Genomic DNA, 57,671 nt, shown 5'->3' on the forward strand with positions numbered 1-57,671 from the left:
TCAACGTCATTCACCGCTGGATTTTGCTTTGAAAGCTTAACCGTTAATGATAAGTCTTTTGACGTTGCTGCCACTGCTTTATTACCCGTTTGGGTATAACTCAATTGGTAGCCGGTCACACTTTGCGAATTGTCTGCCGTGATAACCCAATCACCAAACGATAAGTTATCTACTGCAAAATTACCATTACTATCAGTCGTGGCTTTTCGTTCAAGTTTGCCACTTTTCAGCGTTAATGTCAGTCCTGCTAAGTTTCCGTCTACAGCCGTTTTCGTTTGGCTGTTATCGACATCAATACTCACATGACCTTTTATCGTACCATTGTATTTATACGCTGTACTATTAGTTAACTTATCTCCGTCTAACGAAGGAAACTCATAGGTATCTTTATTGTCTTTTATGACAGTGCTCGCAATTAATTGCATTCCATCCGGTGTGCTAACTTTAATTTGATAGTTACCGCTTTTCGGTAATTTTTCAAACTTATAGTAACCTGATTTGTCGGTGTTAACCTCTTTAAGTTTGACATAATTCGTTGTACCCGGTGCCTGATAGTTAAGGGTCACTTTGATGCCATCAAGCCCTTCGTCATCCTGTTTGTCTTTGCTGCCATTTTTATCAACCCAGACATAACCACCGATTTTTTGTTTTCCTACTAGCAGATAATTGTTATTCAATGAACCTTTTTTTGGTAAATTCGGAACCGGAATAACGAGATGTTTATTCTTATCTTTACCAGCTGAACTTTGTTTAAACTCATAGCCGGCATTAGCGTCTAATTTCAGTACCACGGAATAGTCAGCACTATCACCAATATTAGAGAAATGATACTCACCATCCACAGTTTTTTGGGTCATTAATAGCTTACCGGTACCGTCTAAACCGTTACGTAACTCAACGGTGTACGAGGTTTTACTATCAAGTAAAGAGGCAAACGCATTTAACTTATTTAAATCGGTATTATTATCGGCATAATCAACATAGATTTTACCACCAATACCGTCATCACTCCCTTCTTTATAATAAAAATTATTGTCTTTTATACCAACATTAGTCAAATCTAGACCAGATAAAGTATCAATTGGTTGAGTAGTACCTTTACTGTTTTTAACTAATGAATAACCATCCGGAGAAGCGACAATATTAATGCTATACTTCCCTTTTGGTAGATTATAGAAGTGGTATTCACCTTTATCATTGGTATACTGACGTGCAATCTCGTTATTGTTTGCATCACGTAAACCAATTAACACTTTAATAATTGGTTTTGGATTACTACCATTTAATAAGGTTTTTCCAGAAATTCCGCTGTTAATTGCATTACTACTGTTTATACCAGCTGACGGTGAACTATTTGAACTTCCTGCTAATAGGAAGTATTGGTTTTGTACAGTTTTTCCAACATCTTCAAAGTGAATCGGTTTTAAATTGATATTTGTATTACCCTCTGTATTAGCGATAACACCAAAACCTTTTGTTGGCTCAATTTCAACAATATAATCAGTATTTAAATCAATACCACTAAAGCTATAGTAACCTTTCGCATTCGTTTTTACTTCACGATAAAACGTACGATTCTTACCATCAAATTTATATAATTTGACGTTTACATCCGGTATCGCCATGTCCCCGGTTTTATCAACTTTAACTTCCAGTTTACCATTATTGTTAATATCAACCATTACATGACCGGTGATCCCTGCATCGCCGTTCTTCTTGTAAATAAAATCTAAATTACCACCTGTTACTTTAGGTGTTTTTCCAGTAATGGCAATACCTTTTACCGTATCTGAAACACTACTTAATTCATAACGTTGTTTATCTAAACCCTGTTCAGTAACTTTAACGGTATAAGTATCATTAAATAAATTTTTGAACGTATATATACCGGATTTATCGGTTTTAGTTTTTGCATAGAGTTTACCATCACGATATAACTCAACGGTTACCCCCGAAATCACAGCATCATTCGTACCCGAAGTAAAATGACCATCATAGTCATAATCATAATAAAGTCGACCACTGATCTCAGTATTATTTTTCAGTTTTACTAACCAGTACTGATCTTGTGCTCCCAGTAAACCTGGAGGTGCAACTTGCATATATTCCAGATTTGATTTTACTTTTGTAGGCAGATAATCGCCTTTTGTTTGACCACTGTTACCCACTAATTCAAATTGATTGGTATCCAGCCCCGTTAAACGTAATAACATATTGGTTAGATACAATTTTCCTCGCGTTGAATTCGCAGCAGTATAAGCAAATTCACCCGTGAATTTTACCGCTTTATCAGTAAAGTCAGGTTTATTTAAAATATCGTCAACATTACCGTTAAAATATCCTGGGTAGATGCGAGGTGTAAAAATGCCACTCACGGTTAACGAGCCAGCTTTATTATACTTAGTAAGCTCATCTTTAGTGAGCTCAGCTGCACCGTCTTTGTTTTTAGAACCTGTTACATCCAGATAAAGCTTGCCCGAAATTGCCTCAGTCGTATTTGATGGTACAACTTGAGCTTGCATTAGAAATACATTATTTTTATCTAATTTATTGGCAAGTGAACCATCGGCTAATACTTCAAAATCTAACGTTCCAGGTGGTGTTGCTGGATCCATATCCGCAATGTCGATAAAATTTTCGCCCGGATTGTGAACTATACGGTATTTGCCTTCCGGTAATGAGTACAACACAATCGTCAAGAACTGACCCCAATATTGATAATCATTACTGTTTTTATCCCAAAAATAGACTTTTGATGTATTATATCCCCTCTCTGAACTAGAACCCTTCCTATCGCCATTCAGATCATTGGCAGGCATAGCATAAATATAACCTTTTCCTTGCATAAGGAAGTTTTTAACTATTGGTGCACCAAGTTTGTCAAATCGAATTTTATGGCTAGCTGCAAGATCTTGACTGCTATTTTCTACTACAGTTACACCTTTACGTAATGCTTTAACGATAAAATCTTTTCCACTTGTTAGCCCATCAGCGCCGGTAAATTTATAAAGCCCATCAGCACCGGTTTTTTTAGATGCAATAACACTTTGTCCACCTATTACACAAGCATTGTTATCTTTACAAAGTAAGACTGTCGTATCAAAAAGTGGTAAATCATCATAAACCCCTGATACACTAACGTCTAGTCTACCATTGCCAGAAGATGTATCTAGGTAAACTTTACCACGAACAACATAATCTTGTTGTTTCAGCTTATACCAAAAGTTAGTTCCCTTATTATGAACTTTTCCACCTTCAATTTTTATTTCAAAAGCTGACTGGTTATTTTTAACGCCAGTATTTTTATCATTATTTTCAAGTTCAATATCTTGTGAATTAAAATTGCTACCAGCAGAAAAACTTGGTGTAGTTTCAACACGATATTGACCATCCGGTAGATTTGTAAAATTATAATAACCGTCCTTATCCGTACCAAAATTTGTGAATAAGCTCCATGTATTATCTGACTGCTTTTTGTATAACAATACACGGGCAAATTTAATTGCTGTATCTACATTTTGATTATAATTACCCAAAGCACCAGGATGACTATTATTCAGATAAACATAACCAGATAAGGTGTTCGGCTTTTTAGGTTTGAAATACATAGCACTCGCGTGTGAAAGTTCCGTTTGTATCTTTAAAGTATATTCACCAGCCGAACGTTCAATTTCAAGTTCGCTATTCATGTCATCAATTCTATAAGAATATAACCCTGCATGATCAATCGGAACAGCTACCTTACCGAGCGCACCGAACACGCCATAAGAACCAGATTTGCCGAGCGTTGCAACTAATGGTTTTCCTTGTTTATCAAGAAGCGGGGTTATGCCATCTTCTTCATAAAAAGAGACTTTCATGTAAGTTGTCGCAGTTCTTGTTAAGCTGTTACCATCAATCACTTGATCCCAAGCTGCATTTAAATTAGCTGTGCGAATATGGCTTTCTACTTTTAACTGTCCTAAGTTCTCTCGAACGGGAGAATACCAAAAGTTTCGATTCGATCGGGTTCCTTTACCTAAACCAGCAACAATAATTTCTTTAGGGGCGATATTAGCCTGAGTACCATTCTTAAGTGTTACTTTCCCTTTATGGCTACTTCTTGATTTTGGTGAAGTACTGGTTGATTTACCATCAGAATCATTCACAAAAATATAGGAATTTAAATCTATACCAGATTCGTTAATGACCACTTTATAATCTTTGCCGATCGCCAAACCACGGAATTGATATAAACCATTTTTTTTATTTGTTTTTTGTGTAGCAATCTTTTTCCATGTACTACCATCGTGTTGATAAAGATCGACTGGTGTTTCTAAATAAAGACTATTTGACACAGGTGACATATTATTTGCTTCACCAGAATCAGGCCCCCTCTTCATTTCCTGATTTGATAAGACAAATACCTGACCCGATATACCAGATAAACTTGAATCATTTGGATCAATTTTTAATAAAAATGTCGGACCGCTTGTTTGGTTATTTGCGTCTGTTATTTTGACGTTTTGTTCAAGTTTGCTAAGCGCGATATAAGGCGCTTTCACATTAGTTACTTTAATGTCATAACTCGCCACCGCTAAGTTTTTAAAACGATATCGACCATCATCGCTTGTAGTAATCGTTTTTGTACCCAAGACTTTGGTTGTCGTGCCAGGATAGTAAAGATCGACATTCATACCTAATGCGCCAGTATCCGTATCAGCACCATAGATACCGTCGTTGTTTTGATCTATAGCTACGATTCCATCGACACCCCATTCATTACGTGGTTTGACATTAAATGCACCTTTTTGGTTTTTACCCGCCATATTAAAACTAATTGTATTAATGTATTTATGCGAATTATCGGGTAATGTTGCATCCCATAAGGTATATTTCGTTTTATTACTTGAGTCAGCAATAAAATCTTCGATATCAACAATTAGCTCATACTTATAAGCTTTTAAAGTATTTTTTATGTCAATTTCGCCTTTATCATTGGTGGCAAACGTTAACTCTTTTGTTGATGCAGAATTAATAAGTTTAATGGGAATATTTTTGGCGCCATTACCTTTTTCATCCTTAACATCTAAATGAATATCACCGCCTTTCCCTTTGATAAATAAGTTCTGAGCAGAAGCACCAGTATCAACGATAAGTTGCACCGAACGATCGATGGTTTCACCTTCTTTCGTTTTTGCCACAACTTTATATGTCCCCAGTAACGGTGCATCTAATTTATAGCTTCCATCTTTATTGGTTGTCGCATCAGATAATAGTTTTTGATTACTATCATAAACTTCAACTTTTAAACCCGTTAACGGCATTTCTGTTTTGCTTGCCGTATTATCGTAATCTAAATAGACTTTTCCTGATATTGGTATCGCATTGGCTACGGATATTGTCGCCATCGATATAAATGCTGAGGCTAATAGTTGCTTTATACCCCTTAGCATTTTCTTTTTCACTGTTGCATTATGCGCAGTTCGCATTATCTGTTCTCCTGATATGCGTAAATTCTCTTCTTTTCGATTTTTAACTTTTTGCCAACTGTTCATTAGAAACTCCCTACTACATTGACAAACCAACCATGTGAACGGTAGTTCAGGTGCGTTAAGTTATCGTTATAATCCGTAAAGTTATAACCCACTCCCATCTTGATATTGTCACCGATATTTCGGTAAATACTGGCCACTATCCCGTCTTTATGGTCATCCGCCAGATCGGTACGCAATGTTCGACCTTCTATCTGGTATTCCCAGTCACCTGTCTTGTAATTGAGGCGTATTGCATACAAGCTTGCCCCTGAGGAGTACCATGAGCTTTCACCTTTGTAACGTAAATGCCCTTGGCGGTGCGCCGCTTTAAACGCCGTTTCCCAGTTCTCATTCCACTCATACACGCCTTCTAATGACCACACCCAGCTCTTTTGGTCATACAGACTTGAGGTATAGCTTTTACCATTTGACGATGTCGAGTTCGCTATCAGCTGATCATCCGGATCTAAACCATACACATACGTCAGCTTACCGAATAAATTCAGGTTATTGATAGATAACGGGCGATACGCAAAGCCTATTGTCGACTCCGTGTAGTTACTCACCACTTCACTGTTGTTATTGTGCTCTCCTAACGTTTTCGCAAAATCAAACTGCGCCATCCAACTGAGGTTCTCGTTCACGGTCGTTTTTGCCCGGTTGGTGGTGACCCATTGACGGATACGCTCACTACCGTCATCTATCCGGTATTCCACCCGGTTACGCACCTGAACCGTATCATTTTTATAACCGTATCCTACCGCCCAAACATCACGACGGGTTTCACCATTTCCGGTTAAACTGGTATTGCGATTGCGGTAACGGTTATTCACCCGTCCTACCGAGTAAGACCCTTCAACAAACTGAGATTCTGTCGGTTTATAAGTCACCCCGTAAACATCGGAGGTGGTTCGGTCAATTTTAGTGGTCTTAAATTGTCGCTCTGAGTAAAGCTCTATCTGGCTGGTCGCCTTGGTGCGTCCTCCGACAACCGTCGTAATGCCCCGACCCGAGGTCGAGTCCACATCGTTTAAGACTTTAGTATATAAACTGGTGCGGTCATTCACATCCCAGCTACCCTGAACGCCACCACCGGCACCCCGATTTGATGCAAAAACTTCTGCACCCAGATTGATGCTTTCGGTAATTTGTGAGCTGTACCCTAAGGTGGTACGGTTATCATTCGCCACATCACCCGATTTAGTCATCGTCATTTGCTGGATAAGATAACCTTTATCCCGTCCACCAAAAAACGAACGCTCTATTTTCGCTGCCACTAAGGTTTCACGGGTAGAGGCATCACCATAATTATGGGTATTGCGTTGTTGTAACTCTAACGCCGTTTTATATAAGTCTCCGAGTGTCGTGTAGTATTGTGCACGGGCTATTTTTTCAACATAATTTGCCTTGTCTTTTTCACTGCTGTAACCCAGTAAGACCCCTTTTTTATCCGCCTCAAAGTCATAACGTAATTCGCCACCCCACTCTTCTAAATCACTGCTGCGGGCTTTAGCAAAGGATGAAAAGCCTTCCTGCTGCATTGAGTAATAACCCGTAAAACTTAACGGAATATCCTCACCCATCAAATCACTGAATTCGATTTTTTGGTTAATCTTCCATGCCGCTCCCCGTGTATCACCCGATAACACCGTCTGATTAAATGACAGACCGCCATTGCTCGACACAAAAATATCACTCATCCCGGCCTTACTTTTGGCATATTCAAAATGCGTGTGTGTTCCCTGCGTCGGTCTGACAATCACATCCAGTCCTTTTAACTCATACGTTTCACCGCTTGCCTGGTCTTCACTGATATATGTCCCGCCAATACGAATATGGTCGTTTAACCAGTGATAAGCCCGACCACCAAACACTTTTTGACCGTCAAAGTCAAAACCGTCTGAATAATATTCATATTCCGCAATAATCCACACCGGGTCGCCCCCAACCAGATTACCGCTTTCGATAATTGAGCTACCTGTGCCCCCGTTTGTCGTCATCGGCAGGGCTTTGGTTAATATCACCCGACCCTGAAACTGGCTCACTTCATAATCAACCCCTTCGGTCAGGGTGCTGGTACTCAGTACCCGACCGGTATTACGGTCACGCACTTCTACCGACAGTTTTAAACTCCCTGCGGTTATACGCTGATGTTTTAAATAGTATAAAATACCACCGGTCGATGCTAATTCATTGTGACTGCCCCGGGTTTCACCGTTCGATAAAAACACCGTCGCTAATGTGCGGGTATCACCATACTGGGTCGACTGCTCACTTTCGTGATATAATTTTGCCCCGTATAAACTTCGGTTAAAGTTGGCAAACTCATTACCGGTAATCTGTGTGGTATAGTTACCCCATAACCCGTAACTTTTGCCTCTCTCTAATTTGATATAAAACTTACCTTCCGTATCCACATCACTTTCTGTGGTCGAACCATCTCCGTACATCGGGTAGTAAGCTTGTGGGTCGATTTCACGCGCAAAACGAGTCGGGTCTTTTTCACCTAAATGACCAAAGGCATTTTTTAGCTTCGTTTCTGTTGTGTCTAAATGCGCCGTTAACCGGTAATCACCCTTATTCGCTTTGACATAAAAGGCTACCCGACCATCCCAGCTCCCTTTGCCACTGTAGTGGTGACTGTCGGCCTCTTCCAGTATCGAACGCCCTTCTCCGCTGACATTGTTTTGCGCATACGTCACATCCACGATACCCACATAAAAAATGTCATCTTTCTTTTCAACCACCAACTTTTCCTGTTGCGATTGCTTCTGACCCAATTCATCCTGCCAGCTTAAATTAAACTGATACTCACCCGGCGATAAAATCATCTCCCGCATCGCCCGGCCCTCGGCATCCACCACTAAAGGCTCGCCATTAAGCATCACCCCTTGTTTACCTTTTAAGCCCGCCATCTGAATAACGACTTTCCGGTCCTGAGCATCACTCACAATACCCTGATGGTCTATCCGGCTTTCGCCAAACCCCGGTATTGTGCTCTCTGATTTCAATTGACCAAAGAATAAATGACCTGAGCCCGATTGATTATCGGGTTTGTTGTAGGAAATAAAATCACTGCCAGAGTCTGCTGTGCCCTGACCTAAGGTCTTAAACGATGTCGCATAAACACTGTCTTTTAAACCGTCATAACTGGTGGTAGTTAAAATCGCTTTATACTCGCTATTTGTCGATAACGGCTCGCCATTATCGGTATCACCATGCCATAACACCGCTTCATACGGACTGATTTCTTTAAATCGTAAGGTCTTTAACGGCTGACGGTTATCTACATCCGATTGACGGTAAATGGTGATTTGATATTCAGCGATTTTAGTAGGATAGTTAGTGTAAATATAAAGCCCCATCGGTGTCGTAAACAATCCTTGTGACGTTAACTTCACTTTTGGGTTATAGATACTTAAATTAAGCTTTTCTTCTGCATTAAACTCATCCCGAATAATATTTAATTTAGGTACATTTGCACTACCTGCATAAACACTATTGGAGCCAAGTAAAAAAGCAGCACTAATACCCAGGCAAAGTGGATGCCGGGTCCAGTTATGTTTTTTCATTTAATTTATTTCCTTTCTTATAAGATCAATTATATTTTTTATTTTAATAATTCAATTCAACATCAAAATTTATCCATAAACCTTAAAAAAAGACCGATAAACAATCTCAATTAACCTTTATTGATAAATAATAAGTTAGCTAACCAACCCGCCAAAAAAATTACAAAATAAAATATTTTTTATTAAAACATTTTCCGAATATTTACATAATAATACATTGATCGCAATAAACGATCAATACAAATTGTTTTGATCGCTACATCCTATGCTTATTAAATAATTTTTTTTTGATAACCGTTTTATTTGTTTGATAAAAAGGTAACGTTTTGAATTAATTGAAAATAAAAACGATAAATGTGCGGGGAAGACCTACAAAAATAGCATTTACCAAAATTTAATTGTTTAAATTTTTTTTAAAGATAAATTAACCTTGTGAACAAAAAATTTAAAGAAGTGGCATAAGATGTAATCGATTAATAATATTGCTTATATCTATTAATAAATTTTTTTAGCTATTATTAATCGTATTTATTTAACGAATGGACAATAAAAAAGCACCATATTCGGTGCTTTTTATTTTAATTTTAGGCAAATTTTATTTTTTCAAATTTGCAATTTTTGCACGAATATTTGCAGCACGTTCAGATGAAGAAGGATGTGTACTTAAAATAGAAGCATCTCCACCACCTAATTTTTCAAATGCTGTTGCAAGACCTGCTGGATTGATTTTTTTCTTCACTAAGAAATCAAAAGAGTAGTTATCTGCATCTTTTTCTTGGCTTTGTGAGAATTGAGAATTAATAACAGCAGCAGCTAAATCTCCCAATTGAGAGTTAGAGATTGAGGCTAATGTAGAATTACCTGATGCAGCAGCTGCATCACGTGCGAACTCAGTTGCATAAGCTACTTGCATTGCTTTTTTACTATGACCTAAAGCAACGTGACCTAATTCATGACCTAAAACGCCTTGAATTTCATTATCAGTCATCATATCCATCAAGCCGCTATAAACACGAACACAACCATTCGCCATTGCCCATGCGTTCACTTCCTTGGTGATATAGACTTTGTATGAAATAGGTGTACCGTTTAAATTATTGCCAAGTTTTTTAGCAATTCTTTTTAAACGTTTAGAATAAGCACTGTTAGCTGGAGCAATCTTAGATTGGGCATCCATTTGAGCACATGATTGCGCACTTAATGATTTAACTTCGCTATCACTAAGTGTTGCAGCTTTAAGCCCTTTCATCCCAAGATCTGTTAAACCATCTACACTCATGCTTTTACAACCTACTAAAGACATTGCAGCCACAAGAGGAAGAGCAACAAGCAATGTTTTTTGATGTTTTTTCATACTTTTTTCCTTATATAAATAATAATACATATTTCACTAACTTACGTTAGCTAAAACAAATTTTAACTGAACTTTAATAATAATCAATAAATAATTGCTTGCTTAGTCATATTATGAGATTTAGACTAGTCCCTATTTTTTCAGGTACGATAATTATGCAGCTATCCGATTTTGATTTTTTTCTTCCGAAAGAACTTATTGCAAAGCACCCTTCTCAAACCAGAAGTGACTGTCGACTTTTATCTTTAAATGGTCATACAGGAAAGATTGAACACGGAATTTTCACCGATATTATCAATAAAATTAATCCCGGTGATTTACTTGTTTTTAATAATACTAAAGTTATTCCTGCCCGTTTATTTGGTAAAAAAGTATCGGGAGGAAAAATTGAAATTTTAGTTGAACGAATTTTGAATGATAATCGTGCCCTTGCCCATATAAAAGCATCAAAATCACCTAAAGAAGGTACCGAACTTTTATTAGGAGATGATGATTCAATTAAAGTGATTATGGTGGCAAGACATGATACTTTATTTGAACTTCAATTTCCTGATGATGTATTGACTATTTTAAATAAAATTGGTCATATTCCTTTACCTCCTTATATTGATCGCCCTGATGATGAACAAGACCGTGAAGTTTATCAAACTGTTTACAGTAAAGTGCCAGGTGCGGTTGCTGCACCTACTGCTGGGCTTCATTTCGATGAACCATTGTTAGAAAAATTGAAAGATAAAGGCGTTGAAATGGCTTTTGTTACTTTGCATGTTGGTGCAGGTACATTTCAGCCCGTAAGAGTTGAAAATATTGAATCGCATATAATGCATGCCGAGTATGCAGAAGTCCCCGAAACCGTCGTTGAGGCAGTGTTAGCGTGTAAAGCTCGTGGTAATAAAGTCATTGCCGTGGGCACAACATCGGTTAGAGCACTTGAAAGTGCCGCCCAAAAAACAGGCACTATTGCGCCTTTTTTTGCCGACACTCAGATTTTTATTTATCCCGGCTACCAATTTAATGTGATCGATGCATTAATCACAAATTTTCATTTACCCGAATCGACTTTAATTATGTTAGTTTCAGCCTTTGCTGGTTATGAAAATACAATGAATGCTTATCAACAAGCCGTTAACGAAAAATATCGTTTTTTTAGCTATGGTGATGCGATGTTTATTACAGGCAAACAAATTTAATTGGCGAGTTTTTAAAATTTGCCAATCAAAGTAGTAACCATTTACCCATTAATTGGCAAACTAAGAAAACGTTATTACTTAATATTCTTCAGTTTTTGTGAAATATGATTAATTCGTTTTGATATTGCAGGATGCGATGTTAGATCGACGTCATTATGTACCGGCATTTTCATGAGCATGCTAATAAGTGCGGTAGGGTTTAATTTTTGTTTACGTAATATCTCAATTGCATAATTATCTGCATCAATTTCATTTTGCTGAGCGGTCTCCTTTTTTATCATCACAACAGTCTTATTCGCTTTATCATAAATTTCAATATAAGGGGCATGTTGGAATGAGTTTATCGCATGTTTTAGCGCAATGTGCCCTTGTTCATGAGCAATTACCGCCAATAACTCATCATCGGATAATTGTTTAATTAACCCACTGTTTAGGCGTATACAACCACTTGCTGATGACCAAGCATTAGGCGTTGTATTGAGATAAACTTTATAATTTAATTGAATATTATTAATTGTGTTAGGCAGATATTGAATAAGGCGATTAAGTCGTTGACTTATTGCATGATCATTAGCAAGAACAATAGATTGTTTATCTTCATCACGACAAATTTGTTCATTAAATTTTAGGATATCCTGCTCAGATAACGCCTCAATTTGTTGAGAAGAAAGAATAAATTGCGGTTGATTAAGTTGGCTTTGACAACCTGTTATCATGAATAAAATTAAAAATGATAATGATAAAATAATGTATTTCAAAATTTTTAAAATCTCTCCAAATGTTGTCTATTGTAAGTGATCACGATAAACTAGGCGCCGAAATTTAGTAATACGACGACGTATTATATCAATAATTTGCGCCAAACTGTTTATTTGGTCGCACGAGGTTAACAAAATATGAAATTTGAATTAGACAATACAGACGGACTTGCTCGTCGAGGACGTATGAAATTCGATCGCCGTGGCGTCGAATACACCGTTGAAACCCCAGCATTCATGCCTGTTGGTACATATGGTACCGTAAAAGGGATGACACCTGAAGAAGTCGCCGCAACTGGTGCCCAAATCTTATTAGGTAATACCTTTCATCTATGGTTACGACCAGGGCAAGAGATTATGCGTAAACATGGTGATTTACATGATTTTATGCAATGGCATGGTCCTATTTTAACCGATTCTGGTGGGTTTCAAGTTTTTAGTTTAGGTGATATTCGCAAAATTAAAGAAGAAGGCGTTTATTTTCGTAATCCAATTAATGGCGATTCGATCTTTTTATCCCCTGAAATTTCAATGGAAATTCAATACGATCTTGGTTCTGATATTGTGATGATTTTTGATGAATGTGCGCCTTTTCCTGCGGAGTGGGACTATGTCAAAAAATCGATGGAAATGTCATTACGTTGGGCAAAACGAAGCCGTCAACGTTTTGATGAACTTGGTAATAAAAATGCATTATTCGGTATAGTTCAAGGTGGTATACATCAAGAATTACGTGACATATCCATTAAAGGATTAACCGAAATAGGCTTTGACGGATATGCTGTGGGTGGATTAGCCGTTGGTGAACCCAAAGCGGATATGCATCGTATCTTAGAAGGCACTTGCCCTCAATTACCGGCTGATAAACCACGTTATCTAATGGGCGTTGGCAAACCTGAAGATTTAGTTGAAGGCGTACGTCGTGGTATCGACATGTTTGACTGTGTCATGCCAACCCGAAATGCTCGTAATGGACATCTTTTTGTAACTAACGGCGTCATTAAGATTCGTAATGCCAAATATAAAGATGACACAACACCACTTGATCCTGAGTGTGATTGTTATACCTGTAAAAATTATACGAAATCTTATCTTCATCATTTAGATAAATGTGGTGAAATTTTAGGTGCTCGACTCAACACTATTCACAATTTACGCTATTATCAACGTTTAATGGCAGAGATTCGAGAAGCGGTTGCTAACAAACGTTATGAAGAATTTGTTACCGAATTTTATCAACGTATTGGCAAAACACCTGCCCCTTTCACAAAATAAAAAATTATCATCATAATTTTTAGGGGAAACTCTTGACACATCGAGGTTAGCGCAGTATTATGCGCATCCTAACGGCGAGTAGCGCAGCTTGGTAGCGCAACTGGTTTGGGACCAGTGGGTCGGAGGTTCGAATCCTCTCTCGCCGACCAATTTCAAAAAAAAGCCTGCTCAATGAGTAGGCTTTTTTGTTATTCGCTTCCGTATAAAGGATGAGAACCGACGGAGGTTCGAGCCGAGCGTAGCGAGACAACGTTGCTTTAGCAACGACCCGAAGGGCGAGCATGAAATGCGAGTCATCCTCTCTCGCCGACCAATTTTTAGAAAAAGCCTGCTCATTGAGTAGGCTTTTTTATTATTCGCTTCAGTTTAAAGGATGAGAACCGACAGAGGTTCGAGCCGAGCGTAGCGAGACAACGTTGCTTTAGCAACGACCCGAAGGGCGAGCATGAAATGCGAGTCATCCTCTCTCGCCGACCAATTTCAAAAAAAAGCCTGCTCATTGAGTAGGCTTTTTGCTATCAGCATTTTAAAAATAAAAATTGCGTCTTATATTCTCTTACTTAACACAAACAACTATAAACTTACTCATGATTGAATCACTTGAACTAATGGAGATAATTTTAGCTCCCCCCAAATCTGTGTTCTTATTTAATTGATGTGATATCAACGTCACTATATATTTTCCAATTTGTTTGGAAAGTAATGCGACAATTGTTAATGGTGGTAAGCTCACTTCACTAAATTCATTATTATTTCCATTTTTTTTTCTTTTTTAAATACTCTTTTGGGCTTTCTAACCAAGATATTGGAAAAGGATAAATAATTAGAAATATACAGGCTGATAATAAAAGAAGACCATAATCTTGATTAGAACGCACGATACGTTCAAGTTTACATACAATTATAATTTGAACAGCTAAAGCAACATAATTGAAAACCAACATGATACGCCTTTGCCATTTTAACTTTTTATTATAATGATAATCACTTACTGTATATTTTCTAAAACGATAAGAAATCATAATAGGCAAAATTGAGAAAAAGTAATACGCAATGTAAATCAATATAATCATCTATGTTATTTTTCTAATTGTTAATGGTGGAAAGCTCACTTCACTAAATTCATTATTATTTCCATTTTTTTTTCTTTTTTAAATACTCTTTTGGGCTTTCTACCCAGGATATTGAAAAAAAATTATAAATAATTAAAAATATATATGCTGATAATGCAAGAGGACCATAATCTTCATTAGAACGAGCGATACGTTCAAGTTCACATGCAATTATAATTTGAATAACCAGAACAATATAATGGAAAACCAACATGATACGCCTTTGCCATTTCAAACGTTTGTTATAGTGATAATCACTTACTGTATATTTTCTAAAACGATAAGCAATAATAATAGGTATAATTGAAAAAAAGTAATACGCAATGTAAATCAATATAATCATCTATGTTATTTTTCTAATTGTTAATGGTGGAAAGCTCACTTCACTAAATTCATATCATTTCCATTTTTTTTTCTTTTTTATATACTCTTTTGGGCTTTCTAACCACCCTATGCTAAAAATGTAAATACAAATAAATACTCCTGATGAGATAATTAAAAGCTCAAAGTCAGAACTATAACTATGGATTGTTTTTCTTTGTCCAGCAATAAACGCCTCGAAAAAAGCAACGATATAACTTAAAACCAACATAATGCGCCTTTGCCATTTCAACTTTTTATTATTTTGAAAATCACTTATCGTATATTTTCTAAAACGATAAGCAATAATAATAGGCATAATTGAAATAAAGTAATACGCAATGTAAATCAATATAATCATCTATGTTATTTTTCTAGTCGTTAATGGTGGAAAGCTTACTTCACTAAATTCATTATTATTTCCATTTTTTTTTCTTTTTTAAATACTCTTTTGGGCTTTCTAACCAGGATATTGGAAAAGGATAAATAATTAGAAATATACATGCTGATAAAAAAAGAAGAACATAATCTTGATTAGAACGAACAATACGTTCAAGTTTACATGCAATTATAATTTGAACGACTGAAGCAACATAATTAAAAACCAACATGATACGCCTTTGCCATTTCAACTTTTTATTATTTTGAAAATCACTTATCGTATATTTTCTAAAACGATAAGCAATAATAATAGGCATAATTGAAATAAAGTAATACGCAATGTAAATCAATATAATCATCTGTGTTATTTTTCTAATTGTTAATGGTGGAAAGCTCACTTCACTAAATTCATATCATTTCCATTTTTTTTTCTTTTTTAAATACTCTTTCGGGCTTTCTAACCACCCTATGCTAAAAATATAAATACAAGTAAAAACTCCTGATGAGAAAAGTAAAAGCTCATAGTCAGAATTATAGTTATGGATTGCTTTTCTTTGCCCGACAATAAACGCCTCGAAAAAAGCAACGATATAACTTAAAACCAACATAATGCGCCTTTGCCATTTCAACTTTTTATTATATTGAAAATCACTTATCGTATATTTTCTAAAACGATAAGCAATAATAATAGGTATAATTGAAAAAAAGTAATACGCAATGTAAATCAATATAATCATCTTAGTTATTTTTCTAGTCGTTAATGATGGAAAGCTTACTTTACTAAATTCATTATTATTTCCATTTTTTTTTCTTTTTTAAGTACTCTTTTGGACTTTCTAACCAAGATATTGGAAAGCTATAAATAATTAGAAATATTAAAGCTGATAATAAAAGAGGACCATAATCTTCATTAGAACGAACTATAATTTTAAGTTTACCTATAATTATAATTTGAACAGCTAAAGCAACATAATTGAAAACCAACATGATACGCCTTTGCCATTTCAAACGTTTATTATAATGATAATCACTTACTGTATATTGTCTAAAACGATAAGAAATCATAATAGGCATAATTGAAAAAAAGTAATACGCAATATAAATCAATATAATCATCTTAGTTATTTTTCTAGTCGTTAATGATGGAAAGCTTACTTCACTAAATTCATTATTATTTCCATTTTTTTTTCTTTTTTAAATACTCTTTTGGGCTTTCCACCCAGGATATTGAAAAAAAGTTATAAATAATTAAAAATATACATGCTGATAATAAAAGAGGACCATAATCTTGATTAGAACGAACGATACGTTCAAGTTTACATGCAATTATAACTTGAATAACCAGAGCAATATAATGGAAAACCAACATGATACGCCTTTGCCATTTCAAACGTTTGTTATAGTGATAATCACTTACTGTATATTTTCTAAAACGATAAGCAATAATAATAGGTATAAATGAAAAAAAGTAATACGTAATGTAAATCAAGATAATCATCTGTTTTATTCCTCTTATTCCATAGATTCATCTTCAATATGGCCATCAAAATATTGCCGATATGTAGTACCATCCAAGCGCGTGCACAATGAATAATTAGATTGATCATCTGCATCAGATTCATTACCTGTAACACGTATTACTATTGCACAACTATCTACAATTTTCTCTATATTATCAATCTTTTCTGGTTTTGAAATATATAGATTTGTCTCACTACTTTCATTGTCTTTAACTAATATATTTTCAGCTTCTTCATAAATTTTATATAATGATATAACATCACTCAATATTTCAGAACCTAACAACCATTTATTCATCTGTCTAAATGCTTGTATCAAATCCTTTCTACCATAATGAAATAATTTGAATTTCGTTGAATTAGCACGATTGTATTGATTAATAGCAAAACTTTTATCAATTTTAGGAACTAATTTAAGTTTACCATGTAAAGATATACCTATATCAACTAAATCATAAGCTAAAGAACCTGTCTCTTTAGACATTCCTAATCCTACTGCCGCATCTTGATACGCAGATTTTAAAAAACCATCCTCGCCGGTAACCCCTTCTTGAATACTATTAACACCATGCGCGGCAACAAATGTGCCAAGTATACAACCCACACCAGTTGTACACATTGCCCCTCCCATCACTATCAAGCCTGCACCACCTAAAACACTTAATCCCCGACCTAGCCAGTGTAGACTTTGATCCCATAAACTTTTTTCTTCAGATTTTATCGCTTTTGAGCCTTGTTCATAACTCATCGCTCCGCTTTCGACTTGATTTACAATGTGCGTGGCGAAATTATCTATATCATCAATAAAATCTTGTTTTATATTGTCATGGTAAAGGTGTTTTTCACAAACTTCATGCGCACAATCAAGTAAATTTTGAGCGTCAAGACGAATCTTTGTTTTATCTTCATTTGATGCGACTAATGAATTAATTTGTGTGGGAATCTCAGTTTGCGAGATTGTTGAAAATGTATTATTAATAGGTTTTGACTTATTTGTATAATTGGGGGTTGCCACATCAACAAATATCAGACTTTTGGTCGCAATAATTCGATTAACACCTAAAGGCCGACAACCACAAGCAACAATACACCCATCATAAGCAGCTGGCTTACCATCAATGATTAATTTATCGGTCGCCTCAATAATTTTTCCAGAACCTTTACACTTAGGACATGTTGCATAATCGCCTAAACATGCTATGCCATCATGATGGTTAAAACCTCGAACTGACGACGAAATAACTTTACCACCAGTTGTAGTATTATCACCCATTACAGCAATTTTTTTACTCATTACAACATCTCAACTTAACAAATTCTTAACAATTAATACTATATCATATAAATCAAAAAATAAACTAAAAAAACTTTAATTATGTGATTTTTATAGCAATAAATTTATTTTAATTTACCAAAACATAACACAATAACTCATTTACATTACCTGTTTTTACATAATTTTGCACCTTGGTATAAGAAGAAATCTAAATCTCAAAAATTAAAAAAACTTTTTTTAATATTTTGATTTATATCATATTTAGTAATTACTAACGTTAACTTTAATATTGACTGTTATCTATTCAAAAACTGTGAAATGAATTTAAGTTTGCTATCAATCAAGTGGAAGATTGTTTAAGCTGTTATTTAATCATGATTATCGATATAATATTAATACTCTAAAAAAATACGAGTTATCCATTCACTAAAAATGTTATCTGTATCACAAAACAGAAAATTTTTATTTTAACTTTGATAGCGCTATCACATTTCTATTATTTTTTAATTTCTATTATTGTGCAGTATGTTAATTTTTTGAAAAAATATTAATTTTATATCGGTTTTAATGGAGGAAAAATGTTAGGTAAATGGTTAACCAGCCAAACAGTCAATATTATTGATTCGGTTAAAGACTGGAAAGAAGCGATACAACTTTGTGCAACACCATTATTAAAAAATAATGCTATTTCACAAAATTACGTGGATGCTATTTTTCAGTTACACGAATCAATAGGACCTTACTACGTTTTGGCACCCGGTATTGCTATGCCACATGCCAGACCTGAACAAGGAGTAAATCAGTTAGGATTATCAATGCTGTTAGTGAAACAAGGTGTAAAATTCAATTCAGAAGATAATGACCCCGTTTATTTAGTGACTTTATTAGCGGCCAATGATAGCACCAGTCACATTGAAATGTTAACGCAATTAGCAACACTTTTCGGTGAATCAAACGATATGCAGACTATTTTTAAAGCACAACATCGTGATGAAATCTTGGCTGTGATTAATCAATATTAAATTAAATAAAAATTAGTAAAAGGATAAACAATATGAAAATTATGGCAGTTTGTGGTTCAGGTCTTGGTAGTAGTTTTATGGTTGAAATGAATATCAAAAAAGTCCTAAAAAAATTAAATATTGATGCAGAAGTTACACATGCAGATTTAGCTTCAGCAACACCCGATCAAGCTGATCTGTTTGTCATGACAAAAGATTTAGCCACCAGTTCTGGGATTCCCGCCGACAAATTAGTGGTATTAAATAATATCATTGACATCAACGATTTAGAACAAAAACTGGTTGAGCATTTTGCCAAGAGCTGAGCAAATCTTTAAGGAGTTACTATGATTCAGGAAATAGTAAAATTTATTGTTGATATCCTAAAAGTACCTGCGGTGCTTGTTGGCTTAATCGCAATGGTAGGATTATTAGCTCAACGTAAATCATTTGCCGATACGGTAAAAGGAACCATTAAGACTATTTTAGGCTTTTTGGTATTAGGTGGTGGTGCAACAGTACTTATTAGCGCAATTACACCATTAGGTATCATGTTTGAACAGGCTTTTAAACTTCAAGGAATCGTTCCTAATAATGAAGCTATTGTATCCATGGCATTAAATGAGTATGGCACAGCAACGGCATTAATTATGGCGTTTGGTATGATTGCCAATATTGTTGTTGCTCGATTTACGCGATTAAAATTCATCTTTCTAACCGGTCATCATACTTTTTATATGGCTTGTATGATTAGTATTATTCTAACCGTCTCAGGGTTTCAAGGTTGGCAATTAGTCTTCACCGGCGCACTGGTTTTAGGGTTAATTATGGCGTTTTTCCCTGCTTTAGCTCAACCACAAATGCGCAAAATTACCGGTAACGATGACGTTGCATTCGGTCACTTTGGTACGCTAGGTTATGTTTTAGCTGGTTGGCTGGGTAAGGCCGTAGGCAAAGGCTCCCGTTCAACCGAAGAGATGAGTTTGCCAAAAAACTTAAGTTTTTTACGTGACAGCTCAATTTCGATCTCTTTAACGATGATGATTATCTATCTAATTTTAGCCATATTTGCCGGTTCAGATTATGTTGAAAGCAATCTTAGCAATAAAGATAATTATTTAGTTTATGCCATTATTATGGCGATTACTTTTGCAGCAGGTGTCTTTATTATACTACAAGGTGTACGTTTAATACTTGCTGAAATTGTCCCTGCATTTACAGGATTTTCAGAAAAATTAGTCCCGAATGCTAAACCCGCTTTAGATTGCCCTGTCGTATTTCCTTATGCCCCTAATGCGGTATTGATTGGCTTTTTATTTAGCTTTTTGGGTGGTTTAGTGGGATTATTTGTTTTAGGACAACTCAACGCTGTACTTATTTTACCGGGTGTGGTTCCACATTTCTTCTGTGGTGCAACTGCTGGGGTATTTGGTAATGCAATGGGCGGACGTCGAGGTGCAATGCTTGGTGCATTTGCTAATGGTTTATTAGTGACATTTTTACCCGTGGTATTGTTACCTGTATTAGGATCACTTGGTTTTGCCAATACCACGTTTTCTGATGTCGATTTTTGTGGTGTAGGCATTTTACTAGGTAATATGGCAAAATGGTTTAATAAAGATGTTATCATGATGATTATTGTTGCTATCTTTGCTTTATTAGTTGTGTATAACTATGTGGCTAAACCAAAAAGCGATAGCCATAATGATTAATGTACAACCTTATAATAGTTAAAATCTAATTTGCCAGACGACTCAGTCTGGCAATATCATAAAAATAGTCATTAATAGTTATTTTTCAAAGGAATAAAAAATGAATGATAACCAACAAAATGGAATTTATGTCACTGAAGATATTTATCTAAAAACCGCAACGACTCATTATGCCAATGCGTTATATCATATTATTGATTCAAATCGTGTTTTGTTCAGTCAATTTATGGCATGACCAAACTTTGTCAAATGTGAGTCAGATACGGCTAACTTTTTAGCAGATTGTTTTATCAAACATCAACAAGATGAAACTAAAACCTATGTCATTTTAAATAATAACATACCAGTTGGATTACTTTCCTTTAATCACATTGATAAAAGTAATAAAACAGCCTATATAGGCTATTGGCTAGATAGCAAAGCACAAGGAAGGGGTATTATTACACAAGCTATCCAAGCACTCACACATTATTATGCGATAAAAAAACTTATTAAACGTTTTGTCATTAAATGTTCTGTCACTAATTTAAAAAGTAATCAAGTCGCTAAGCGTTGTGGTTTTGATTATGAAGGAACACTTAAACAAGCAGAATATCTTAATGGCACCTATTATGATCAAAATATTTATAGCTTAATTTCAAGTTATATCTAAGTTTAAAAAAAATAAACCGACAATTGCCGGTTTATTGAATGTATATATAAAAATGATATAACTATCAACCAATAATGCTTGTTTTCAACGCATCATATAACCATATACTATTAATGTCGCAATGACGATTAAAGATGCACAAGCAATAAAATATTGTGTTTTGATACGGTATTTTTTCATTTCACCAAGCGAAAGCTCTTTATTATGATTTTTTTTGTGATAATAGTAATACAAAGGTAACCCAATCAACGTCAAACAGATTGAAGCAATCCCATTTACAGTTTGATAAATCAACATACCATAAATTACGTAAGCTGCTCCACTTATGGCCACGATAGGAATAATAGGGTATCCAATAACTTTGTAAGGTCTTGGCACGTCAGCATATTTTTTTCTGGCAATCATCACACCGATAAAAGTCAGTAGATAAAATACCCAAATCGCAAACATCGAAATCTCAGATAACCGATCAGCATCTAGCAAGATCGAATATAAAAATGAAAAAATAACCAAGACAATAATGGCATTAACTGGAGAACGACTATCCTCATCAATAGTACTTAAAAAACGCGCCCCAATAATCGTGCCTCGCTCAGCCATACTAAAAATAGTTCGAGATAACGTCATGATGTAACCATTAATGCCACCAAGAATTGAGACCATAATACCAACGGCAACCAAGTTTCCACCAAATTCTCCAAACATGCGCTGTGAAGCCACCGCAGATGCATCATGTCCAAGCGTAACCATTTCTTTTACAGGAAATATTTTAAATAATGCAATATTAATACATGCATAAACTATTACTAAAAATATAATGCCTAGGATAATGGCTTTGGGTAACACTTTTGATGGATTTCGGATTTCGCCCGCTACAGAGGCGACTTGCGCCCAACCGTCATAAGCAAATAGTGTCGCAAGAATGGCAACCGCAAAAGGTGCGTAGGTTTCAATACCTTGTCCACTTGCACTAAATACGGCAACTTGTCCATTACCTTTCCAAAGTCCAAAGATAGCTAATAAAAGGATAGGTACAAGTTTACAAATCGTTGCTATGGTTTGTAAGTAACCGGCCTCTTTAACACCAATGGCATTAATCAAGGCGATGAAGCCTAACACCCCTGCACTAACCGCCATGCGATAAGTATCATCAATATTAAATAACAAGCAAAAAACAGAGCTAAAATAGCCAACAAGTGCCCCTACCAATGAAGGTGCAAAAAGTACGGTAATCATCCAACCATAAAGATGAGATACTTTTGCGCCATATATTTTTTCTAAATAGACTAACATTCCTCCAGTTTTAGGAAACATCACCCCTAATTCACATAATGTTAGCCCACCACAAATAGAAAAAACACCACCAATTATCCACGCTAGTAATGCATAATTATAATCACCAGCGACTTCTAACACTGCGGGTGGTTTCATAAAAGCCCCTGCTCCTAGAACCATACCGACAACCAGTGATAATGCAGAAACTAGACCAAGATCTTTCCGCAATTTATTTTCTAAATTGTGATCTGACATAAACGTCCTCTTTGAGTAATAATAATGTATTTGGGAAAATTTATTTATAATAGAAGTTTATGAATAAAACACAAGAAAGAATACTGTTAACTATCTGAAAAAGAATTAAATTCATACAAATTATGGGATTTTTACTTTATGAATAAAAAAAGTCAGCATTAAGCTGACTTAAACATACAAGTCGAAACCATTTACGTCCTTTTCTTCATTTTCATATCAATGACCATACGCCCTTGAATTTTTCCTGCTTTCATTTCATCGATCATATCGTTGATATCTTCTAATGGTCTTTTTTCTACGATTGGGACAACTTTTCCTTCTGCGCTAAATTGAAATGCTTCAGCAAGATCTTCCCGGGTACCTACAAGCGAGCCTAAAACTTGAATACCATCTAATACTGTTTTAGGAATACTTAAATCCATTGTTTCAGACGGCAAACCCAGTGCCACAACACGCCCTAAAGGACGAACAGATTCAACAGCCTGATTAAAACCGGTTTTAGTCACAGACGTTACTACAGCGCCATGCGCACCACCGCCCGTATGTTGTTTGATATATGCCCCCACATCCGCTACTTTTTTAGGATTAACCACTAAATCTGCGCCCAGTTTTTTACACAATTCTAATTGACTGTCACTATTACTAATTGCCACCACTTTGTTATTAAATACTTTTTTACCATACTCAACTGCCAATGTACCTAAGCCACCAATACCAAATACAGCAAGCCATTGCCCCGGTTTTGTATCCGCAACTTTAATGCCTTTATAAGTGGTGACTCCGGCACACGTTACACTGGTTGCTTGAGCGGGGTCTAATCCTTCCGGAACTTTAACGGCATAATCAGCCTTAACAATACAAAATTCTGCCATACCTCCGTCAACGGTATAACCCGAATTCAATGCACTACGACAGAATGTCTCATTACCTGATATACAATATTCACAAGTCCCACAACCTGCATGAAACCAAGCAATACTTACCCTGTCGCCGACTTTTAAACTTTTTACATCAGGTGCAATTTTAGTCACAATACCGACACCCTCATGACCAATTACTCTCCCCGGCTTTTTACCAAAATCGCCCGAAGCAACATGAAGATCCGTGTGGCAAAGACCGCAATATTCTACTTCAACTAAAGCTTCGCCTGCTTCTAATGGACGAATTGGGATATCTTTAATGTCGACTTGACCATCGCACGTATTTCTTATAACAGCAGCTTTCATTTCTTTCTCCTGAATAATTAAAATTTAATTCATATTTGTATTTATTTTAATCTTATTTTTATGAAAAAATATGCGCAGCTTCAAAGTTTTAAAAAATTTTATATCCTATTTGATATATTGATATTGCATAGAAATATATAACAATAAATAATCTCACTATTGAGAATTTGCATTTTTATTTTAAATAGTAACGATTGATAAAGTATGAGTTATTTGTTTTGGGATTACTAATTAGTACAAAATATATAATATAAAAAATGAATGCATATTAGCGTTAATTTAGCTGCAATTGCATCATATTATTGAAAGATATTGACGATTGTTCTAAAAAATAATTTCAAAATATCACATTTTATGACTATCCAGAAAGGCAACTAATGAACTGATATTTAATCATTTTTAGCTTTAATCAAAACTAGCACTAAATGACTAATAAATCGTCACATAATAAATCTACAATGAAAAATCTTTTAAAATGGAGAGTTGTAAAATGGCTATAAAACGTATTTCTCGTGGCAAATTCACCCGTATGCAACAACTATCAAACCAAGACGGTATTATTGCGGCTTTAGCAATCGATCAGCGAGGTTCAATGGTTAAAATGATGGAAACCGCCGTTGGCAAAGATCGTTATCATGTTGATATGGTGTATGAATTCAAAGAGCTTGTTTCTCAAGAATTAACAAAATATGTCAGTGCAATTTTGTTAGATGAAGAGTATGGCTTTAAAGGTATGGCGAAAAAAAATCAAAATGCAGGTTTAATCATTTCATATGAAAAAACAGGCTATGATGCTAACACGCCAGGTCGATTACCTGACGTATTACCAGAAGACTCTTTGCAACGTTTATTGAAAAAAGGGGCTGATGCTGCCAAGGTTTTGGTCTATTACAACCCAGATGATCCACAAGATATTTTAGATAAAAAACATGCTTTTTTAGAACGAATTGGAGACGAAGCAAGAGCGGCTGATATTCCTCTTTTTGTTGAACCTATCGTGTATGATAACGCGGTGACAGATGATAAAAGTCCTGAATTTGCCAAAATCAAACCGCAAAAAGTGATCAATACCATTAAAGAATTCACGAAAAATCACTATTACATCGATGTTTTAAAAGTAGAAGTCCCCGTACTATTTAAACATGTTGAAGGCTTTAACGATAATAATGTTGTGGTTTATTCACAAAAACAAGCAGCGGATTATTTTAAACAAGCTAGCGATGCCGCCACTCGTCCTTTTATTTATTTAAGTGCTGGTGTTCCTACCAAAACATTCCATCAAGAGTTAATCTTTGCTGGTGAAAATGGTGCTAAATATAGCGGTATTTTAGGTGGTCGTGCCACTTGGTTTGAAGGTGTTGCCGTTTATGCGAAGGAAGGCAAAGAGGGATTAAAACGCTGGTTAGATACCATCGGACGGGAAAACGTTGAAGAACTCAATAAGATTTTAAAACAATATGCTACGCCATGGTATGACATATACGGCGGTAAAGACCACATTGAAATCATTGATCTTAAATTAGGTAATTAATCGATCTGTTTCAACATGCTAACAACAATTTATCATGTTGTTAGCATGGATTAATAATTGTGGCATTCCTATTATTCTAATTATTAACTCATTAACCTAGGTTAATGAGTTTTTTGCTTCAAAATATTAGCAATTATACGGCTTTGTCAAAAAATAGATTAACCTTACTCTGTTTTGACATCGATTCCAGATAAGCTTTAATGTTAGATGGAAAGGTCAAACTTTTTACACAAGTTAAATTACGTAATACAGGAAATAATAAGATATCATCTAACGATAAACGACCATTACAAGCAACTGAGGAAACAATCAGTGGTGCTAGTTTATCTAGAATCTTTGATACGGACATGACTAATTCATCGGTTTGTTCAAGACACTCATCAAATGAGCCTATTTTTTTGGTTTTATTAGCAACAAAATCATCAATTGCATGTTGTGTTGCAAATTCCGCTAAACCGAGTTTAATATAGCGAGGACACTCTAATTTATAATCATATTGTTGTAATTGCTTAATTAACGCTGATATTTCAGAAGATTGTGACCCAACTAAAATTGGTTTGTCTCCAAAATTATTGTCAATATAATGAACAATATCTAGACTTTCCGGCATATAGCTACCGTCATCTTTTTGCAAAATCGGAACCATTTTTTCGCCGATCATACTTTGAGGTGTTTTCGAATCATCACTAAGTAATATGTGCTCTTCAACTGGTATATTTTTCAAACCAAAAATCATTCTTGCTCGTGCACAGAAAGGACAATGTTCATAAATATATAGTTTCATTTTTATCTCCTTAAACGGTCAATACACCATAATAAGAAAGTTAATCCTCCAAATAATAATAGCACTTTACTCACATTATATAATGCTTTTATATAACCTATTTTATCAATATTGATAAATGGATATGGATATTGATGTGTAAAATAACCTCGAACGAAGATGTAAATAGCATACGTTATCATTGATAATATCGAACCAATAATAACTTTGGTGTTGATACGTCTGAATGGTCCCCAAATAAGCCAACTCAAAATACCTAATATAGGAATAACAACATGTAAACTTTCATTTGTAAATCGCAATAAACTATTTGGCGGCTGATGAATACCGCGTAAAATTGAGTTATAAATTATTGCGGTAATAATCACACCGACCAAACCATTTAACCGAATAACATTAAAGCTATAACGATTACAGTTAGGTTTAAAGGTTAAAAATAGACAACTTATCGCTAACATTAGATTGGAAAGAACAGTAAAAAAACTATAATAAAATATTATTCGACCAATCGGTGTACCCGGTTGCCATGGACGAAGTCGAGCATGCCAATAAACATATGTTTCAATACCAATGACAAATAAAGTATAAACAGCGATGAAAAGGTAAATGTTTCGCTTTAACATGTTAATACATCTAAAAATTTGATAAAACGATAAGTATATATTAAACCTATCAAGTAACCTACTATTTTACGTTAAAATCGATAATGTGATATTCATTATTCAATGTGAGCGATACTGCAACTTATCGCTAATTTAGTATATAATATTTTCTATATTTTAAATGTAGAGATAATTTTGGTGTCCAAAGACCACATTCGACCTCACAATGAAAAGCTTGTTGAAGAATTTCTCAACGCCATATGGTTAGAACGAAATTTAGCGGAAAATACCATAGAATCTTATAAACTCGATCTATTGGCACTCAATCAATCGCTACAATTGAAAAATGTGAATTTTATTACTGCAAACACAACTCATTTGCAAGATTTTTTAATGCAACGAGTTGCCGATGGTTATAAAGCAAGTAGCACCGCACGACTGATGAGTGCAACAAAACGTTTTTTTCAATTCTTATATCAAGAGAATTATCGCACTGATGATCCTTCAGCTGTCCTATCCTCACCTAAATTACCAAAAAAATTACCTAAAGATTTAACCGAATCACAAGTTGAAGCTTTGCTCGAATCTCCTAATGCTCAAGATCCAATAGAGCTTCGAGACAAAGCTATGTTAGAAGTTCTTTATGCGACAGGTTTACGGGTAACAGAATTAGTAAGTTTAGAAATTAGTGACATTAGCTTACGACAAGGTGTTATTCGGGTAATAGGTAAAGGGAATAAAGAACGTTTGGTACCACTTGGTGAAGAGGCTATTTATTGGTTAGAATACTATTTTAAATATGGACGCGATGATTTACTTAAATCGGGTCCAGTCGATGTGCTTTTTCCAAGTAGACTTGGAAAAAAAATGACACGACAGACATTCTGGCATCGAATAAAATATTATGCCATACTAGCTGACATAAATATTGAAGCACTTTCACCTCATGTACTTCGTCATGCTTTTGCTACTCACTTGCTTAATCATGGGGCTGATTTGCGCGTTGTTCAAATGTTATTGGGTCATAGTAGTCTATCGACAACACAAATCTATACTCACGTTGCAACAGAAAGATTAAAGCAATTACATAGCAAACATCATCCTCGAGCATAGGAATTAATCAATAAGGGTAAGTAAATGAAAAAATTAGTTTTAGGTTTAGCGTTAATTTCAAGTTCGGTGTTAGCAGGTAATAATGAAATAGCTAATACCATGAGTAAACTCGGTTTTGGATTCAAAGATATAACAATCACGAATAGTCCAGTAGAAGGATTAAAAAGTGTTTTGACTCCTGAAGGAATCTTTTATATCACTGACGATGGTAAATATTTGACTCAAGGACCTATCTATAATGTTGAAGGAAATGAGCCTAAAAATATTGCTAATAGCAGTAATTTGGATTTAATTAAAACAATTGAAAAAGATGCTATTGTTTATAAAGCCAAAAATGAAAAATATGTGATTTATGTATTTACTGACTATACTTGCCATTATTGTAAATTATTGCACGAAAATATAAATCAATATTTAGATAAAGGCATTTCTGTACATTATTTTGCCTTTCCTCGTGCCGGTGCAGAAAGTGATGTTGGCAAAAACATGCAATCAATATGGAGTGTAACGAATCGTAAGCGTAAAGCTGCTTTTGATAAAGCGTATAAAGGCGAAGCAATTACACCAGCAGCTAGCAAAGTACCTTATGTCACTCAGCAATTTAATGTTGGTCGACAATTAGGTATAAGTGGTACGCCTTCAATTGTTTTACCTAATGGACAACTTGTTGCTGGTTATGTGCCTGCAGATAAATTAATCGAAATTTTGAAGAAAACTGATAACTAATCGTAAAAAATTATAGCTTAAATTTATTATAGAAAAGTATGTTAGCGCATTGGCGCTAACATTGAAAATATGAATAAAACTAAAATAATACATCGTAAATTACCCGAATTACTTCCCGAATTTTCGAAAGATATACCGCCATTATTGCAACGGATCTATGCTTTACGCGGTGTGTCATCAAGTAGAGAAATCGATTATGCCACTCGGAATTTATATAATTATGATAAATTAAACGGCATGGATGATGCTGTTGAGATTGTCTATTCTGCCATGAAAAATCAGCAACGAATTATGGTTGTTGGTGATTTTGATACTGATGGTGCAACAAGTACTGCATTGACTGTCAGAGCACTAAAGCAGATGGGATGCCAATCTGTTGATTATATTATCCCAGATCGATTTGAAGATGGTTATGGTTTAAGCATAGAAGTGGTAAAAAAAGCGATTTTATTAAAAACAGATTTGATTATTACTGTTGATAATGGCATTTCAGCTTATGAAGCAGTCGAATTTGCTAAACAAGCTAATTTAAAAGTCATTATTACCGATCATCATTTATGTCCTGAACAATTACCTCAGGCTAATGCCATTGTTAATCCTAACTTACCTAATTGTACCTTTCCATCTAAACATTTGGCTGGGGTCGGTGTCGCATTCTATTTTATGCTAGCACTGAGAGCAAAATTAAGGCAAGAAAACTGGTTTAATGATAATCAGATAACTGAATATAATATTGCAAATTTACTAGATTTAGTTGCGTTGGGCACCATCGCCGATGTTGTTAAATTGGATCATAACAACCGTATTTTAGTTCACCAAGGAGTAAGTCGAATTCGCTTTGGTCATTGCTGTGAAGGCATTAAAGCATTATTGCAGGTCGCCAAAAAAGAAGGGAGTACGTTAAGTGCTACAGATCTAGCATTCTACATTGCACCAAGATTAAATGCTGCAGGAAGAATGGATAATATGTCTCTTGGTGTAGATCTGTTACTTTGCGACAATTATGATAAAGCGTTTAATTTAGCTACCGACCTCGATAATCTAAATAATGACCGTAAATTAATTGAGCAGACAATGCATAAAGAAGCGTTGTCTTTTATCGAAAAAATGGAGAAGAAAAAAACATCAATTCCTCATTTTTTAGTCGTTCATCACCCTGAGTGGCATCAAGGTATTATTGGGATTTTATCTTCCCGTTTAAAAGATAAATATTATCGCCCAGTTATTTCATTTGCTTCTACTCAAGATGGCTTTTTGAAAGGCTCCGGACGCTCGATAAAAGGTATTCATTTACGTGATTTACTTGATGAATTACACCATACACATCCAGACCTGATGGTAAGTTTTGGTGGGCATGCGATGGCGGTGGGATTAACAATACATGAGAAAAACTTATCACAATTTAGTGCATGTGTTGAAGCATTACTACTTAAACGAATAAATGATGAGTTATTAGAATCCGTTATTGAAACAGATGGCGAAATAAATGAGCAAGACTTCAATTATTCTATTGCCAAACAATTAAAAGAATCAGGTCCTTGGGGCGAAGGTTTTCCAGAACCCCTTTTTGACGGTGAATTTATTATTCATCAACAACGTTTATTAGCAGATAAACATCTTAAATTGGTTTTAGAACCTAAAAATGGTGGTCCCATCATTGATGGTATTGCTTTTAATGTTAATCGGCTTGAATGGCCTGATTTTTCCATTAAACAAGCCAAAATTGTATATCATTTAGATATAGATGAATTTCGTGGAAATCAAGCAGCAAAATTACTGATTAGATATTTGTGGCCTATCGCATAAGTGATCAAAATCGATTATAATTCACAGAATATCTAACAATTACATCAAATTACCTTTTGATGTGATAAAGATTGAAAACTATTTTATTAACATAATTTGTAGAGATTGAGGACTAAAAATGCATATTCATATTCTTGGGATTTGTGGTACATTTATGGCAGGAATTGCATTAATAGCCCGTTCTCTTGGTCATAAAGTTACCGGTTCGGATAAAAATGTTTACCCGCCTATGAGCACGCTTTTACAAAAAGAGCATATTGATATCATTGAAGGTTATGATCCATCACAACTTACTAACCCTACTCCGGATTTAGTCATTGTGGGTAATGCATTATCTAGAGGCAATCCTTGTGTTGAGTACATCCTTAATAATAATATTCCTTATATATCTGCGCCACAGTGGTTACACGATAATGTATTACGTGATCGCTGGGTTATTGCAGTAGCCGGAACTCATGGAAAAACGACTACTGCGGGGATGGTCAATTGGATTTTAGAAAAACAGGGATATCAGCAAGGTTTCGTTATTGGTGGAGTACCCGGTAACTTTGATGTTTCAGCTCGATTAGGCGACGGCAAATTCTTCGTTATTGAAGCGGATGAATATGATTGTTCATTTTTTGATAAACGTTCTAAGTTCATGCATTATTGCCCTAAAACGCTTATTATGAACAATTTAGAGTTTGATCATGCTGATATATTTGATGACCTCAATTCGATTCAAAAACAATTTCATCATTTAGTACGTTTAGTGCCAAGTAAAGGGCTAGTTATCTCCCCACAAGATGATGTGAATTTAAAACAAGTCTTAGCCAAAGGTTGTTGGAGTGAGCAAACCTTTACTGAATCAGAAACAGGTTGGTTAGCCCAAAGAATTAACCATGATGCAAGTCACTTTGCTGTTTATTACAATAGTCAAAAAGTCGGCGAAGTAGAGTATTCTTTGGTTGGTGAACACAATATGCATAATGCACTCATGTCAATTGCTGCTGCCCATAATGTCGGTATTCAACCGGCTGATGCTTGTTCAGCACTAAGCTCATTTGTTAATGCTAAACGCCGTTTAGAACTTTGTGGTGAATTCAATAATATTGAAATTTATGATGATTTTGCTCATCATCCTACGGCTATTTTAGCAACGTTAGAAGCACTTCGCAGTAAAATTGGTGCTAATCGCCGTATTTTGGCTGTTTTAGAACCACGCTCAAACACGATGAAATTAGGCATATCAAAAGATGAATTAGCGCCGTCCTTAGGTCGTGCTGATGAAGTTTTCATCTTTCAACCAGAACAATTACCTTGGTTAGTCGTTGATGTTGTTGATGCTTGTATTCAACCCGCTTATTGGTCAGGAGATATTGATTTATTAGTCGAAATGATTGTTAAGTCAGCAAAACCAACAGATGCAATATTAATTATGAGCAATGGTGGATTTGGTGGTATTCATAAAAAGATTTTGGACAGATTAGCAAAACAACAATTAAAAGAGCAGGAAGATCAAGACTTAATCTAACTAAACTTTTATGCTTGTTAGGTATGGATATTCACATTGTCTACCAAACAAGCATAAAATACATTCCCTGTTTTTATATACGATATTACCTTAACACTCTCCTAATTAATTCAGTTTTACGCTTTGCATTTACTTGCAGAATTGCTACAAAAATACTATTACATCGTTAGCGTAACCATGCTGCTACATATACATTTAATAGTTATATCATTAAATTAAGATCTCTACTTTATAATGAATTTAAATATTAACTACAATGTACCGTTATTGCTAACCCTCCACGTGAGGTTTCACGATATTTAGCATTCATATCCTTACCCGTTTCATACATGGTTTCTATTACTTTATCAAGAGATACAATTGCGGCAGTTGTTCGTCTTAATGCCATACGAGTCGCATTAATCGCTTTTACAGCAGCAATCGCATTGCGTTCAATACAAGGGACTTGTACTTGACCATCAACAGGGTCACAAGTTAAACCTAAATTATGTTCCATACCAATTTCAGCCGCCATACACACCTGTTCAGGACTGCCACCCAGTAATTCCGCAAGTCCAGCTGCCGCCATTGAACAAGCTACTCCCACCTCGCCTTGACAACCTACTTCAGCCCCCGAAATAGAAGCATTATTTTGGTATAAAAGCCCAATTGCACCACAGGTTAAAAAGTACCGAACATAGGTATCAGGAGATACAGGATCAATAAACTTATCATAATAAGCAAGCACCGCAGGAATAATACCGCAAGCCCCATTAGTTGGCGCTGTCACTACCCGCCCACCTGCGGCGTTTTCTTCACTGACCGCTAAGGCAAACATATTTATCCAATCGATAATAATCATCGGATCATTATCATTTTTACTGGTTGATAATTGTCGGTAAAGTGCATTCGCTCGACGAGGTACTTTTAATGCACCCGGTAATAAACCTTCGGTGTGGATACCTCGCTTAATACAATCTAACATGGTTTGTCCAACCAACGTAAAATAGTTGATAATTTCCTGTTGCGAATGGAGTTGTAACTCATTTTTAAACAGAATGCTTGATATCGATAGTGAGTTTTCATCGCAGTGTTGCAAAAGTTGAGCTGCCGAAGAAAAAGGATAAGGAAAGGCAATCGTGTTTTGATCTTGTTGACCAAACTGCGTATCTTCTACAATTTTACCACCACCGACCGAATAATAAGTGGCTTGAGCAAGTATTTGCTCACCTTGATAAGCCGTTAAAGTCATACCATTTTCATGCTTAGGCAAAAAAGTAGAATGAAATAGAATATTTTCACTTGAAAACGCTATTTCATAACGACCATTATAGATAGGCAACCGTTTATTTTGATTCATATTTTTAATCAAAATAGGAATGTCATCGATATTAACGGTATCGGGTTTTTCACCCGCTAACCCTAAAATGATAGCGATATCAGTATGATGCCCTTTACCTGTCAAAGATAATGAACCATAGACATCGGCAATAATCTTAGTTACAACAGGCATTTGACCATTATCAATTAACTCATCGATAAATGCTTTGCCTGCTCGCATTGGTCCAACAGTATGTGAACTTGAAGGACCTATACCAATTTTAAATATCTCAAAAACTGAAGCCATTTGTTTCCTTTATACGGTTAACGTCGATTAAAGTAAGAATAACAATTTGATCAAAGATAATGGCTATATTATGGCGTTAACCATGGCATAATCAAGTATAGAATCAAGCTTTCAATTTAAATCGTAAAAAATTTTGCCAAACGAAGATATGCACCTGAGTCAGGTTATTAATTTTCATTTTATCTCTCTTTATTTGCTTAAATTTATAAATAATTTTTGTCGATTACAACAATTACGCATAAAATTACTTTAGTGTTACGCGACGGACTGCTAAACTAGCTCACATTTTAGTATATTCATTAGTACATTATTTTTTTCAGGATAAATTTATGCGAACCAGTAAATATCTTCTTTCTACATTAAAAGAGACTCCAGCAGATGCTGAAGTGATAAGCCATCAATTAATGTTACGTGCCGGCATGATCCGTAAAGTTGCCGCAGGATTATATACTTGGCTGCCCACTGGTTATCGTGTACTTAAAAAAGTTGAAAATATTGTTCGGGAAGAGATGAACAAAGCAGGGGCAATTGAAGTGTTAATGCCAGTTGTGCAACCTGCTGATATTTGGCAAGAGAGTGGCCGTTGGGAACAATATGGTCCGGAATTATTACGTATCAAAGACCGGGGAGATCGTGATTTTGTATTAGGTCCAACCCATGAGGAAGTGATCACTGACTTACTACGCAATGAAGTGAGTTCCTACAAACAGTTACCGCTTAATGTTTATCAAATTCAAACCAAATTTCGTGACGAAGTCCGCCCTCGATTTGGTGTAATGCGTTCTCGTGAATTTATTATGAAAGATGCATATTCGTTTCATACTTCACAAGAATCTTTACAAGAAACCTATGATGATATGTATAAAGCCTACAGTGCAGTGTTTACTCGTGCAGGCTTAAATTTCAGAGCGGTACGAGCTGATACGGGCTCTATTGGCGGCAACTGGTCGCATGAGTTCCAAGTATTAGCCGACAGTGGTGAAGATGATATTGTCTTTTCAACTGAATCTGATTACGCCGCTAATATTGAGATGGCACAGGCATTAGCACCTACGCAAAGCCGATCTGCACCAACTAAGGCGATGGAACTGGTTGATACACCTAATGCCAAAACGATTGATGAATTAGTTGCACAATTTAATTTACCCATTGAAAAAACAGTTAAAACACTCATGGTTAAGGCGACTAAAGAGAGTGGGCACCAACTGGTGGCTTTATTAGTCCGTGGTGATCATACGTTGAACGAAATCAAAGCGGAAAAAATTGATATTGTGGCATCACCGCTTGAATTTGCAACTGAAGATGAAATTCGTGCGATAGTGAATGCAGGGCCAGGCTCATTAGGACCGGTAAACCTTAATATGCCAATCATCATTGACCGAGATGTCGCAGTGATGAGTGATTTTAGTGCTGGTGCCAACATTGATCATAAACATTACTTTAACATCAATTGGGAAAGAGATGTCGCTTTACCTCGTATTGAAGATATTCGTAATGTGGTTGAAGGCGATATTAGCCCTGATGGTAAAGGAACGTTACAGATTAAACGTGGTATTGAAGTAGGACATATTTTCCAATTAGGCACCAAATACTCTCAAGCGATGAAAGCCACTGTTCAGGGGGAAGATGGTCAAAACCATGTCATGATTATGGGCTGTTATGGTATTGGGGTTAGCCGAATTGTTGCCGCTGCAATTGAACAATGCCATGATGATCGAGGGATTATTTGGCCTGACGCAATTGCGCCTTTTACTGTTGCCATAATTCCAATGAATATGCATAAATCTGAAAAAGTACAAGCCACTGCTGAAAAGCTTTATGCAGATCTACAATCAGCAGGTATTGAAGTACTCTTTGATGATCGTAAAGAGCGACCAGGAGTGATGTTTGCTGATGCCGAACTCATTGGTATTCCGCATACTTTTGTCATCGGTGAACGCAATCTTGAAAATGGTGAAGTCGAATATAAACACCGTGCTGGTGGTGAAAAAACGCTAGTAAAAATCGATGAATTGATGACATTTATTAAAGAACGTCTTCAAATTGTTTAAATAAACATGTTCAGATAATTAGTTATGCAAAATACAACACAACAGTTAAAAATGGGTCATAACCGTATTACAACGATTGTGATAAGTCTACTACTGCTGTGTTGTATGAGTCTAAATCTCATTGGCTGTCAATCTAAGTCTAATTCTGAATATCCATTACCAGATAATTTTCATCAAGTGTCTAACGATATCTTTCGCTCAGAACAACCTTCAATAACTGAATTTAAATATCTTGATAAACTTGGCTTCAAAACCATTATAAATTTACGGCTATTTCACAGCGATCGAGAGTTAGTCGAAAAGACACAGATGTCAGAAGTTTGGATTCGAATGCGTGCAGGTGATATTACTGATGAGAAAATGATCCAAGTAATGAAAGCAATTCATACCTCCCCTAAACCAATATTAATCCATTGTTGGCAAGGCAGTGATCGTACCGGTGTCACTATTGCTATGTACCGTTTGGTTTTTGAAAATTGGACTAAATCTCAAGCAATTAATGAGTTAATGCAAGCTGAATTCGGTCATCACTACAATGTTTATCCCAATATCAAAAAATATCTTGAAACGGTTGATATCGAAAAAATTCGCTCTGCCGTATTTCAATAGCTAATTATAATTTAAGATCAAATTTTACATGGCATAAAATCATGTTATTGACATTTAATTTATATAATAAGTAATCGAAAATACAAAGTGATATTGTCTTTTTTTTCAGCTAAAATAATTGTTAATCGATTTTGTTATCCCTATGGAATAAAATAATGTTAAAAAAAACAATCGCATTTTTATTATCGACATCATTATTATTGCAAAATGCATCATTCGTTTATGCGGATAACATTAGCTTACCTGATATTGGTACAGCTGCTGTGTCCACGTTAACTATAGGTCAAGAATTGGAAATGGGTGATTATTATATGCGAATGTTACGCGCAGATGCCCCTATTCTAGACGATCCAGTTTTAAACCAATATATCAATGATTTAGGTTATAAATTAGTTTCAAAAGCAGATTCGGTACAAACTCCTTTTCATTTTTATATTATGCGAAGCGATGTTCTTAATGCTTTTGCTTTTTTTGGTGGAAATGTTGTCGTTCACTCTAAATTAATACTAGATACGGACAATGAAAGTCAACTTGCTTCAGTTATGGCTCATGAAATCGGTCACGTTACACAAAGACATTTAGCCCGTTCAATGGAAGCTCAAAACCGAAATAGTCCCTATGTTTGGGGGGCAACTTTAGGTTCTATACTATTAACTTTAGCAAGCCCAGAAGCAGGTATGGCAGCAATGACCAGTACAATAGCCGGTTCTGCACAAAGTATGATTAGCTTTACTCAAAGTAATGAACAAGAGGCAGATCGGGTTGGTCTCAGAACATTGGTAAAAGCAGGATTCGATCCTTATGCATCATCAGAATTTTTGCAAAAACTTGCTGACGAAACACGTTTTAGCAGCAAGCCTCCTGAAATTTTATTGACACACCCATTACCAAATAGTCGTTTAACTGATATTCGCAATCGTTCACTACAGTATAGTAAAAAAAATATCAAATCTTCTCTTAGTTACTATCTTGCTAAGGCACGATTAGCTATTTTATTTGGTAAAAATGGAAATACTGCAAAACTGTTAGTCGAAGATTATAAAAAATTAAATAATGAATCGAGTAACATAGCTTTAGTCTATTGCGCTGCTCTTTCCAAATATAAAACAGGAAATTATAAAGAGGCCAAACAGCAACTTGAACCTTTATTAAATAACGATCCTAGTAATATTTGGTTTATCGATTTAATGACAGATATAGATTTAGAACTCAATAATAGTAGTGTGGCAATTACTCGCTTACAAAATGCGTTAAAAAAATCCCCTAACAGTACCACGTTACAGTTAAATCTAGCCGCTGCATATATAAAAAATAGAAATTATCAACAAGCTGTTAGCTTGCTTCATCGATACACTCATGATCATAACGATGATAAAAATGGTTGGGAAGAGCTGATTAAAGCTTATGGCGGTTTAAAATCAGTAGTACAACAAATGAGTGCACGAGCTGAGCAAATTGCTTTAGATGGTAAATTTCAAGAAGCCATCAACCTACTTGAAAGTACTAAAAACAAAGCAAAAGGCGACCAAATAATGACCGCCAAGATTAATGCACGGATTAATCAATTAAAACAACTACAAAAGCGTTATAGTGTTTATAAAAGATAGAATATTTTAATGATTTCTGACTAATGTTACTATCTACATTAGTCAGATTAGCTAAGTTTAAGCTCTTATTTCAACTCACGCTAAATGATCAACATTATTGAAAAATTTGACTGTAAATTCCCCTTTTGATTGATTATCGTTTTGTTTATAATTTACTAAACTAATACTCGTATTTAACATTCTAGGGAAGTAATCTTCATTTCGATGTAAACGCCAATCTCCACCGTTTAAAACACAAAGCAAAATTCTTAAAACCGTTCCATGTGAAACAACTAAAATATTACCAGTATCTTGCTTGGTATTTTCGATAATTGTGTTTAATGCCCGCTCCATACGTGCTAAAACTTGTTGGTAATTTTCACCTTTATTCACCGATGCATCAAAATTAGCAGGATCGGTGAGATAAGTGTTAAATTCAGGAAACGTTTTTTTCAATGTTGGCACGTGTTTCCCTTCCCAAATACCAAAATCCATTTCACATAGATCCTGAAGTTCAGCAGTTGGAATAAGATTTACATTTTCATTAATTATATAGTCTCGAGTTTCCATTGCACGCTGTTGGTTACTCGAATAAGCCTGTATAAAAGGAACATTTTTAAGATAATTTCCTGTTACCTTTGCACCCAAAATTCCTTCTTCGGTTAAGGGAGAATTTTGTGATCCTTGCATTTGATCTTTAATATTCCATTCCGTTTGACCGTGTCTAATTAAATATAAATTGATATCTTTCATTGGTGCTAACTACCTTATTTATTTTTTAAATTATGTTTATTTAAATTTATCTTTTCTAAGTTGAGTTAAACAAGCTTGCAATGTGGCATCCATTGGGGCTTGTAATAGCATTTCTTGCTGAGTTTTAGGATGAATAAATTTAACACTCGCCGCATGTAAAAATAGACGGTTAAGTGCAGTATGTGATAATAATGCATCAAATTGACGATCACCATAACGATCATCAAAAGCAATCGGATGATTAGCATATTGGGTATGAATCCGAATTTGATGGGTTCGGCCTGTTACCGGACTGGCTTTTATCAAAGTGGCAAACTCAAATCGTTCTTCAACTTTAAAACGCGTTTCTGAAGGTTTCCCTTCTTTATCAACTTTCACAACGCGTTCACCACTTTTAAGCACATTTTTCAGCAATGGTGCTTGAATCACTTTACAGTCAGAAGACCAATTACCTTTCACTAATGCCAAATAGTTTTTTTGCATCTGCTTAAGACGAAGCTGTTCATGCAACGCTTTTAATGCAGAGCGTTTTTTAGCAATTAGCAGCACCCCTGATGTTTCACGATCGATTCGATGCACTAACTCTAAAAATTTTGCTTCAGGTCTTAATGCTCGTAATCCTTCAATCACACCAAAACTTAAGCCACTGCCACCATGCACAGCAATTCCCGAAGGTTTATTGATAGCTAAAATTACCTCATCTTCATAAATAATTGCCTTCTCTAATTCAGCCACTTTATTTAATTTTGTTGAGATTTCGGGTGTGGCTTTTTCAGCAACTCGAATTGGAGGAATGCGAACTTCATCGCCAATATTTAATTTGTACTCTGGTTTAATACGTTTTTTATTTACCCGCACTTCACCTTTGCGTAATATACGATAGATCATGCTTTTTGGTACACCTTTCAAATAGGTGACTAAAAAGTTATCAATACGTTGAGTCGCATTTTCTTCAGATATCGTCACAAAAGTAACATTCAATTTTTTTTGAGGGGAGTTTGTGTGCATGTTAGTTATAACTCTTCTATAATTACTTCCCAATAATAATCTAAACTTTCATAATTATTATTTAATCTATTCATTTTTTTCAAAATCATTAAAATAACTTGCTCTATCATTATCATCATTTTTCTATTTATTTAGAAATAATTCTTCATAATGAATAGTAATAGAAACTGAACAATTCAATATTTAATATCATGTTTTTATCATTTGAAGGAAAATATAAACAAACTTACTTAGTTGTAATATTATATTATCTTTCAAATTTCACTATTACCAGAAATTAATTAATTATTATTCAAATGATTAGTTGTCTTTGTGAATTTAATTTAAAATTTAGTAAACCTATATTAAATAGTATTTCTGGCGCTTCACTATTTAATTTATTTTTTAAATCACTGTTATGTTTTTTTTAATAAAATTACCTTTATAAAATAATTTAATTTGCTAAAGTTGATGTTTGATTCTTCTTTATCAGAAATTAGGAGGATAAATTCGTTTTCCTAATCTATTTGAAAAATAAGTGATTCTTTATCCTTTTCAGTTTTTTTCGTGTCTTTTTTAAATCTGGATAATCATAACTATGAGTAAAAGTCGTTTACATTAATCTTAAATAATCTACACTATTCTTAATGATAAAGAGATGGTTTTTTTCGTTATATTAAAAGATAATCAATTATAACGGATTCTTAAGGAATAAAATAGTATGTTATCACTGCTTAATCAATATTCACGTGGAAGATTTGCTTGGTTTTTACTGTTTCTTTCAACCGTTATTTTTGAATTAACAGCACTTCATTTCCAATATAATTTAGGTCTTGCACCCTGCACTTTATGTATTTACCAACGTTGTGCGATTTTTGGCATAATGTTAGGAAGTATTATTGGATTTCTGGCTCCACGCAAAACCTCTTTTCGCTTAGTTGGCATTTTCGTTTGGCTTATTAGCGCACTTCAAGGGTTCCAGTTAGCTAAATTCCATGCGCACCTACAATTCGAACCTAGTTTTGGAGATACTTGTTCAATTAAAGCTGAATTTCCATCATGGTTACCTTTAGATACTTGGTTACCAGAGGTATTTAATGCTTATGGTTCTTGTTCAGAAAAAATTTGGTCTTTTTTAACGATTGAAATGTCACAATGGATGATCATTATTTTTGCGTGTTATCTTATTGTTGGGCTTATAATATTGTTTATACAGCTATTTACACCTAAAGAATCAACATGGCATAAGTAAGCTATTTATAGAACTGGCACTTTTTGTTGAGTTTGTTAGAATATGTGGCAATTTTAGTTATTAATTGTCATATTTAAATGCTTTTGGAATATCATCCCCCTACTGATCCTTGGCTGTCAATTTTATATCAAGATGATCATATCGTTGTTGTCAACAAACAACCGGGAATCTTATCGGTTTCTGGCAATAAACCACAATTTATTGATAGTATCATTCATCGTTTGCAGCAAAAATTTAGTTATGTTGAATCGGTACATCGTTTAGATATGGCAACCAGTGGAATTATGGTTGCTGCATTATCTAAACTTGCCGATCGAGAAATTAAAAAACAATTTCGAGAACGTATTCCTAAAAAAACCTATATAGCAGTTGTATATGGGCATGTTGAGCAAGACAACGGATCCGTTGAATTACCACTGATTTGTGATTGGCCTAATCGACCTAGACAAATGGTAGATATGGAAAATGGCAAACATGCATTAACAGAGTATCAAGTTATTACAAGAAACCCCGATAATACAACTCGCATTAAATTATTCCCATTTACGGGGCGTTCTCACCAACTGCGTGTGCATATGCAAGCTATTGGTCATCCAATTTTAGGGGATAAATTTTATGCTCATCCTGAAGCATTCTCGATGTCAAAAAGATTACTATTGCATGCACAATTATTAACAATTAATCATCCTAAAACAGGTGAAAACATGACTTTTACTTGTGATCCTGAATTTTAATAAATGAATTCAACAACACTAAATTAATTTTAATAAATCAGATTGAATATTAAGCCAATAGGTTAAGGAACCTTTTATGCAAAAAATAGTTTTAGCAACCAATAATCAAGGCAAAGTCAATGAACTACAAAATTTGCTGGCTGATGCGGGTTTTGATATCGTTGCACAAAGTCAGTTTAATCTTCCTGATGCCGATGAAACAGGTTTAACATTTGTCGAAAATGCCATAATAAAAGCAAGATATGCCGCAAAATTAACGGGATTACCCGCCATAGCCGACGATTCAGGGTTAGTTGTGGAGGCACTCAATGGTCAACCGGGTATCTATTCTGCACGCTATGCAGGTGAGCACGGAAATGATGAAAGTAATAATCAGAAATTACTTCAAGCATTACAACCCATTCCTCAAGAAAAGCGTTCTGCTTATTTTTATTGTGCTCTAGTTTTTATGCGTCATGAAAACGATCCTACGCCCATTATCTGTTTAGGTAAATGGAATGGTTTAATCTTGAATGAACTAAAAGGTAAAGGTGGTTTTGGATATGATCCATTATTTTACATACCAGAATTAAATTGCACCGCAGCAGAACTAACTAAAGAACAGAAAAGCAACATTTCACACCGAGGACAAGCTCTTAAACAATTGATTAAAGAAATAAACGCGAAATATTAAAAAATATTTAGTTTATTGCGTTATTGTTTGTATTCTAAATTGCAAGTTTACGAAAACGTTATATACTTAATGCATCAATTATATTGGAGTTGATATTGTGATCCTACTAATAGTAAGTGGCCGCTCAGGTTCAGGAAAATCGATTGCATTACGAGCATTAGAAGACATGGGCTTTTATTGTGTCGATAATATTCCCGTTGCTTTATTACCACAATTAGCTGATTCACTTAAAAATAATAAAACCCCTGTTGCTGTTAGTATCGACATCCGAAATTTACCTATCAATTTCGATTTCGATAAAGATATATTTCAACGTTTACCGCATTCTGTTTCTCCAGAAATTCTTTTTTTTGATTGCAGCCGTAATACACTTATACGACGTTATAGTGAAACAAGACGCATTCACCCCTTAGCTAATCAACAGTTTTCGCTTGAAGAAGCCATCGATCTGGAAGAAAAGTATTTAGAACCGTTAAAATCCCATGCAAGTTTATTGATTAACACTGATAATCTTTCTGTGCATGAATTAACAGATATATTGAGATCACGTATTTTAGGTAAAAAAGAACGTGAATTAACCATGATTTTTGAATCATTTGGTTTTAAATATGGTTTACCGGTGGATGCAGATTTTGTCTTTGATGTTCGTTTTTTACCTAATCCTCATTGGGATGTAACTTTAAGACCGCTAACTGGATTAGATGAGCCAGTAAAAAACTATCTTTTAAAACATGATGAAGTGAGCAATTTTACGTATAAAACTGCGGAATATTTAGAAAATTGGTTACCATTGTTAGAAAAAAATAATCGCAGTTATTTAACTATTGCCATTGGTTGTACTGGAGGTCAACACCGTTCTGTATTTATTGCAGAGCAATTAGCTGAGTTTTTTCGAGCTAAAAATAAACAAGTTCAAACTCGTCATCGCACTTTAGAAAAAAGATAATTATTCTTGCAAGATATAAAAATAGTATATCTCATAAAATAATCGTTGATATTTTTCCAGAAGCTCTTTAAACGTTATTTTAGATCCTTCATGTAAAACTGTAGCGTTGACTAAATGACTAAGTTTCATAAGCTGTATATCATCAGGTAAATTCAGCAATTTTTTTCTTAATACATTAACTGTTTGAGGGTAAGGATGGCCTATTGCAATTGCAAATCCATTCTTTCGTGCAAGATAAATGGCTTGATCAAGTTGATGAGTAATTGCTTGTTCGTTTTGTTCATCATCTAAAAAAACATCACGCTCAACGACAGGAATGTTATACTTACTTGCTGCTCGTTTTACTTGTGTTTTGCTGATAGTCTTACTATCCAAGAAAAATAACGAATAATGGCTTAACACGTCCATAACCTGCTCCATACCCTTTAAATCTGATGTCATCAAACTACCCATATGATTATTGACACCTATCGCATAAGGAACGTTTTTAACAGCATCATCAATTATTCGGCTGATTTGATCCTGATTCATACTTGGATATAAGGTATCTTTTTCTAATGGCTGTTTACCCAAGGGAGCCATTGGTAAATGAATAATTACATCATTACCATTTTGTTTAGCCAACGTAGCAATTCGTTTAGCATTCGGTGAATGCGGTAAAACCGCAACCGTTATATTGGGTGAAAAGGAAATAATCTGTTCTTCATTATGTTGACGATATCCAAAATCATCAATAACAATTACAAGATTTGATGCCAAAACCAATGGGCTATTAAGAACAAATAAACTGAAAATTATTAAAATAATAATACGACTAATCATTTCAACCATCCACTTGGGTCAAGGGCTTTACCATCCCGACGAATTTCAAAATAGAGCCCTGAAGTATTTTGTCCTCCACTTGAACCAACAATAGCAATGGGTTGCCCTGTTTGAATTTTATCTCCAACCTCGACTAAAACACGTTGATTATATCCATATAAACTCATGTCACCCTTACCATGTTCAAGTGCTACCACAAAACCATATCCTTGTAACCAACTCGCTAGCAATACCCTTCCATCTGTAATTGCTTTTACTTTGACGCCTTCTTTTGCATCTATGACTAAACCTTTCCAATATAACTCGCCTTGTAATGATTCACCAAATCGATGTTTAACATTACCATTCACAGGCCAATTGAATTGATGCTGTGGTTTGCCTATACCACTGACTCTTGCCATCAATGCTCGCTCATCAGAATTTAGCGTGTAATTAGCATTTTTCTGTTTTTCTTGAATATCCTTTGCTTGCCTTGCTTCCTCTTCAGCAATACGTTGGCTTTCTCTTTCTGCTTGAGCAATTTTCGCTTGTAACTTTGTTTCATTTTCGCGTAATTGTGCCAATTTTTGTTGATTTTGTTGCATTGACGATTCAAGCGAACTAATTGTTTTTTTACGATTTTGGTGATTTTTCTCAAGACCTACTTGTTCTTGTTTTTGTCTATCTTGTAATGCTTTTTTGGAAGATTTCTTTTTCAAAAGTGAAACTTTTTTTTCGGCAAGCTGTGATTGGGTATTTTTTAAATCATTGATTAATTCTTCTCTTGCTCGATTAATGTATCCGTAATAATTTATGATACGTTCATTACGTTCACTTTTTTGACCCAAGAAAACGAGTTCTAAACTGGATGTTTTACCTATTTTGAATACATTCACTAACTGTTTTGCTAACACATCACGTTGCTGTTGTTGTTTAAGATTAAGTTCCTCAATCTGTTTAATCAATTCGGTAATTTCTTGACTCAATTTTTTTAAAGTTAAGTCGTTTTTTTCTATTGAAACCAGTAAGTTGGCAATTTCAGTTTCCTGATCTTTAAGTGCTTTGACTAACTCAATACGTTGTCTATTTTGTTGTGCTATACGATTTTCCTGTTCTTCAATAGAACGACGCACAGATTCAAGCCGCTGATTATCATCGGCATATGAAAACTTAACATTTATTAACGCAATAAAAATAATAACTATGATTTTTTGATAAATAGACATGGCGTTTTATTTTTGATTTATTACCAAGCAATAATGATAGTGTCACTATACCTACAAATGGGTAAAGATGCAAAATGTAAACTATATTAAGATAGTTAAATAACATAATTGGAAGATGAAATAATTAGGCTTTCACAAGTATCAATAAAAAGTATAAAATACAGCACTGTTTTAAAAATCGAAAAAATCAATTCAACCATAAAGACAACATCATGCAAAAGTTTAATGTCAAAACCTTTCAAGGTTTAATACTTACGTTACAAGATTACTGGGCTAATCAAGGTTGTACGGTGATTCAACCCTTAGATATGGAAGTGGGTGCTGGTACATCACATCCAATGACCTGTTTACGTGCGCTTGGACCTGAGCCAATTAATGCTGCTTATGTACAGCCTTCTCGTCGCCCTACTGATGGTCGTTATGGTGAAAATCCAAATAGGCTACAACATTATTATCAATTCCAAGTTATTTTAAAACCTTCACCCGATAATATCCAAGAACTTTATTTAGGTTCATTAAAAGAGCTTGGTCTGGATCCAACAATCAATGATATTCGCTTTGTTGAAGACAATTGGGAAAACCCAACCTTAGGTGCCTGGGGGCTTGGCTGGGAAGTGTGGTTAAATGGCATGGAAGTAACCCAATTTACTTATTTTCAACAAGTCGGTGGACTTGAATGTAAGCCAGTAACAGGTGAAATAACGTATGGTTTGGAACGACTAGCCATGTATATTCAGGGCGTCGATAGTGTTTACGATTTGATTTGGAGTGATGGAGTATTCGGTAAAACGACCTATGGCGATGTTTTTCATCAAAACGAAGTTGAACAATCAACTTATAATTTTGAATATGCGAATACTGACTTCTTATTTTACTGTTTTGAACAACATGAAAAGGAAGCAAAATTTTTGCTTGAGTTAGATAAGCCGCTTCCTTTACCAGCTTATGAACGTATTTTAAAAGCTGCTCACTGTTTCAATTTACTTGATGCTCGTAAAGCCATTTCGGTTACTGAGCGACAACGCTATATATTACGTATCCGAACATTAACTAAAATGGTCGCCGAAGCTTATTATGCATCACGTGAAGCGCTCGGTTTCCCTATGTGCCAAAATTCACCTTCAAACGAAAGTGCATCATCTAAGTAGGAATATATATTATGCAAAAAACATTTTTAGTGGAAATTGGTACAGAAGAGTTACCACCAAAATCGCTCCGCACTTTGGCTGAAAGTTTTGCGGCTAATTTTATCGAACAACTGGATAATGCAAATTTAGAACACGGTGAAGTCCTTTGGTATGCATCACCAAGACGATTAGCGTTAAAAGTATTAAATCTGAATGATACTCAACCTGATAGTCAAATCGTTAAACGAGGCCCGGCAGTAAGTGCAGCATTCGATCAAGCAGGAAATCCAACAAAAGCCGCAGAAGGTTGGGCTCGTGGTTGTGGTATTACGGTTGATCAAGCAGAACGAATACAAACAGATAAAGGGGAATGGCTTTCTTATACACAAAATCAAAAAGGACAGCCGGTTGTCAATTTGTTATGTGATATGGTGAAAAATGCTTTAAACAAATTACCAATACCAAAACCAATGCGCTGGGCAGCCCGTCAAGTTGAATTTATTCGCCCAAGCCATACTGTGACGATGTTATATGGTGATGAACTGGTACCTGGTACTATTTTAGACATTGATTCCGCACGGGTGATTCGTGGACACCGTTTTATGGGTGAACAAGAGTTTACTATCGATAATGCCGATCAATATCCTGAAATTTTAGAACAACGCGGTAAAGTTATTGCTGATTATGATAAACGTAAATTAATCATCCAACAACAAGCAGAAGCTGCAGCGGCAAAACTCAATGGTAAAGCGGATTTAACAGACAGTTTATTAGAAGAAGTCTCTTCATTGGTTGAGTGGCCAGTTGTTTTGACAGCAAAATTTGAAGAACGATTTTTAGATGTCCCTGCTGAATCACTTGTTTATACCATGAAAGGCGATCAAAAATACTTCCCTGTTTATGATAAACAAGGAAAATTACTACCGAATTTTATTTTTGTTGCCAATATTGAGTCAAAAGATCCGCAAGTGGTCATTGCCGGTAATGAAAAAGTGGTTCGTCCACGTTTAGCCGATGCCGAATTTTTCTATAAAACAGATTTAAAACAGCGTTTAGAAGATCGCTTACCTCGCCTTGAAACAGTGTTATTTCAACAACAGTTGGGTACAGTAAAAGATAAAGCATTACGTATAGAATCATTGGCAGGTTTCATTGCTGAGCAAATTGGTGCAGATGTAGCACAAGCGAAACGCGCAGGCAAATTGACTAAATGTGATTTAGTCACGAACACTGTTTTCGAGTTTCCTGAAACGCAAGGGATTATGGGACGTTATTTAGCGCTTAAAGATGGTGAAAGTGTTGAAGTTGCCACCGCCATAGAAGAACAATATAAACCTCGTTTTTCAGGTGATGAGTTACCAAGTACGCCTGTTTCAAGCGCTGTATCAATCGCTGAAAAAATGGATACTTTAGCCGGTATTTTTGGTATTGGACAACACCCTAAAGGCGACAAAGACCCCTTTGCGCTGCGACGTGCGGCTATTGGTGTTTTAAGAATCATTGTGGAAAAAAACTTACCGTTAGATCTTATTACATTATCTGAATTTGCCACTTCACTATATGGTGATAAATTAAACAATCAAAATGTTGTAACCGATATTGTTAGTTTTATGCAAGGTCGTTTTCGTGCTTGGTATCAAGAACTTGGTTTCACCATTGATACTATTCAAGCCGTATTGGCTATTAATCCTACTAAACCAGCCGATTTTGATGCGCGTGTAAAAGCCGTAACACATTTTAGAACACTACCAGAAGCATCATCATTAGCAGAAGCAAATAAACGGGTATCAAATATACTGTCTAAAGCGAACGTAGAAATTCCTGATACGATCAATGCTTCACTGCTTGAAGCTGGTGCAGAAGGAGAATTAGCAAAACAGATTGCAATCTTGTCAGATAAGTTAGCTCCATATTTCAACGAAGGTCGTTATCAAGATATTTTAGTTGAACTTGCAGCACTTAAAACACCAATTGATGCTTTTTTCGAAGTTGTGATGGTCATGGTTGAAGATGAAAAAGTAAAACTCAATCGTCTTGCTTTATTGAAAATTCTACAACAGTTGTTTTTACGTGTTGCTGATATTTCAATTTTACAATCATAAAAGGATTTAACACTTTATATCAATTATGTTAATAAAATAAACCAACTATAAGGTATTTTTCATGGAATTAAAAACAAATTTAAGTTTCTTTTCTTTGTTAGAAGACACTACTACATTTATGCGAAATCGTTTAAAACAATTTCTAATTTTTTCAGTAGTATATACGCTATTTGCTATTTTAATGAGTTATTTTGTTACAAGCACATTATTTAATTTTGATGCTATATCTTTTCAGCCTAACCAAGTCAATGGTTCATTCTTCGTTGTTATTTTTTTAATGGTTAGCATTCAGATGGCAGCATTTTGTGCTGGCATTTCTAATTTTAATCTTGGACAAAAATTTGATTCAAAATTTTTTATTGAGAAATTTTTTTCTAACTTTATAAAAATTCTTCTGACATTTTTAGCTATGATTGTAATAACGATAATGGCTTCTATTATTATATCAATATTATCTCTTGTATTAAACCTGATATTAAATAAACAATTAACTTTATTTTTAATGGCTCTTATATTTATAGTTTTATTTATCTTTTTGAGTATATTTATAATTTACTTTTGTACTACTCTTATCGATCCCAATCAACAAAAAAGTTGGTTTGAACAAATGAGTATAAGCTTTAAGTTAGTATTTAAAAATAAACTTATTACCATAATTGCTTTAATATCATATTTTGTTATTTTAGCTTTATCTTTATACCTATATAAAATCGCCACTACATCAATATTTTCATTCATAGTTATGACAGTATTAGGTATCATTTTCAGCATCTATTCTTGCTTCTTACAAATATTTTTGGTTAGCTTTTTCTATCGTATTTATTTTTTATCAGTTAATCAAAATGAGCAATTCACACCCCAACAAAATGACAATCAAAATGGTAATAACGGTTTAATTGTTTAATATTACTTTTCCCTACCAACTTAGTTGGTAGGGATAGTTTCTAAGGTTAACCATTTGGATAATAATAATGACGCCAGCTATCAGTTTGCTAAAAAAGTTAAAAATCAAATTTAATGTTCATCATTATGAACATGCTCCTAATGAGACTCAATATGGACTAGAAGCTATTAATAAACTTGATCCTAACTTACATGTGGTAGCAGAGCAGGTATTTAAAACATTAGTTGTTTGTTTGAATGGAAATGATAAATTTTTGGCAGTTTGTGTTGTACCTGTTAAATATCATTTGGATCTGAAAAAAGCAGCAAAGGCATTAAATTGTAAGAAAGTGGATTTAGCCAATCCCAATTTAGCACAAAAAATAACAGGCTATCTAGTCGGTGGAATTAGTCCTTTTGGACAAAAAAAACTATTACCGACACTTGTTGATTTAACAGCAAATCAATTCAATACAGTATTTGTATCGGGTGGAAAACGCGGTTTAGAAATTGAAATTACTCCCCAAAATTTGCTCAATGTATTAAATGCTAAGTTAGTCGACCTTATAGTTTGATCAGTTTAACATTCAACTAAATTGAAAATTAAAGGAAATACTAGGTTTACAGGCGGATTAAATCTTGTGTTGCATATCCAACAATTAAGGTCATAAAAAATTTTATGACCTTAAGACAAATTCCATCAATGAAATTGATAGAAAGGAAAAGAAGAGAATTATTTAATCGCTTCTTTTAAGCTTTTACCTGATACAAAAGCAGGTACTTTGCTTGCAGCAATTTTGATCTCTTTTCCTGTTTTAGGATTACGACCAGTGCGTGCTTTACGAGAATTAACTTTGAAAGTACCAAAACCCACTAATTGTACTGGTTCACCAGCTTTTAATGATTCAGTGATAGCCGCTAATGTAGCTTCTAACGCAGTTTTAGCTGCAACTTTAGTAATATCTGCTTTACTAGCAATTGCGTCGACAAGTTCTGTTTTATTCATGGAAATATCCTTACATATTTATTTTATTGTTAAAGTTAACATAATTAAGAAAAGCTACTTACTAACTTTTCTCCTGTAAACAGCATTTAGGTTACATTATTGTTAAATGTAGTCTATATTGCTCTAATATTAAAGAAAAATTTATTAAAAAGTAAAAAAATCATGGCTTGAACGCTTTAATCGCTCAAAAAAACACCAATATTACTAATTTTTGCCATCCGAATTTCAGTTTTAAGACCTTTGATCAAATCTACTGGTGAGTTACTTTCATCACGCAATAAACGAAAAATGTCCCATTGCAAATCAAATTCATCTTTCACAGTCGGTAAAAGCTCTTGTTCGTTTTCAGTAAGTAAAACATTGTTCTTAGTCATCTCAAATTCAGCAACGGTTGTCGCTGATATACTACTTACTTTAGCGGTGTGTTCAGCAATATCACCACTTAAATACGAGTGTAACAACTCGCTAAGTGCCTGACATGCATCAATAGCAGGATAGACCATATAAGGGCTTTCATTAGTAAAAACCGGAATGATAGCTTCTAATTTTTCTAGCTGTAAATCGAAGTTTATTTTTACATCATAGACTAATAAGGATTCCCATATTAAATCAAGTATTTTTTTGTAATTTTTGCTATCTTCTTGATTTTCAACTTGTTTGCAGTAGTAAACAAAGTTAGGGTACATTCGTTCACACAAACAAACCATAAATAATCGTTGTTGCCATTCAGGCAATTTTTCCATTCTTAATTGAATTGGGTTTTTAATCATGATGAAACCTTTTTGATTGACGATGAACCGCGTCAATTAAATATTGTACATGTTCTAGCGGAATATCTTGATGAATACCATGCCCTAAATTAAAAACATGCCCATTATGATAGCCAAATTCCGATAACACAGCATCTACATTCGCTTCAATGATTAGCTTATCAGCATATAAGACTGAAGGATCAAGATTACCTTGTACCGCTATTTGTCCTTTTTGTGGCACGTTACTTAGATCAACCGTCCAATCAACACCTATCGCATCACATCCCGAGTTTATAATACTTTCTAACCATAATCCGCCACCTTTAGTAAATAAGGTTACAGGTACATAAGAAGTGATATCTTGACTCTTTTTACCTTGTTTTAATTGCGATAGAATTAATTTCATATAATCTAATGAAAACATTTGATAGCTTTGATGACTCAGTACCCCACCCCAAGTATCAAATATCATTATCGACTGCGCTCCGGCTTCAATTTGGGCATTTAAATATATAGCTACACTGTTAGCCAGTTTTTCAAGTAATAGGTGCAGTGCTTTAGGATCACTATATAGCATTTTTTTTATTTTAGTAAAAGCTTTACTGCTACCACCTTCAATCATATAAGTAGCAAGTGTCCACGGACTACCCGAAAATCCAATTAATGGTACTTTTCCGGCAAGTTCTTTTTTGGTTTGCCGAATGGCATCCATCACATATCTTAATGATTGCTCTGGATCAGGAATGGGAAGTCGCTGAATATCAGATAGACACTGAATTGATTGCTTAAATTTAGGACCTTCTCCCGTCTCAAAATACAAACCAAGACCCATTGCATCAGGAATAGTTAATATATCAGAAAAAATAATGGCGGCATCAAGATCAAATCTTTTCAGTGGCTGTAAAGTCACTTCACAAGCTAAATCGGGAGTTTGACACATCGTCATAAAATCCCCTGCTTTAGCTCTTAAATCACGATATTCAGGTAAATAACGCCCAGCTTGGCGCATCATCCATACAGGCGTGTAATCAACAGGTAAACACTGTAAAGCTCGTAAATAACGATCATTTTTTAGTTGATACATAGCATCGACTCTTTTAGTTGTTATGACAATTGATCCAAACGTTTAAAGTTAACATGTTATTTTAGCATCTTATATGCTTATATAATCGATTATTTATGAGGTTGAGAGAGCACATTTTGTGCATAACGAATCAATGTTTCAGAAATATTTTGCATCACACTACTTTCTGGGGCAAATCGATGCCAATAAAGCATTCGTCTTTGATAAAGACCTTCAGTCAAATTGACAAGCTCACCTGTTTTTAACTCTTGTTCAACTTGAAGTTTTGGTAACATACAACAAGCCGAACCTTGTTTAGCCAACTGAACAAATGCTTCAGAGGAACTGGTTATATGACAGACGACACTTCCTGGCGTAAGATTGAAATTCTCTTGTAAAAAAGCTTGATGCATATCATCTAAATGGTCAAACGCTACCGCAGGCGCCTTCAACAAAGAAGAACGAGTAACGCCATTAGGAAAATATTTTTTTGCAAAATCAGGCGACGCAACAAAAATATAGTCTAAGGCACCTAACATATCTGACAAACAACCCGGTAATGGATTGGCTTGAATACTGATTGCCGCCACAACCGTACCAAGTCGCAATAATTCTAATGTATGTTCTTCATCTTTAACTTGTATATCAAAACGTAAAATATTTTTATCTAACACAGGTTTTAGCGCTGGTAAAAGCCAGGTAGCAAGCGAATCCGCGTTGATTGCAATCGATAACGACAATGGTGTCGGATTTTGATCGTTATCACCTAACCATTGCTGTTCAAGTAATTCTACTTGATGCAATAATCCTAAAAGATGTTCGCCTTGCTTGGTCGCTTTTGGAGGAATGGTTCTGACTAAAAGCTGTTGACCAAAAAAACTTTCAAGTTGCTTGATGCGTTGCGAAACCGCCGGTTGTGTAATACACAATTTATCGGCTGCTCTTTCAAAACCTCGCTCTTTTATTACTGCATCTAATGCTTGTAATGCTCTATAATCTGGACGCTTCATAATCTCTTTACGAATAATTGAATCTTTGCTTGAATTCTCAAACCTTTTAGATCAGGCTAATTTATTAAATAGATCTAAAACTTAATATATTTTATCAAAATACTAATGATTTTTGCCTTCCAAACGGTTACTATGCCATATCTTCAGTAATTTTGCTTTCAAAATTTTATTTTTTTGAATAAAAATTATCTAAAACTACGGTGATATCATGACGCAAGATGAATTAAAAAAAGCGGTCGGCTGGTCTGCTTTAAAGTTTGTAAAACCCAACTCTTTAGTCGGAGTTGGAACCGGGTCAACAGCCGCACATTTTATTGATGCTTTAGCAACGATTAAAGGTCAAATTAAAGGAACAGTTTCAAGTTCTGAAGCTTCTACCCAAAAACTACTCAGCTATGGTATTCCCGTACTTGATTGTAATGAAGTCGATAGTTTGGATGTTTATGTTGATGGCGCAGATGAAATTAATTATCAGATGCAGATGATAAAAGGTGGTGGAGCTGCACTCACGCGCGAAAAAATTGTTTCAGCATTAGCTAAACAGTTTGTTTGTATTGTTGATGAATCTAAAGTAGTCAATGTATTAGGTAAATTTCCTTTACCTATTGAAGTCATCCCAATGGCTAGATCTTACGTTGCTCGAGAGTTATTTAAATTGGGTGGAAAACCTATTTATCGTCAAGGTGTTGTGACTGATAATGGCAATGTAATTTTAGACATTCATGATTTAGTCATCACAAACCCAATTGAATTAGAAAATTATATTAATAACATTCCGGGTGTCGTCACAGTTGGTTTGTTTGCTAACCGAGGTGCAAACATTGCATTAGTCGGTTCAAGTTCAGGTGTTAAAGAGTTAACATTAAACCGTTGTTCAAATTAAATTGAGTGTTATCATTAAAGTTTTATGCATTGATGTGGTATATGGAAAGAGAGGAAAAGATGGTCGTTCAGGCTTTAACCAAAGATGAAAATAAGTTTTTATTACTTGAAGGTGTTCACCCTAGTGCAGTTGAGGTACTCAAATCCGCTGGTTTTACAAATATAGAATATCTTAAAAGCGCCTTATCGCCTACCGAACTTAAAACAGCCTTAAAAGATGTCCGCTTCATTGGAATTCGCTCAAGAACTCATTTAACCGAAGATATTATTAACTCAGCACCTAAATTAGCTGGTATTGGTTGTTTCTGTATTGGAACCAATCAAGTTGATCTAGATGCTGCAACTGTTAAAGGTATTCCTGTTTTTAATGCTCCATTTTCCAATACCCGATCTGTTGCTGAGCTTGTTTTAGCCGAAGCCATATTATTGCTTAGACGGGTACCTGAAGCTAATGCTCAAGCTCACCAAGGTAAATGGAATAAAATAGCCACCGGATCCCATGAAGCTAGAGGTAAAAACTTGGGTATTATTGGCTATGGTCACATTGGTAGCCAATTAAGTATATTAGCAGAATCATTGGGAATGAATGTCTATTTTTATGACATTGAGACTAAATTACCTTTAGGTAATGCAAAACAGATAGCAACCATGAATGAATTACTCGCAATGAGTGATATTGTCAGTATGCATGTCCCTGAAAACCCGACGACAATCAGAATGATCAGCAAAAATGAGATCAATCAAATGAAATCAGGTGCGATATTAATTAATGCATCACGCGGTAAAGTTATCGATCTTGATGCATTAACTGATGCTTTAAAAGCCAATAAAATTAGTGGTGCCGCCATTGATGTATTTCCGACCGAACCAGCAAGTAATAATGATCCATTTGAATCGCCATTATGTGAATTCGATAATGTCATTATCACTCCACATATAGGTGGTTCTACCAGCGAAGCTCAAGAAAACATTGGTATCGAGGTGGCAACTAAATTGGCTAAATATTCCGACACAGGTGCGACCTTGTCAGCTGTCAATTTTCCTGAAGCCTCTTTACCTATTCCGGCTAAAGGTTCGAGTCGATTTATCAATATTCACCATAATCAACCAGGTGTATTAACCGCAATCAATACTCTGTTTGCCGAACAAGGTCTAAATATTTCGTCTCAATACCTACAAACGGATCCTAAAATTGGCTATGTAGTCATTGATATCGATAGAGTTGAACAAAGTAAAGCTGAAGAGTTATTAATTAAACTTAAAAATGTCGCAGGGACTATTAGAGCTAGATTGTTATTTTAATTATTAAATAAAATTATCAATGATAAGCTAATTGGTAATTAGATTTGGTTTCTAATGTATCTAAATATGGCAATGTGCATTAAGATTACAAAAGAAGCCAAATATTTATTGAATTAAGTTTCAAATGCTATCAAATTTTATATTAGTTTAATTATCGACTACTTTCACTTTAATTACATTGATACCCCGTTGTATCAAAGCATCATAATATTTATCGTCTAAATTATCATCGGTAATGATAGTATCGACTGCATTTAAATCGCAAACCACATTTGGGCTTCGTCGTCCAAATTTTGAAGAATCCGCTAATAAAACCAGTTTCGCAGCTGCTTTACTCATTGCCACACTACCATGATAACTTTCATTAAAGGTGGTTACACCACCAACCAGATCAACACCATCAGCCCCCATAAACAGTTTATCAAATGAATAGGATTCAAATGCTGCAATTGCTGAAGCATTATTACTATGAAACGAGGCAGATTTACGGCGAAATGTGCCACCCGTTAATATAATATTTTGATCATTATCGTTAGCAACGAGTTCATTCACCATATATAAACTGTTGGTCATGATAGTTAAATTATTAAATTGAGCTAACATAGGAATCATTTGTGCAACGGTACTACCTGCATCAAAAATAACAGAATCACCATCATGAATTAGTTTTGCGGCCTCTTGGGCTATTGCTTTTTTTTGTGCCGTATTAATATAAGTTTTGTGATCGATTGCTCGGTCACCAATTTCTCGATTTAACATTGCACCACCATAAGTCCGTAGCACAAGTCCACTCTCATAGAGCTGAGAAAGATCTTTTCGAATAGTGGTACCGGTTGTTTGAAAATGGGTAGCTAACTCATCAACACTCACTTGCCCATTTTTTTGCAGATATTCTAAGATCGCTGTTTGTCGTTGCCTTACTTTCATGATTGAAGTCCACTATTACTGTTCATTAATAGAATTAATTTATTGTATAAAATATTATACTTCATCATGAAAGAAAATACTTTTCAAAATAAAAGATAGTGATTATTTATTTGCTTTTAATGCAAGAATCAAGGCGCTTTGTGAAGCAATATCATTCGGGAAAATTGTTTCAGGCATAATATCAGTAATATTTAGTCCGTATAATTGTGGTATCGATTTTGGCAATGCAAAAACGGTCACCCCTTTCATCCATACTGAATCAATCACTTTTTTATCGTGATCTAATGATAGCGCGATTAAAACTTTCGGTTTAAAACGTTGAGTTTGGCTACGACCAATACCTAAGTAAGTGCCTTTCTTCATCGATAAAAATGCTCGATTAAAACGACGAATTTGAAACCAGCCAAGTATTATTTGTAAACTCCAAGCAATTAGAGCGAATATGGCTAAATTAGTGGTTATATTCATTATTATCTCCTTTTTACCAGACCAGAAAAGAGATGTGCGAAAGGCATCGCTATACCTTCGCACCAAATTGAGTTAAAACATAACTTGTCCACCCGTAATATTAATTGATTGTCCTGTACAATATGATGCTTTATCGCTTGCATAAAATAACAATACATTAAGCACATCCTGATATTCACAGCCTCGTTTGAGTGGCACCTTATCAATATAAAGTTGTTCAACTTGGTTTTCTGGTATACCAAGTTTTTTAGCATATTGTGGAATCAATGATTGAAACATTGGCGATTTTAATAAGTTACCCAGCATCAATGAATTAACCGTAATCCCGTAGTCAGCAAGATCGAGTGCTAAAGATTGTGTTAATCCAACACCACCAAATTTTGCGGCGCTATACCCTGAATTGTGTTTGCTACCCA

General features: G+C 34.9%; 52 protein-coding genes, 1 tRNA gene, 2 other RNA genes and 1 pseudogene (2 of these 56 running past the window's edge). 28 read left to right on the plus strand and 28 right to left on the minus strand.

Annotated elements, in window-relative coordinates; all coding sequences use genetic code 11:
- The 3 genes from GYM75_RS10465 to GYM75_RS10475 form a co-directional block, all read right to left on the minus strand.
- Positions 1–5,537: the 5' portion of an SdrD B-like domain-containing protein gene (locus GYM75_RS10465; protein ID WP_220215894.1), read on the minus strand. 2,680 nt of this gene lie to the left of the window's left edge; the window shows 5,537 of its 8,217 coding nt (coding positions 1–5,537); it begins with the start codon at positions 5,535–5,537; the stop codon falls past the left edge of the window.
- The gene (locus GYM75_RS10470) at positions 5,537–9,088 is read right to left on the minus strand and encodes a hypothetical protein (protein ID WP_220215895.1); all 3,552 of its coding nucleotides are present in this window, start codon (positions 9,086–9,088) and stop codon (positions 5,537–5,539) included. The genes GYM75_RS10465 and GYM75_RS10470 overlap by 1 nt, the downstream gene beginning before the upstream one ends.
- A gap of 595 nt (positions 9,089–9,683) precedes the next feature.
- Entirely contained in the window at positions 9,684–10,442 is a 759-nt protein-coding gene (locus GYM75_RS10475; RefSeq protein ID WP_220215896.1) for a M48 family metallopeptidase, read from the minus strand.
- 155 nt (positions 10,443–10,597) lie between these two features.
- On the opposite strand from GYM75_RS10475, the gene queA reads away from it, so the two are divergent.
- Positions 10,598–11,632: a tRNA preQ1(34) S-adenosylmethionine ribosyltransferase-isomerase QueA gene (gene queA, locus GYM75_RS10480; RefSeq protein ID WP_220215897.1), complete on the plus strand. Its 1,035-nt coding sequence runs from the start codon at positions 10,598–10,600 to the stop codon at positions 11,630–11,632.
- A 74-nt stretch (positions 11,633–11,706) separates the two neighbouring features.
- On the opposite strand, the gene GYM75_RS10485 is transcribed toward queA, so the two are convergent.
- Positions 11,707–12,390 carry a M48 family metalloprotease gene (locus GYM75_RS10485; protein ID WP_220215898.1) on the minus strand — a complete coding sequence of 228 codons (684 nt, stop codon included), beginning with the start codon at positions 12,388–12,390 and terminating at the stop codon, positions 11,707–11,709.
- 138 nt (positions 12,391–12,528) lie between these two features.
- On the opposite strand from GYM75_RS10485, the gene tgt reads away from it, so the two are divergent.
- From tgt to GYM75_RS10505, 4 genes are all read left to right on the plus strand, one after another.
- Positions 12,529–13,665 carry a tRNA guanosine(34) transglycosylase Tgt gene (gene tgt / locus GYM75_RS10490; RefSeq protein WP_220215899.1) on the plus strand — a complete coding sequence of 379 codons (1,137 nt, stop codon included), beginning with the start codon at positions 12,529–12,531 and terminating at the stop codon, positions 13,663–13,665.
- A 72-nt stretch (positions 13,666–13,737) separates the two neighbouring features.
- Positions 13,738–13,814 (plus strand) — tRNA-Pro (locus tag GYM75_RS10495).
- 39 nt (positions 13,815–13,853) lie between these two features.
- Positions 13,854–13,978, plus strand: a non-coding RNA gene (locus tag GYM75_RS10500) — RtT sRNA.
- Between the two features lie 39 nt (positions 13,979–14,017).
- A non-coding RNA gene (locus tag GYM75_RS10505) (RtT sRNA) lies at positions 14,018–14,142 on the plus strand.
- Between the two features lie 272 nt (positions 14,143–14,414).
- On the opposite strand, the gene GYM75_RS10510 is transcribed toward GYM75_RS10505, so the two are convergent.
- From GYM75_RS10510 to GYM75_RS10545, 8 genes are all read right to left on the minus strand, one after another.
- A complete protein-coding gene (locus tag GYM75_RS10510) occupies positions 14,415–14,609 on the minus strand; it encodes a hypothetical protein (RefSeq protein WP_220215900.1) in 195 nt (64 codons plus the stop codon).
- 184 nt (positions 14,610–14,793) lie between these two features.
- Positions 14,794–15,120: a hypothetical protein gene (locus GYM75_RS10515; protein WP_220215901.1), complete on the minus strand. Its 327-nt coding sequence runs from the start codon at positions 15,118–15,120 to the stop codon at positions 14,794–14,796.
- Between the two features lie 54 nt (positions 15,121–15,174).
- Positions 15,175–15,369 (minus strand): hypothetical protein, encoded by a 195-nt coding sequence (locus GYM75_RS10520; protein ID WP_220215902.1) that lies wholly within the window; start codon positions 15,367–15,369, stop codon positions 15,175–15,177.
- Between the two features lie 184 nt (positions 15,370–15,553).
- On the minus strand, positions 15,554–15,877 hold the full coding sequence (locus tag GYM75_RS10525; RefSeq protein ID WP_220215903.1) for a hypothetical protein: 324 nt from the start codon (positions 15,875–15,877) through the stop codon (positions 15,554–15,556).
- A 54-nt stretch (positions 15,878–15,931) separates the two neighbouring features.
- Complete coding sequence (locus GYM75_RS10530; RefSeq protein ID WP_220215904.1) at positions 15,932–16,126, minus strand: hypothetical protein; 195 nt, start codon at positions 16,124–16,126, stop codon at positions 15,932–15,934.
- Between the two features lie 184 nt (positions 16,127–16,310).
- Positions 16,311–16,505: a hypothetical protein gene (locus tag GYM75_RS10535; RefSeq protein ID WP_220215905.1), complete on the minus strand. Its 195-nt coding sequence runs from the start codon at positions 16,503–16,505 to the stop codon at positions 16,311–16,313.
- 184 nt (positions 16,506–16,689) lie between these two features.
- Positions 16,690–17,016 carry a hypothetical protein gene (locus GYM75_RS10540; protein ID WP_220215906.1) on the minus strand — a complete coding sequence of 109 codons (327 nt, stop codon included), beginning with the start codon at positions 17,014–17,016 and terminating at the stop codon, positions 16,690–16,692.
- A gap of 14 nt (positions 17,017–17,030) precedes the next feature.
- On the minus strand, positions 17,031–18,332 hold the full coding sequence (locus GYM75_RS10545; RefSeq protein WP_220215907.1) for a PAAR domain-containing protein: 1,302 nt from the start codon (positions 18,330–18,332) through the stop codon (positions 17,031–17,033).
- A gap of 560 nt (positions 18,333–18,892) precedes the next feature.
- Here GYM75_RS10545 and GYM75_RS10550 point away from each other — a divergent pair.
- The 5 genes and pseudogenes from GYM75_RS10550 to GYM75_RS12450 all read left to right on the plus strand — a co-directional run.
- On the plus strand, positions 18,893–19,336 hold the full coding sequence (locus GYM75_RS10550; RefSeq protein WP_220215908.1) for a PTS sugar transporter subunit IIA: 444 nt from the start codon (positions 18,893–18,895) through the stop codon (positions 19,334–19,336).
- A 32-nt stretch (positions 19,337–19,368) separates the two neighbouring features.
- Entirely contained in the window at positions 19,369–19,641 is a 273-nt protein-coding gene (locus GYM75_RS10555; RefSeq protein ID WP_220215909.1) for a PTS sugar transporter subunit IIB, read from the plus strand.
- 21 nt (positions 19,642–19,662) lie between these two features.
- On the plus strand, positions 19,663–21,027 hold the full coding sequence (locus GYM75_RS10560) for a PTS ascorbate transporter subunit IIC (RefSeq protein WP_220215910.1): 1,365 nt from the start codon (positions 19,663–19,665) through the stop codon (positions 21,025–21,027).
- A 100-nt stretch (positions 21,028–21,127) separates the two neighbouring features.
- Positions 21,128–21,262: a hypothetical protein gene (locus tag GYM75_RS12325; protein ID WP_255556767.1), complete on the plus strand. Its 135-nt coding sequence runs from the start codon at positions 21,128–21,130 to the stop codon at positions 21,260–21,262.
- A gap of 27 nt (positions 21,263–21,289) precedes the next feature.
- A pseudogene (locus GYM75_RS12450) lies at positions 21,290–21,679 on the plus strand (GNAT family N-acetyltransferase); the annotation flags it as partial.
- Between the two features lie 84 nt (positions 21,680–21,763).
- On the opposite strand, the gene GYM75_RS10570 reads toward GYM75_RS12450, so the two are convergent.
- The gene (locus GYM75_RS10570; RefSeq protein ID WP_220215911.1) at positions 21,764–23,209 is read right to left on the minus strand and encodes an APC family permease; all 1,446 of its coding nucleotides are present in this window, start codon (positions 23,207–23,209) and stop codon (positions 21,764–21,766) included.
- Between the two features lie 191 nt (positions 23,210–23,400).
- Positions 23,401–24,435, minus strand: coding sequence for an alcohol dehydrogenase AdhP (gene adhP, locus GYM75_RS10575; RefSeq protein WP_220215912.1), 1,035 nt, complete (start codon positions 24,433–24,435; stop codon positions 23,401–23,403).
- 496 nt (positions 24,436–24,931) lie between these two features.
- On the opposite strand from adhP, the gene GYM75_RS10580 reads away from it, so the two are divergent.
- Positions 24,932–25,966 carry a tagatose 1,6-diphosphate aldolase gene (locus GYM75_RS10580; protein ID WP_370632182.1) on the plus strand — a complete coding sequence of 345 codons (1,035 nt, stop codon included), beginning with the start codon at positions 24,932–24,934 and terminating at the stop codon, positions 25,964–25,966.
- Positions 25,967–26,099: 133 nt separating this feature from the next.
- On the opposite strand, the gene grxB is transcribed toward GYM75_RS10580, so the two are convergent.
- The gene (gene grxB, locus GYM75_RS10585; RefSeq protein ID WP_220215914.1) at positions 26,100–26,750 is read right to left on the minus strand and encodes a glutaredoxin 2; all 651 of its coding nucleotides are present in this window, start codon (positions 26,748–26,750) and stop codon (positions 26,100–26,102) included.
- A 2-nt stretch (positions 26,751–26,752) separates the two neighbouring features.
- Positions 26,753–27,373: a Pr6Pr family membrane protein gene (locus GYM75_RS10590; RefSeq protein ID WP_220215915.1), complete on the minus strand. Its 621-nt coding sequence runs from the start codon at positions 27,371–27,373 to the stop codon at positions 26,753–26,755.
- Between the two features lie 192 nt (positions 27,374–27,565).
- Between GYM75_RS10590 and xerD the strand changes: the two genes are divergently transcribed.
- The 4 genes from xerD to mpl all read left to right on the plus strand — a co-directional run bounded on the left by xerD (position 27,566) and on the right by mpl (position 32,510).
- On the plus strand, positions 27,566–28,465 hold the full coding sequence (gene xerD, locus GYM75_RS10595; protein ID WP_305054582.1) for a site-specific tyrosine recombinase XerD: 900 nt from the start codon (positions 27,566–27,568) through the stop codon (positions 28,463–28,465).
- Between the two features lie 24 nt (positions 28,466–28,489).
- Complete coding sequence (gene dsbC / locus GYM75_RS10600) at positions 28,490–29,191, plus strand: bifunctional protein-disulfide isomerase/oxidoreductase DsbC (RefSeq protein ID WP_220215917.1); 702 nt, start codon at positions 28,490–28,492, stop codon at positions 29,189–29,191.
- Between the two features lie 69 nt (positions 29,192–29,260).
- Positions 29,261–30,997, plus strand: a complete 1,737-nt coding sequence (gene recJ, locus GYM75_RS10605; protein WP_220215918.1) for a single-stranded-DNA-specific exonuclease RecJ — start codon at positions 29,261–29,263, stop codon at positions 30,995–30,997.
- A 118-nt stretch (positions 30,998–31,115) separates the two neighbouring features.
- Positions 31,116–32,510, plus strand: a complete 1,395-nt coding sequence (gene mpl / locus GYM75_RS10610) for a UDP-N-acetylmuramate:L-alanyl-gamma-D-glutamyl-meso-diaminopimelate ligase (RefSeq protein WP_220215919.1) — start codon at positions 31,116–31,118, stop codon at positions 32,508–32,510.
- Between the two features lie 247 nt (positions 32,511–32,757).
- Here the strand turns inward: mpl and GYM75_RS10615 are convergent, their stop codons facing one another.
- Positions 32,758–34,116, minus strand: a complete 1,359-nt coding sequence (locus GYM75_RS10615; RefSeq protein ID WP_220215920.1) for an L-serine ammonia-lyase — start codon at positions 34,114–34,116, stop codon at positions 32,758–32,760.
- A gap of 329 nt (positions 34,117–34,445) precedes the next feature.
- On the opposite strand from GYM75_RS10615, the gene proS reads away from it, so the two are divergent.
- The 3 genes from proS (at position 34,446) to GYM75_RS10630 (ending at position 38,383) form a co-directional block, all read left to right on the plus strand.
- Complete coding sequence (gene proS / locus GYM75_RS10620) at positions 34,446–36,167, plus strand: proline--tRNA ligase (RefSeq protein ID WP_220215921.1); 1,722 nt, start codon at positions 34,446–34,448, stop codon at positions 36,165–36,167.
- A gap of 24 nt (positions 36,168–36,191) precedes the next feature.
- Positions 36,192–36,776 (plus strand): tyrosine-protein phosphatase, encoded by a 585-nt coding sequence (locus tag GYM75_RS10625; RefSeq protein WP_220215922.1) that lies wholly within the window; start codon positions 36,192–36,194, stop codon positions 36,774–36,776.
- Between the two features lie 155 nt (positions 36,777–36,931).
- Positions 36,932–38,383 (plus strand): M48 family metalloprotease, encoded by a 1,452-nt coding sequence (locus tag GYM75_RS10630; RefSeq protein WP_220215923.1) that lies wholly within the window; start codon positions 36,932–36,934, stop codon positions 38,381–38,383.
- A 75-nt stretch (positions 38,384–38,458) separates the two neighbouring features.
- Here the strand turns inward: GYM75_RS10630 and GYM75_RS10635 are convergent, their stop codons facing one another.
- Together GYM75_RS10635 and rluC are read right to left on the minus strand one after the other, a co-directional pair.
- On the minus strand, positions 38,459–39,115 hold the full coding sequence (locus GYM75_RS10635; RefSeq protein WP_220215924.1) for a histidine phosphatase family protein: 657 nt from the start codon (positions 39,113–39,115) through the stop codon (positions 38,459–38,461).
- 36 nt (positions 39,116–39,151) lie between these two features.
- Positions 39,152–40,123 (minus strand): 23S rRNA pseudouridine(955/2504/2580) synthase RluC, encoded by a 972-nt coding sequence (gene rluC, locus GYM75_RS10640; protein ID WP_220215925.1) that lies wholly within the window; start codon positions 40,121–40,123, stop codon positions 39,152–39,154.
- Positions 40,124–40,823: 700 nt separating this feature from the next.
- Between rluC and dsbB the strand changes: the two genes are divergently transcribed.
- From dsbB to rapZ, 4 genes are all read left to right on the plus strand, one after another.
- Positions 40,824–41,354 (plus strand): disulfide bond formation protein DsbB, encoded by a 531-nt coding sequence (gene dsbB, locus GYM75_RS10645; RefSeq protein WP_220215926.1) that lies wholly within the window; start codon positions 40,824–40,826, stop codon positions 41,352–41,354.
- Between the two features lie 77 nt (positions 41,355–41,431).
- On the plus strand, positions 41,432–42,088 hold the full coding sequence (gene rluA / locus GYM75_RS10650) for a bifunctional tRNA pseudouridine(32) synthase/23S rRNA pseudouridine(746) synthase RluA (protein ID WP_220215927.1): 657 nt from the start codon (positions 41,432–41,434) through the stop codon (positions 42,086–42,088).
- Positions 42,089–42,164: 76 nt separating this feature from the next.
- Positions 42,165–42,761 (plus strand): XTP/dITP diphosphatase, encoded by a 597-nt coding sequence (locus GYM75_RS10655; protein ID WP_220215928.1) that lies wholly within the window; start codon positions 42,165–42,167, stop codon positions 42,759–42,761.
- Positions 42,762–42,858: 97 nt separating this feature from the next.
- On the plus strand, positions 42,859–43,707 hold the full coding sequence (gene rapZ / locus GYM75_RS10660; protein WP_220215929.1) for an RNase adapter RapZ: 849 nt from the start codon (positions 42,859–42,861) through the stop codon (positions 43,705–43,707).
- Here the strand turns inward: rapZ and GYM75_RS10665 are convergent, their stop codons facing one another.
- Positions 43,708–44,529, minus strand: a complete 822-nt coding sequence (locus GYM75_RS10665; protein ID WP_220215930.1) for a divergent polysaccharide deacetylase family protein — start codon at positions 44,527–44,529, stop codon at positions 43,708–43,710.
- A complete protein-coding gene (gene envC / locus GYM75_RS10670) occupies positions 44,526–45,734 on the minus strand; it encodes a murein hydrolase activator EnvC (RefSeq protein WP_220215931.1) in 1,209 nt (402 codons plus the stop codon). Before envC ends, GYM75_RS10665 begins: the two co-directional genes overlap by 4 nt.
- Before the next feature lie 212 nt (positions 45,735–45,946).
- On the opposite strand from envC, the gene glyQ reads away from it, so the two are divergent.
- From glyQ to ybaK, 4 genes are all read left to right on the plus strand, one after another.
- On the plus strand, positions 45,947–46,882 hold the full coding sequence (gene glyQ, locus GYM75_RS10675; RefSeq protein ID WP_220215932.1) for a glycine--tRNA ligase subunit alpha: 936 nt from the start codon (positions 45,947–45,949) through the stop codon (positions 46,880–46,882).
- An 8-nt stretch (positions 46,883–46,890) separates the two neighbouring features.
- On the plus strand, positions 46,891–48,963 hold the full coding sequence (gene glyS, locus GYM75_RS10680) for a glycine--tRNA ligase subunit beta (protein ID WP_363317398.1): 2,073 nt from the start codon (positions 46,891–46,893) through the stop codon (positions 48,961–48,963).
- A 61-nt stretch (positions 48,964–49,024) separates the two neighbouring features.
- A complete protein-coding gene (locus GYM75_RS10685; protein ID WP_220215934.1) occupies positions 49,025–49,867 on the plus strand; it encodes a hypothetical protein in 843 nt (280 codons plus the stop codon).
- Between the two features lie 67 nt (positions 49,868–49,934).
- On the plus strand, positions 49,935–50,420 hold the full coding sequence (ybaK, locus tag GYM75_RS10690; RefSeq protein ID WP_220215935.1) for a Cys-tRNA(Pro) deacylase: 486 nt from the start codon (positions 49,935–49,937) through the stop codon (positions 50,418–50,420).
- A 158-nt stretch (positions 50,421–50,578) separates the two neighbouring features.
- Here ybaK and GYM75_RS10695 read toward each other — a convergent pair whose 3' ends face one another.
- The 4 genes from GYM75_RS10695 to GYM75_RS10710 form a co-directional block, all read right to left on the minus strand.
- Entirely contained in the window at positions 50,579–50,851 is a 273-nt protein-coding gene (locus GYM75_RS10695; RefSeq protein ID WP_034946923.1) for an HU family DNA-binding protein, read from the minus strand.
- Between the two features lie 176 nt (positions 50,852–51,027).
- Positions 51,028–51,621: a YjaG family protein gene (locus GYM75_RS10700; RefSeq protein WP_220215936.1), complete on the minus strand. Its 594-nt coding sequence runs from the start codon at positions 51,619–51,621 to the stop codon at positions 51,028–51,030.
- Positions 51,614–52,687: a uroporphyrinogen decarboxylase gene (gene hemE / locus GYM75_RS10705; protein WP_220215937.1), complete on the minus strand. Its 1,074-nt coding sequence runs from the start codon at positions 52,685–52,687 to the stop codon at positions 51,614–51,616. Before hemE ends, GYM75_RS10700 begins: the two co-directional genes overlap by 8 nt.
- Before the next feature lie 89 nt (positions 52,688–52,776).
- Positions 52,777–53,676 carry a LysR family transcriptional regulator ArgP gene (locus GYM75_RS10710; protein WP_065558410.1) on the minus strand — a complete coding sequence of 300 codons (900 nt, stop codon included), beginning with the start codon at positions 53,674–53,676 and terminating at the stop codon, positions 52,777–52,779.
- Positions 53,677–53,884: 208 nt separating this feature from the next.
- Here GYM75_RS10710 and rpiA point away from each other — a divergent pair, with 208 nt between their 5' ends.
- Entirely contained in the window at positions 53,885–54,559 is a 675-nt protein-coding gene (gene rpiA / locus GYM75_RS10715; RefSeq protein WP_220215938.1) for a ribose-5-phosphate isomerase RpiA, read from the plus strand.
- Between the two features lie 59 nt (positions 54,560–54,618).
- On the plus strand, positions 54,619–55,860 hold the full coding sequence (gene serA / locus GYM75_RS10720; RefSeq protein WP_220217310.1) for a phosphoglycerate dehydrogenase: 1,242 nt from the start codon (positions 54,619–54,621) through the stop codon (positions 55,858–55,860).
- 147 nt (positions 55,861–56,007) lie between these two features.
- Here serA and GYM75_RS10725 read toward each other — a convergent pair whose 3' ends face one another.
- From GYM75_RS10725 to srlD, 3 genes are all read right to left on the minus strand, one after another.
- Positions 56,008–56,787 (minus strand): DNA-binding transcriptional repressor, encoded by a 780-nt coding sequence (locus GYM75_RS10725; protein ID WP_220215939.1) that lies wholly within the window; start codon positions 56,785–56,787, stop codon positions 56,008–56,010.
- Positions 56,788–56,889: 102 nt separating this feature from the next.
- Positions 56,890–57,255, minus strand: a complete 366-nt coding sequence (locus GYM75_RS10730) for a transcriptional regulator GutM (RefSeq protein ID WP_220215940.1) — start codon at positions 57,253–57,255, stop codon at positions 56,890–56,892.
- Positions 57,256–57,327: 72 nt separating this feature from the next.
- Positions 57,328–57,671 carry the end of a sorbitol-6-phosphate dehydrogenase gene (gene srlD, locus GYM75_RS10735; protein WP_220215941.1) on the minus strand. 436 nt of this gene lie beyond the right edge of the window, so the window shows 344 of its 780 coding nt (coding positions 437–780); its start codon lies off the right edge, out of view — the gene reads right to left on this strand; its stop codon occupies positions 57,328–57,330.

The sequence above is a fragment of the Gilliamella sp. ESL0441 genome (genome assembly GCF_019469185.1).
Taxonomy (GTDB): Bacteria; Pseudomonadota; Gammaproteobacteria; order Enterobacterales; family Orbaceae; genus Gilliamella.

What these genes read in the sequence shown, in the direction of transcription:
- GYM75_RS10570 (WP_220215911.1), bottom strand. Translation starts at nt 23,209, where the DNA reads ATGTCAGATCACAATTTAGAAAATAAATTGCGGAAAGATCTTGGTCTA.
- GYM75_RS10550 (WP_220215908.1), top strand. Translation starts at nt 18,893, where the DNA reads ATGTTAGGTAAATGGTTAACCAGCCAAACAGTCAATATTATTGATTCG.
- GYM75_RS10560 (WP_220215910.1), top strand. Translation starts at nt 19,663, where the DNA reads ATGATTCAGGAAATAGTAAAATTTATTGTTGATATCCTAAAAGTACCT.
- GYM75_RS10540 (WP_220215906.1), bottom strand. Translation starts at nt 17,016, where the DNA reads ATGATTATCTTGATTTACATTACGTATTACTTTTTTTCATTTATACCT.
- GYM75_RS10630 (WP_220215923.1), top strand. Translation starts at nt 36,932, where the DNA reads ATGTTAAAAAAAACAATCGCATTTTTATTATCGACATCATTATTATTG.
- grxB (WP_220215914.1), bottom strand. Translation starts at nt 26,750, where the DNA reads ATGAAACTATATATTTATGAACATTGTCCTTTCTGTGCACGAGCAAGA.
- glyQ (WP_220215932.1), top strand. Translation starts at nt 45,947, where the DNA reads ATGCAAAAGTTTAATGTCAAAACCTTTCAAGGTTTAATACTTACGTTA.
- GYM75_RS10725 (WP_220215939.1), bottom strand. Translation starts at nt 56,787, where the DNA reads ATGAAAGTAAGGCAACGACAAACAGCGATCTTAGAATATCTGCAAAAA.
- GYM75_RS10520 (WP_220215902.1), bottom strand. Translation starts at nt 15,369, where the DNA reads ATGTTGGTTTTAAGTTATATCGTTGCTTTTTTCGAGGCGTTTATTGCT.
- envC (WP_220215931.1), bottom strand. Translation starts at nt 45,734, where the DNA reads ATGTCTATTTATCAAAAAATCATAGTTATTATTTTTATTGCGTTAATA.
- GYM75_RS10730 (WP_220215940.1), bottom strand. Translation starts at nt 57,255, where the DNA reads ATGAATATAACCACTAATTTAGCCATATTCGCTCTAATTGCTTGGAGT.
- ybaK (WP_220215935.1), top strand. Translation starts at nt 49,935, where the DNA reads ATGACGCCAGCTATCAGTTTGCTAAAAAAGTTAAAAATCAAATTTAAT.
- GYM75_RS10515 (WP_220215901.1), bottom strand. Translation starts at nt 15,120, where the DNA reads ATGATTATATTGATTTACATTGCGTATTACTTTTTTTCAATTATACCT.
- GYM75_RS10510 (WP_220215900.1), bottom strand. Translation starts at nt 14,609, where the DNA reads ATGTTGGTTTTCAATTATGTTGCTTTAGCTGTTCAAATTATAATTGTA.
- GYM75_RS10555 (WP_220215909.1), top strand. Translation starts at nt 19,369, where the DNA reads ATGAAAATTATGGCAGTTTGTGGTTCAGGTCTTGGTAGTAGTTTTATG.
- GYM75_RS10710 (WP_065558410.1), bottom strand. Translation starts at nt 53,676, where the DNA reads ATGAAGCGTCCAGATTATAGAGCATTACAAGCATTAGATGCAGTAATA.
- GYM75_RS10475 (WP_220215896.1), bottom strand. Translation starts at nt 10,442, where the DNA reads ATGAAAAAACATCAAAAAACATTGCTTGTTGCTCTTCCTCTTGTGGCT.
- recJ (WP_220215918.1), top strand. Translation starts at nt 29,261, where the DNA reads ATGAATAAAACTAAAATAATACATCGTAAATTACCCGAATTACTTCCC.
- GYM75_RS10535 (WP_220215905.1), bottom strand. Translation starts at nt 16,505, where the DNA reads ATGTTGGTTTTCAATTATGTTGCTTTAGCTGTTCAAATTATAATTATA.
- GYM75_RS10685 (WP_220215934.1), top strand. Translation starts at nt 49,025, where the DNA reads ATGGAATTAAAAACAAATTTAAGTTTCTTTTCTTTGTTAGAAGACACT.
- GYM75_RS10530 (WP_220215904.1), bottom strand. Translation starts at nt 16,126, where the DNA reads ATGTTGGTTTTAAGTTATATCGTTGCTTTTTTCGAGGCGTTTATTGTC.
- GYM75_RS10545 (WP_220215907.1), bottom strand. Translation starts at nt 18,332, where the DNA reads ATGAGTAAAAAAATTGCTGTAATGGGTGATAATACTACAACTGGTGGT.
- rpiA (WP_220215938.1), top strand. Translation starts at nt 53,885, where the DNA reads ATGACGCAAGATGAATTAAAAAAAGCGGTCGGCTGGTCTGCTTTAAAG.
- GYM75_RS10470 (WP_220215895.1), bottom strand. Translation starts at nt 9,088, where the DNA reads ATGAAAAAACATAACTGGACCCGGCATCCACTTTGCCTGGGTATTAGT.
- GYM75_RS10655 (WP_220215928.1), top strand. Translation starts at nt 42,165, where the DNA reads ATGCAAAAAATAGTTTTAGCAACCAATAATCAAGGCAAAGTCAATGAA.
- GYM75_RS12325 (WP_255556767.1), top strand. Translation starts at nt 21,128, where the DNA reads ATGAATGATAACCAACAAAATGGAATTTATGTCACTGAAGATATTTAT.
- GYM75_RS10635 (WP_220215924.1), bottom strand. Translation starts at nt 39,115, where the DNA reads ATGAAAGATATCAATTTATATTTAATTAGACACGGTCAAACGGAATGG.
- GYM75_RS10700 (WP_220215936.1), bottom strand. Translation starts at nt 51,621, where the DNA reads ATGATTAAAAACCCAATTCAATTAAGAATGGAAAAATTGCCTGAATGG.
- GYM75_RS10590 (WP_220215915.1), bottom strand. Translation starts at nt 27,373, where the DNA reads ATGTTAAAGCGAAACATTTACCTTTTCATCGCTGTTTATACTTTATTT.
- GYM75_RS10525 (WP_220215903.1), bottom strand. Translation starts at nt 15,877, where the DNA reads ATGATTATATTGATTTACATTGCGTATTACTTTATTTCAATTATGCCT.
- proS (WP_220215921.1), top strand. Translation starts at nt 34,446, where the DNA reads ATGCGAACCAGTAAATATCTTCTTTCTACATTAAAAGAGACTCCAGCA.
- hemE (WP_220215937.1), bottom strand. Translation starts at nt 52,687, where the DNA reads ATGTATCAACTAAAAAATGATCGTTATTTACGAGCTTTACAGTGTTTA.
- GYM75_RS10665 (WP_220215930.1), bottom strand. Translation starts at nt 44,529, where the DNA reads ATGATTAGTCGTATTATTATTTTAATAATTTTCAGTTTATTTGTTCTT.
- mpl (WP_220215919.1), top strand. Translation starts at nt 31,116, where the DNA reads ATGCATATTCATATTCTTGGGATTTGTGGTACATTTATGGCAGGAATT.
- queA (WP_220215897.1), top strand. Translation starts at nt 10,598, where the DNA reads ATGCAGCTATCCGATTTTGATTTTTTTCTTCCGAAAGAACTTATTGCA.
- dsbC (WP_220215917.1), top strand. Translation starts at nt 28,490, where the DNA reads ATGAAAAAATTAGTTTTAGGTTTAGCGTTAATTTCAAGTTCGGTGTTA.
- GYM75_RS10695 (WP_034946923.1), bottom strand. Translation starts at nt 50,851, where the DNA reads ATGAATAAAACAGAACTTGTCGACGCAATTGCTAGTAAAGCAGATATT.
- GYM75_RS10625 (WP_220215922.1), top strand. Translation starts at nt 36,192, where the DNA reads ATGCAAAATACAACACAACAGTTAAAAATGGGTCATAACCGTATTACA.
- rluA (WP_220215927.1), top strand. Translation starts at nt 41,432, where the DNA reads ATGCTTTTGGAATATCATCCCCCTACTGATCCTTGGCTGTCAATTTTA.
- GYM75_RS10615 (WP_220215920.1), bottom strand. Translation starts at nt 34,116, where the DNA reads ATGGCTTCAGTTTTTGAGATATTTAAAATTGGTATAGGTCCTTCAAGT.
- dsbB (WP_220215926.1), top strand. Translation starts at nt 40,824, where the DNA reads ATGTTATCACTGCTTAATCAATATTCACGTGGAAGATTTGCTTGGTTT.
- adhP (WP_220215912.1), bottom strand. Translation starts at nt 24,435, where the DNA reads ATGAAAGCTGCTGTTATAAGAAATACGTGCGATGGTCAAGTCGACATT.
- tgt (WP_220215899.1), top strand. Translation starts at nt 12,529, where the DNA reads ATGAAATTTGAATTAGACAATACAGACGGACTTGCTCGTCGAGGACGT.
- rluC (WP_220215925.1), bottom strand. Translation starts at nt 40,123, where the DNA reads ATGCACACAAACTCCCCTCAAAAAAAATTGAATGTTACTTTTGTGACG.
- serA (WP_220217310.1), top strand. Translation starts at nt 54,619, where the DNA reads ATGGTCGTTCAGGCTTTAACCAAAGATGAAAATAAGTTTTTATTACTT.